Source organism: Pseudarthrobacter cremeus, assembly GCF_051857465.1.
Lineage (GTDB): Bacteria > Actinomycetota > Actinomycetes > Actinomycetales > Micrococcaceae > Arthrobacter.
Window position 1 is genome coordinate 57,672 of record NZ_JBPZHC010000002.1, and the last position, 54,626, is coordinate 112,297.

General features: G+C 66.6%; 54 protein-coding genes and 2 riboswitches (2 of these 56 cut by a window edge). Of the genes, 27 read left to right on the forward strand and 27 right to left on the reverse strand.

Going from position 1 to position 54,626, the window contains the following annotated elements:
• Positions 1-200, reverse strand: the 5' portion of a protein-coding gene (locus tag ACS5PJ_RS03945) for a CAP domain-containing protein (RefSeq protein ID WP_439433613.1). 1,546 nt of this gene lie to the left of the window's left edge; the window shows 200 of its 1,746 coding nt (coding positions 1-200); the start codon lies at positions 198-200; its stop codon lies beyond the left edge, outside the window.
• Positions 201-336: 136 nt separating this feature from the next.
• Between ACS5PJ_RS03945 and dcd the strand changes: the two genes are divergently transcribed.
• A complete protein-coding gene (gene dcd / locus ACS5PJ_RS03950; RefSeq protein ID WP_439433614.1) occupies positions 337-912 on the forward strand; it encodes a dCTP deaminase in 576 nt (191 codons plus the stop codon).
• A 172-nt stretch (positions 913-1,084) separates the two neighbouring features.
• On the opposite strand, the gene ACS5PJ_RS03955 is transcribed toward dcd, so the two are convergent.
• Positions 1,085-1,585, reverse strand: a complete 501-nt coding sequence (locus ACS5PJ_RS03955; RefSeq protein WP_439433615.1) for a hypothetical protein — start codon at positions 1,583-1,585, stop codon at positions 1,085-1,087.
• Between ACS5PJ_RS03955 and ACS5PJ_RS03960 the strand changes: the two genes are divergently transcribed.
• A complete protein-coding gene (locus ACS5PJ_RS03960) occupies positions 1,576-2,013 on the forward strand; it encodes a putative endonuclease domain-containing protein (RefSeq protein WP_439433616.1) in 438 nt (145 codons plus the stop codon). The genes ACS5PJ_RS03955 and ACS5PJ_RS03960 overlap by 10 nt on opposite strands.
• Before the next feature lie 115 nt (positions 2,014-2,128).
• Here ACS5PJ_RS03960 and ACS5PJ_RS03965 read toward each other — a convergent pair whose 3' ends face one another.
• The 3 genes from ACS5PJ_RS03965 to ACS5PJ_RS03975 all read right to left on the reverse strand — a co-directional run bounded on the left by ACS5PJ_RS03965 (position 2,129) and on the right by ACS5PJ_RS03975 (position 5,289).
• Positions 2,129-3,310: a cation:proton antiporter gene (locus tag ACS5PJ_RS03965; protein WP_439433617.1), complete on the reverse strand. Its 1,182-nt coding sequence runs from the start codon at positions 3,308-3,310 to the stop codon at positions 2,129-2,131.
• Between the two features lie 5 nt (positions 3,311-3,315).
• Positions 3,316-3,798: a cation:proton antiporter regulatory subunit gene (locus tag ACS5PJ_RS03970; RefSeq protein WP_439433618.1), complete on the reverse strand. Its 483-nt coding sequence runs from the start codon at positions 3,796-3,798 to the stop codon at positions 3,316-3,318.
• 87 nt (positions 3,799-3,885) lie between these two features.
• Positions 3,886-5,289: an MFS transporter gene (locus tag ACS5PJ_RS03975; RefSeq protein WP_439433619.1), complete on the reverse strand. Its 1,404-nt coding sequence runs from the start codon at positions 5,287-5,289 to the stop codon at positions 3,886-3,888.
• A 194-nt stretch (positions 5,290-5,483) separates the two neighbouring features.
• Here ACS5PJ_RS03975 and ACS5PJ_RS03980 point away from each other — a divergent pair, with 194 nt between their 5' ends.
• The 6 genes from ACS5PJ_RS03980 to mnhG are packed head-to-tail and all read left to right on the forward strand — an operon-like array spanning position 5,484 to position 11,906.
• On the forward strand, positions 5,484-8,501 hold the full coding sequence (locus tag ACS5PJ_RS03980) for a Na+/H+ antiporter subunit A (RefSeq protein ID WP_439433620.1): 3,018 nt from the start codon (positions 5,484-5,486) through the stop codon (positions 8,499-8,501).
• Positions 8,498-9,088: a Na(+)/H(+) antiporter subunit C gene (locus tag ACS5PJ_RS03985; protein WP_439433621.1), complete on the forward strand. Its 591-nt coding sequence runs from the start codon at positions 8,498-8,500 to the stop codon at positions 9,086-9,088. Before ACS5PJ_RS03980 ends, ACS5PJ_RS03985 begins: the two co-directional genes overlap by 4 nt.
• The gene (locus ACS5PJ_RS03990) at positions 9,085-10,692 is read left to right on the forward strand and encodes a Na+/H+ antiporter subunit D (protein WP_439433622.1); all 1,608 of its coding nucleotides are present in this window, start codon (positions 9,085-9,087) and stop codon (positions 10,690-10,692) included. Before ACS5PJ_RS03985 ends, ACS5PJ_RS03990 begins: the two co-directional genes overlap by 4 nt.
• Positions 10,689-11,234 (forward strand): Na+/H+ antiporter subunit E, encoded by a 546-nt coding sequence (locus ACS5PJ_RS03995; RefSeq protein ID WP_439433623.1) that lies wholly within the window; start codon positions 10,689-10,691, stop codon positions 11,232-11,234. Before ACS5PJ_RS03990 ends, ACS5PJ_RS03995 begins: the two co-directional genes overlap by 4 nt.
• Positions 11,231-11,509 (forward strand): MrpF/PhaF family protein, encoded by a 279-nt coding sequence (locus ACS5PJ_RS04000; RefSeq protein WP_439433624.1) that lies wholly within the window; start codon positions 11,231-11,233, stop codon positions 11,507-11,509. Before ACS5PJ_RS03995 ends, ACS5PJ_RS04000 begins: the two co-directional genes overlap by 4 nt.
• A complete protein-coding gene (gene mnhG / locus ACS5PJ_RS04005) occupies positions 11,499-11,906 on the forward strand; it encodes a monovalent cation/H(+) antiporter subunit G (protein WP_439433625.1) in 408 nt (135 codons plus the stop codon). Before ACS5PJ_RS04000 ends, mnhG begins: the two co-directional genes overlap by 11 nt.
• 96 nt (positions 11,907-12,002) lie before the next feature.
• On the opposite strand, the gene ACS5PJ_RS04010 is transcribed toward mnhG, so the two are convergent.
• Both ACS5PJ_RS04010 and ACS5PJ_RS04015 read right to left on the reverse strand, forming a co-directional pair.
• Positions 12,003-12,266, reverse strand: coding sequence for a DUF4235 domain-containing protein (locus ACS5PJ_RS04010; protein WP_439433626.1), 264 nt, complete (start codon positions 12,264-12,266; stop codon positions 12,003-12,005).
• A 36-nt stretch (positions 12,267-12,302) separates the two neighbouring features.
• Positions 12,303-12,845: a heme-degrading domain-containing protein gene (locus ACS5PJ_RS04015; RefSeq protein ID WP_439433627.1), complete on the reverse strand. Its 543-nt coding sequence runs from the start codon at positions 12,843-12,845 to the stop codon at positions 12,303-12,305.
• A gap of 57 nt (positions 12,846-12,902) precedes the next feature.
• A riboswitch (TPP riboswitch) is annotated at positions 12,903-13,044 on the forward strand.
• A gap of 64 nt (positions 13,045-13,108) precedes the next feature.
• On the opposite strand from ACS5PJ_RS04015, the gene ACS5PJ_RS04020 reads away from it, so the two are divergent.
• The 3 genes from ACS5PJ_RS04020 to ACS5PJ_RS04030 are packed head-to-tail and all read left to right on the forward strand — an operon-like array spanning position 13,109 to position 16,139.
• Entirely contained in the window at positions 13,109-13,759 is a 651-nt protein-coding gene (locus ACS5PJ_RS04020) for an ECF transporter S component (RefSeq protein ID WP_439433628.1), read from the forward strand.
• Complete coding sequence (locus ACS5PJ_RS04025) at positions 13,759-15,348, forward strand: ABC transporter ATP-binding protein (protein WP_439433629.1); 1,590 nt, start codon at positions 13,759-13,761, stop codon at positions 15,346-15,348. Before ACS5PJ_RS04020 ends, ACS5PJ_RS04025 begins: the two co-directional genes overlap by 1 nt.
• Positions 15,345-16,139, forward strand: a complete 795-nt coding sequence (locus ACS5PJ_RS04030; protein WP_439433630.1) for an energy-coupling factor transporter transmembrane component T family protein — start codon at positions 15,345-15,347, stop codon at positions 16,137-16,139. The genes ACS5PJ_RS04025 and ACS5PJ_RS04030 overlap by 4 nt, the downstream gene beginning before the upstream one ends.
• On the opposite strand, the gene ACS5PJ_RS04035 is transcribed toward ACS5PJ_RS04030, so the two are convergent.
• Positions 16,098-17,030: a glycoside hydrolase family 25 domain-containing protein gene (locus tag ACS5PJ_RS04035; RefSeq protein ID WP_439433631.1), complete on the reverse strand. Its 933-nt coding sequence runs from the start codon at positions 17,028-17,030 to the stop codon at positions 16,098-16,100. The genes ACS5PJ_RS04030 and ACS5PJ_RS04035 overlap by 42 nt on opposite strands.
• Before the next feature lie 212 nt (positions 17,031-17,242).
• Here ACS5PJ_RS04035 and ACS5PJ_RS04040 point away from each other — a divergent pair, with 212 nt between their 5' ends.
• Together ACS5PJ_RS04040 and ACS5PJ_RS04045 are read left to right on the forward strand one after the other, a co-directional pair.
• On the forward strand, positions 17,243-18,766 hold the full coding sequence (locus ACS5PJ_RS04040) for a UDP-N-acetylglucosamine 1-carboxyvinyltransferase (protein WP_439433632.1): 1,524 nt from the start codon (positions 17,243-17,245) through the stop codon (positions 18,764-18,766).
• A 61-nt stretch (positions 18,767-18,827) separates the two neighbouring features.
• Complete coding sequence (locus ACS5PJ_RS04045; protein WP_439433633.1) at positions 18,828-20,057, forward strand: glutamate--cysteine ligase 2; 1,230 nt, start codon at positions 18,828-18,830, stop codon at positions 20,055-20,057.
• On the opposite strand, the gene ACS5PJ_RS04050 is transcribed toward ACS5PJ_RS04045, so the two are convergent.
• Both ACS5PJ_RS04050 and ACS5PJ_RS04055 read right to left on the reverse strand, forming a co-directional pair.
• The gene (locus ACS5PJ_RS04050; RefSeq protein WP_439433634.1) at positions 20,054-20,683 is read right to left on the reverse strand and encodes a hypothetical protein; all 630 of its coding nucleotides are present in this window, start codon (positions 20,681-20,683) and stop codon (positions 20,054-20,056) included. The two genes, ACS5PJ_RS04045 and ACS5PJ_RS04050, sit on opposite strands and share 4 nt — an antisense overlap.
• A 146-nt stretch (positions 20,684-20,829) precedes the next feature.
• Positions 20,830-21,453 (reverse strand): LysE/ArgO family amino acid transporter, encoded by a 624-nt coding sequence (locus ACS5PJ_RS04055; RefSeq protein ID WP_439433635.1) that lies wholly within the window; start codon positions 21,451-21,453, stop codon positions 20,830-20,832.
• 89 nt (positions 21,454-21,542) lie between these two features.
• On the opposite strand from ACS5PJ_RS04055, the gene ACS5PJ_RS04060 reads away from it, so the two are divergent.
• From ACS5PJ_RS04060 to ACS5PJ_RS04070, 3 genes are all read left to right on the forward strand, one after another.
• Positions 21,543-22,439: a LysR family transcriptional regulator ArgP gene (locus ACS5PJ_RS04060; RefSeq protein WP_439433636.1), complete on the forward strand. Its 897-nt coding sequence runs from the start codon at positions 21,543-21,545 to the stop codon at positions 22,437-22,439.
• Positions 22,440-22,501: 62 nt separating this feature from the next.
• Positions 22,502-22,807 (forward strand): DUF1905 domain-containing protein, encoded by a 306-nt coding sequence (locus tag ACS5PJ_RS04065; RefSeq protein WP_439433637.1) that lies wholly within the window; start codon positions 22,502-22,504, stop codon positions 22,805-22,807.
• A 119-nt stretch (positions 22,808-22,926) separates the two neighbouring features.
• Positions 22,927-24,132: a glycoside hydrolase family 26 protein gene (locus tag ACS5PJ_RS04070; protein WP_439433638.1), complete on the forward strand. Its 1,206-nt coding sequence runs from the start codon at positions 22,927-22,929 to the stop codon at positions 24,130-24,132.
• Between the two features lie 9 nt (positions 24,133-24,141).
• On the opposite strand, the gene ACS5PJ_RS04075 is transcribed toward ACS5PJ_RS04070, so the two are convergent.
• Genes ACS5PJ_RS04075 through ACS5PJ_RS04085 form a run of 3 tightly spaced genes read right to left on the reverse strand, consistent with a single transcriptional unit; the run spans position 24,142 to position 26,015 of the window.
• Positions 24,142-25,350 (reverse strand): O-succinylhomoserine sulfhydrylase, encoded by a 1,209-nt coding sequence (locus ACS5PJ_RS04075; protein ID WP_439433639.1) that lies wholly within the window; start codon positions 25,348-25,350, stop codon positions 24,142-24,144.
• Positions 25,351-25,761: a rhodanese-like domain-containing protein gene (locus tag ACS5PJ_RS04080; RefSeq protein ID WP_439433640.1), complete on the reverse strand. Its 411-nt coding sequence runs from the start codon at positions 25,759-25,761 to the stop codon at positions 25,351-25,353.
• Positions 25,758-26,015, reverse strand: coding sequence for a DUF1737 domain-containing protein (locus ACS5PJ_RS04085; RefSeq protein WP_439433641.1), 258 nt, complete (start codon positions 26,013-26,015; stop codon positions 25,758-25,760). The genes ACS5PJ_RS04080 and ACS5PJ_RS04085 overlap by 4 nt, the downstream gene beginning before the upstream one ends.
• A 13-nt stretch (positions 26,016-26,028) precedes the next feature.
• A riboswitch (SAM riboswitch) is annotated at positions 26,029-26,144 on the reverse strand.
• Positions 26,145-26,290: 146 nt separating this feature from the next.
• Here ACS5PJ_RS04085 and ACS5PJ_RS04090 point away from each other — a divergent pair.
• Together ACS5PJ_RS04090 and opgC are read left to right on the forward strand one after the other, a co-directional pair.
• Complete coding sequence (locus tag ACS5PJ_RS04090) at positions 26,291-26,809, forward strand: hypothetical protein (protein WP_439433642.1); 519 nt, start codon at positions 26,291-26,293, stop codon at positions 26,807-26,809.
• Between the two features lie 147 nt (positions 26,810-26,956).
• On the forward strand, positions 26,957-29,446 hold the full coding sequence (gene opgC / locus ACS5PJ_RS04095; RefSeq protein WP_439433643.1) for an OpgC domain-containing protein: 2,490 nt from the start codon (positions 26,957-26,959) through the stop codon (positions 29,444-29,446).
• A 34-nt stretch (positions 29,447-29,480) separates the two neighbouring features.
• Here opgC and ACS5PJ_RS04100 read toward each other — a convergent pair whose 3' ends face one another.
• From ACS5PJ_RS04100 to ACS5PJ_RS04115, 4 genes are all read right to left on the reverse strand, one after another.
• Entirely contained in the window at positions 29,481-30,677 is a 1,197-nt protein-coding gene (locus ACS5PJ_RS04100; RefSeq protein WP_439433644.1) for an acetyl-CoA C-acetyltransferase, read from the reverse strand.
• A gap of 93 nt (positions 30,678-30,770) precedes the next feature.
• Entirely contained in the window at positions 30,771-31,346 is a 576-nt protein-coding gene (locus ACS5PJ_RS04105; protein WP_439433645.1) for a GNAT family N-acetyltransferase, read from the reverse strand.
• Between the two features lie 6 nt (positions 31,347-31,352).
• Positions 31,353-31,583, reverse strand: a complete 231-nt coding sequence (locus ACS5PJ_RS04110; RefSeq protein ID WP_439433646.1) for a hypothetical protein — start codon at positions 31,581-31,583, stop codon at positions 31,353-31,355.
• A 3-nt stretch (positions 31,584-31,586) separates the two neighbouring features.
• Positions 31,587-31,841, reverse strand: a complete 255-nt coding sequence (locus ACS5PJ_RS04115; RefSeq protein ID WP_439433647.1) for a hypothetical protein — start codon at positions 31,839-31,841, stop codon at positions 31,587-31,589.
• A 225-nt stretch (positions 31,842-32,066) separates the two neighbouring features.
• Here ACS5PJ_RS04115 and ACS5PJ_RS04120 point away from each other — a divergent pair, with 225 nt between their 5' ends.
• Positions 32,067-32,777 (forward strand): TetR/AcrR family transcriptional regulator C-terminal domain-containing protein, encoded by a 711-nt coding sequence (locus ACS5PJ_RS04120; protein WP_439433648.1) that lies wholly within the window; start codon positions 32,067-32,069, stop codon positions 32,775-32,777.
• A gap of 63 nt (positions 32,778-32,840) precedes the next feature.
• Here ACS5PJ_RS04120 and ACS5PJ_RS04125 read toward each other — a convergent pair whose 3' ends face one another.
• Positions 32,841-33,305: a pyridoxamine 5'-phosphate oxidase family protein gene (locus tag ACS5PJ_RS04125; protein ID WP_439433649.1), complete on the reverse strand. Its 465-nt coding sequence runs from the start codon at positions 33,303-33,305 to the stop codon at positions 32,841-32,843.
• 191 nt (positions 33,306-33,496) lie between these two features.
• On the opposite strand from ACS5PJ_RS04125, the gene ACS5PJ_RS04130 reads away from it, so the two are divergent.
• On the forward strand, positions 33,497-35,035 hold the full coding sequence (locus ACS5PJ_RS04130; protein WP_439433650.1) for a glycoside hydrolase family 43 protein: 1,539 nt from the start codon (positions 33,497-33,499) through the stop codon (positions 35,033-35,035).
• A gap of 10 nt (positions 35,036-35,045) precedes the next feature.
• Here ACS5PJ_RS04130 and ACS5PJ_RS04135 read toward each other — a convergent pair whose 3' ends face one another.
• Together ACS5PJ_RS04135 and ACS5PJ_RS04140 are read right to left on the reverse strand one after the other, a co-directional pair.
• Positions 35,046-35,507, reverse strand: a complete 462-nt coding sequence (locus ACS5PJ_RS04135; protein ID WP_439433651.1) for an NUDIX hydrolase — start codon at positions 35,505-35,507, stop codon at positions 35,046-35,048.
• Positions 35,508-35,621: 114 nt separating this feature from the next.
• Entirely contained in the window at positions 35,622-36,665 is a 1,044-nt protein-coding gene (locus tag ACS5PJ_RS04140) for an NAD(P)-dependent alcohol dehydrogenase (protein WP_439433652.1), read from the reverse strand.
• A 362-nt stretch (positions 36,666-37,027) separates the two neighbouring features.
• Here ACS5PJ_RS04140 and ACS5PJ_RS04145 point away from each other — a divergent pair, with 362 nt between their 5' ends.
• Positions 37,028-38,023: a helix-turn-helix transcriptional regulator gene (locus tag ACS5PJ_RS04145; protein ID WP_439433653.1), complete on the forward strand. Its 996-nt coding sequence runs from the start codon at positions 37,028-37,030 to the stop codon at positions 38,021-38,023.
• On the opposite strand, the gene ACS5PJ_RS04150 is transcribed toward ACS5PJ_RS04145, so the two are convergent.
• Positions 37,914-38,855, reverse strand: coding sequence for an aminodeoxychorismate lyase (locus ACS5PJ_RS04150; protein ID WP_439433654.1), 942 nt, complete (start codon positions 38,853-38,855; stop codon positions 37,914-37,916). The genes ACS5PJ_RS04145 and ACS5PJ_RS04150 overlap by 110 nt on opposite strands.
• A 97-nt stretch (positions 38,856-38,952) precedes the next feature.
• On the opposite strand from ACS5PJ_RS04150, the gene cls reads away from it, so the two are divergent.
• Positions 38,953-40,425, forward strand: coding sequence for a cardiolipin synthase (gene cls, locus ACS5PJ_RS04155; RefSeq protein WP_439434105.1), 1,473 nt, complete (start codon positions 38,953-38,955; stop codon positions 40,423-40,425).
• Positions 40,426-40,434: 9 nt separating this feature from the next.
• On the opposite strand, the gene ACS5PJ_RS04160 is transcribed toward cls, so the two are convergent.
• The 5 genes from ACS5PJ_RS04160 to ACS5PJ_RS04180 all read right to left on the reverse strand — a co-directional run bounded on the left by ACS5PJ_RS04160 (position 40,435) and on the right by ACS5PJ_RS04180 (position 45,471).
• Positions 40,435-42,558 carry a chorismate-binding protein gene (locus ACS5PJ_RS04160; protein ID WP_439433655.1) on the reverse strand — a complete coding sequence of 708 codons (2,124 nt, stop codon included), beginning with the start codon at positions 42,556-42,558 and terminating at the stop codon, positions 40,435-40,437.
• Between the two features lie 16 nt (positions 42,559-42,574).
• Positions 42,575-43,114: a low molecular weight protein-tyrosine-phosphatase gene (locus tag ACS5PJ_RS04165; protein WP_439433656.1), complete on the reverse strand. Its 540-nt coding sequence runs from the start codon at positions 43,112-43,114 to the stop codon at positions 42,575-42,577.
• Between the two features lie 115 nt (positions 43,115-43,229).
• Positions 43,230-43,856, reverse strand: a complete 627-nt coding sequence (locus ACS5PJ_RS04170) for a LysE family transporter (protein ID WP_439433657.1) — start codon at positions 43,854-43,856, stop codon at positions 43,230-43,232.
• A gap of 219 nt (positions 43,857-44,075) precedes the next feature.
• Positions 44,076-44,897, reverse strand: a complete 822-nt coding sequence (locus tag ACS5PJ_RS04175; protein WP_439433658.1) for a methyltransferase domain-containing protein — start codon at positions 44,895-44,897, stop codon at positions 44,076-44,078.
• A gap of 58 nt (positions 44,898-44,955) precedes the next feature.
• Positions 44,956-45,471, reverse strand: a complete 516-nt coding sequence (locus ACS5PJ_RS04180) for a MarR family winged helix-turn-helix transcriptional regulator (RefSeq protein WP_439433659.1) — start codon at positions 45,469-45,471, stop codon at positions 44,956-44,958.
• Positions 45,472-45,628: 157 nt separating this feature from the next.
• Between ACS5PJ_RS04180 and ACS5PJ_RS04185 the strand changes: the two genes are divergently transcribed.
• From ACS5PJ_RS04185 to ACS5PJ_RS04195, 3 genes are all read left to right on the forward strand, one after another.
• On the forward strand, positions 45,629-47,836 hold the full coding sequence (locus ACS5PJ_RS04185; RefSeq protein ID WP_439433660.1) for an MMPL family transporter: 2,208 nt from the start codon (positions 45,629-45,631) through the stop codon (positions 47,834-47,836).
• A gap of 107 nt (positions 47,837-47,943) precedes the next feature.
• On the forward strand, positions 47,944-48,570 hold the full coding sequence (locus ACS5PJ_RS04190; RefSeq protein ID WP_439433661.1) for a TetR/AcrR family transcriptional regulator: 627 nt from the start codon (positions 47,944-47,946) through the stop codon (positions 48,568-48,570).
• Complete coding sequence (locus ACS5PJ_RS04195; protein WP_439433662.1) at positions 48,567-50,183, forward strand: MDR family MFS transporter; 1,617 nt, start codon at positions 48,567-48,569, stop codon at positions 50,181-50,183. Before ACS5PJ_RS04190 ends, ACS5PJ_RS04195 begins: the two co-directional genes overlap by 4 nt.
• A gap of 13 nt (positions 50,184-50,196) precedes the next feature.
• Here the strand turns inward: ACS5PJ_RS04195 and ACS5PJ_RS04200 are convergent, their stop codons facing one another.
• Complete coding sequence (locus tag ACS5PJ_RS04200; RefSeq protein WP_439433663.1) at positions 50,197-51,126, reverse strand: NAD-dependent epimerase/dehydratase family protein; 930 nt, start codon at positions 51,124-51,126, stop codon at positions 50,197-50,199.
• 137 nt (positions 51,127-51,263) lie between these two features.
• Between ACS5PJ_RS04200 and ACS5PJ_RS04205 the strand changes: the two genes are divergently transcribed.
• Together ACS5PJ_RS04205 and ACS5PJ_RS04210 are read left to right on the forward strand one after the other, a co-directional pair.
• Positions 51,264-52,001 carry a TetR/AcrR family transcriptional regulator gene (locus ACS5PJ_RS04205; RefSeq protein ID WP_439433664.1) on the forward strand — a complete coding sequence of 246 codons (738 nt, stop codon included), beginning with the start codon at positions 51,264-51,266 and terminating at the stop codon, positions 51,999-52,001.
• Positions 52,002-52,148: 147 nt separating this feature from the next.
• Positions 52,149-54,626, forward strand: partial view of a molybdopterin oxidoreductase family protein gene (locus ACS5PJ_RS04210; RefSeq protein ID WP_439433665.1) — the 5' portion only. 48 nt of this gene lie beyond the right edge of the window; the window shows 2,478 of its 2,526 coding nt (coding positions 1-2,478); the start codon lies at positions 52,149-52,151; the stop codon falls past the right edge of the window.

Consider the following 54,626-nt stretch of genomic DNA (forward strand, 5'->3'; position numbering starts at 1 on the left):
GCACGGCCGCCGTCGTCCGTTGCAAGCGCCGGGTTCAGCGTGACCGCGCTTGGCCCCGTTGCCCCGGCGGCCTGGGCAACAGCGGGGCCCGTCCGTTGACCGGTTCGCTGGCCGGCGTACAAGCCCGCGGCCGGGGACACGAGCGAGAGCGCGCACAGGACTGCCACAACGGCGGGCGCCGCAAATTTTCTCAAATTCATCCCCAGCTTTTTGTTCAGTTGGAACCGACCGGGAGACCATCCGGCGGCTGACATTCTGAGGCAACATTAGCCCCACCAGGTGACAGCAACAACGAAAGAATGTGCGCTGTGGACAACGCATAGTAATTTGGGAGGCGTGCTGATCTCTGACCGCGACATACGTGCCGAAATAGACTCCCAACGGATCGTCCTTGAACCGTACGATCCCGTGATGGTCCAGCCGTCTTCGGTGGACGTGCGGATCGACCGGTACTTCCGGCTTTTCGACAACCACAAATACGCGCATATCGACCCCGCGGAGGAACAGCCTGAGTTGACGCGGCTGGTGGAGGTTGAGAGCGGTGAGCCCTTCATCCTGCACCCCGGCGAGTTCGTCCTGGGCTCCACCTACGAAACCGTCACGCTCCCTGACGACATCGCCGCCCGGCTCGAGGGCAAGTCCTCGCTGGGCCGCCTGGGCCTTTTGACGCACTCCACAGCGGGGTTCATTGACCCGGGATTCTCGGGGCACGTCACCTTGGAGCTGTCCAACATGGCCACCCTGCCCATCAAGCTCTGGCCGGGAATGAAGATCGGCCAGCTGTGCTTCTTCCGGCTGACTTCCGCCGCTGAATTCCCCTACGGCTCGGGCGAGTACGGCAACCGGTACCAGGGCCAGCGCGGGCCCACCGCCAGCCGAAGCCACCTGAATTTCCACCGCACCCCGGTCTGACGCTCAGCGAGGGGCGACTCCATCGAGTGGCGAGATCCCGGCGCTAACCCTTGGCCTAAGCGGCGAGACCTCGCCACTCGATCCGCGAGCCGGGCTGCCACTGCTCCTCCACACTGTGCATAACCCGCAGGCGGCGGATTAACTGTGCCAACAATGGCTTATGCGGCCCCCTTCACCACTTCCCGACCACCTCGCGGGGCTGTCCTTCACCCTGGAGCAGCAGGTCCGTACGGGCGTCCCGGCCGGGCGTGCATGGCGGAGTGACCTTCGAGTCGCCAGCCGGGGCGTTCGCGTTCCGTGGGGTGCTGCCCAGACGCTGCACCACACCTGTGCACTGCTCACGGCTCTGGCGCCGGACACGGTCTGCAGCCTGGCCACGGCCGCGCTGTTGTGGGACTGTCCGCTGCCCCTCGCCCTGCAGCAGGACCCGAGGATCCACCTGGCGAAGGCTTCCGGAGGCGCGCGGCCGGTCCGCAAAGGCATAGCCGGTCACCGGCTCGCGTTCCGCCAGCAGGATGTGGAAATGCTCGACGGCGTGCCCGCCACCGGCCCGGCGCGGACGTGGTTGGACCTGGCCTCTGTCCTGGGTCTTGAGGACCTCGTGGCTGCCGGTGACTTCTTCATCTGCAGCCAGTCCAGGAGCTTCGGCCTCCAAAGAAGGCCTTGTGTTCACTCGAGGACCTCAAGGAACAAGTCTCGTCCAACCCGGGCATCCGGGGCATCCGCAAAGCCAGACTTGCCCTGGAGCTGTGCCGGGTTGGTGCCGATTCGGTGCCGGAGACGCGGCTGCGGTTGGCCATCGGCAGGATGGGGCTGCCGGAGCCAGCGCTCAGCTACGTGGTGCAGGACCCAACCGGCTGGGAGCTTGCATGGCCGGACATGGCCTTTCCGCGCTTCAAGGTGGCCGTCAACTACGACGGACGCCACCATCTGGACCCCCGCCAGCGTGAATTAGACATCAGCAGGGACGAATCCATCGTTGCCATCGGATGGCAATCGGTCACTGTGACGGCAGGCCACGTGCGGACCTGGGGCTACGACGGGTGCGCCCACCGCGTCCTGGATGCGCTGGTGCGGGCGGGGTGGCGGATCGAGGGGTGAGGTCTCGGCGCTAAACCACGGTCAGAGCGGCGAGACGTCGCCACTCGATGTGGGGTGAGGCGCGGGCGGGGGGCGGGGCGGCGGCGGGGAGCCAGGCGGGACGGGGCGCGGGCGTTCAGGCCTGCGCTGGGACCCGTACCGGCCAGCGGAAGGCTTTCAGTGCCGGCTCCACGTAGCGCGCGGCCAGCGGACCCATGATCGCCATGAGCAGGACGTAAGCGGTGGCCATGGCAGCGAGTTCGTCCGGAACCACGCCGGAGGCCACAGCCAGCCCGGCGATGACGATCGAGAACTCGCCGCGGGCAATGAGGGCCGCGCCTGCACGGAACCGGCCGGGGCGGGCAATGCCGGCCCGTTTGGCAGCCCAGATGCCGGTGACCATTTTGGTGGCGGCGGTGACGACGGCCAGGATCAGCGCCCACCCGAGCACGGGCGGAATGGACGACGGATCCGTGTTGAGCCCGAAGGCAACGAAGAAGATCGCGGCGAAGAGGTCCCTCAGCGGCTCGAGAATCCGGGTGGCACTGTGGGCCGTGGCTCCCGAGATGGCGATGCCGAGCATGAAGGCACCCACCGCCGCCGAGACCTGCATGGCGGACGCGACGCCGGCCACGAGCAGCGCCGCCCCGAGCAGGTTGAGCAGGAATACTTCCGAGTTTTCGCTGTGCACAGCCTTGGACACGTGATGCCCGTGCCGCAGCGCCACGATCAGGACCACCGTGACCACCGCCAGGGAAATGCCCACGGTGGTCAGCCCGCCCAGGAAACTCACGCCGGCCAAAGTCGCCGTGAGGATGGGCAGGTACAAGGCCATGGCCAGGTCCTCGAACACCAGGATGGAGAGCACCACAGGAGTTTCGCGGTTACCGATCCGGCCGAGGTCGGTGATGACCTTGGCGGCGATCCCGGAGGACGAAATATACGTCACGCCGCCCATGACCATGGCGCCCACCGGACCCCAGCCGAGCAGGAGTGCCAGTGCGGCCCCGGGCACGAAGTTCAGGACCATATCAAGAACACCGGCCTGCCATGATCTGCGCAGGCCGGTGAAAAGCTCCGAAGCCGTATATTCCAAACCGAGCATAAGCAGCAGCAGGATAACGCCGATCTCACCGGAGAGATGTGCGAATTCTTGCATGCCTTCGAGCTTGACCACGCCGCCCGCCCCGAAGGCGAGTCCGCCAACGAGGTAGAGGGGGATGGGTGACATTCCGATCCGTCCGGCCAGCCTGGCCAGGAGGCCGAGGCAGAACACAACGGCCCCCAGTTCAATGAGGGTCAGGGCCAGCGGGTCCATGTCGATTATCCGTTGCGGAGGATATCGGCCGCGGCGTCAAGGCCCTCCTGCGTGCCGACGGCTACCAGCAGGTCACCGGCGTGAAGCACGACGTCGGGTCCCGGCGACGGGACCACCTCGCCTTCCCGCATGATCGCCACGATCGAGACACCGCACCGGGTGCGGATGCAGGCTTTGCCCATGGGCTGGTTCTGGAACGGGGAATCGGCGGCAATGGAGAACTGCCGGGTCACGATGCCGGGGATTTCCCGGTGCTCCTCGGACAGTTTCATGGCCAGATGCTGCCCGCCCAGGAGGTTGCCCAGGGTGGCGGCCTCGTCCCCGGTCAGGGGAATCGACGCCTGGCAGGTATCGGGATCGTCCCAGGTGGAAACGATAAGTTCCGTCTGGCCCTCCCGGAGCTCCACGACGCCGATGCGGCGCCCGGAAGCTGTCATAAAGTCCTTCCGCCGGCCCATGCCGGGGAGGTCTGTCTCGTCCACGTTCATGATTCCAGCCTAGTCTCCGGCGGACGGTTTGGGGTGGCCGCGCGCCGGGATGGGGGCGCGGCGGCGGGACCTTCGGGTTTGTTCGCGTTAGGCGGACGGGACCACTGCGATGGCGGCCTTGTCCGGAGACTTCACCGGCAGCATGACCACGAGGCCGGCAAGCAGAACCACCATGATGCCGAGGATCCCCCAGCGCTGCGCCTCACCGGAGGCGACCAGGGGTGTGGCCAGCGCGATGCAGAGCGTGAACAAGGCCGGTGCGAGGAAGCTGACCGCCCGGCCGGTGGTGGCGTAAAGCCCGAAGAGCTCGCCGGACTCGCCGTGTGGTGCCAGCCGGGCCAGGTACGCCCGCGACGAGGACTGGGCCGGGCCTACAAAGAGGCAGAGGAACAGGCCGAAAACCCAGAACGTGGTGGTACCGGCCCATTCCGTTCCGAAGAACACGTAATCGCCATTGCCAAGGACCAGGATCACGGTGCCGGCAATCAGCAGCCCTACCAGCGAGCCGATGATGACTGCCTTGGGCCCCACCCTGTCGTCCAGGAATCCGCCGATGACCGCTCCGACGGCGGCCACGACGTTGCCGAAGATCGCGAAGAAGATGACCTGCGGCAGTTCAAAGCCGAAGGTCCCGGCCGCGATGACACCGCCGAACGTGAACACTGCGGCCAGGCCGTCGCGGAAGACGGCGCTGGCGAGGAGGAAGTAGATGGTGTGCGGGCTCGTGGCGTAGATTGCCTTGATCCGGCGGACCAGGAGCCCATAGGAGGCCAGGAAGCCCAGTGGCTTGACCTGCGCCGGCCGCGGAAGCTCCGGGACCGCGAACAGGACGGGCAGGGCAAAAATGAAGAACCACAGTGCGGAGAACACGGCAACGAAGCGGATGTTGAGGCTGTTTTCCGTGGAGGCGCCGAACCAGTCGAATCGGGGCTGGACGAACAGCTGCAGCACCACCAGGAGTGCCACGATGCCGCCGAGGTATCCCATGGCCCAGCCGAAGCCGCTGACTTTGCCGATGTTCCTGGGGGTTGAAATCTGGGTGAGCATGGCGTTGTAGTTCACGCCCGCGAACTCGAAGAACACATTCCCCAGCGCAATCAGGGAGACACCCAGCAGCAGGAACTCCGGCCGCGGGAAGACAAAGAAGCACAGCGCCGTGAGGATGGCGACGGCGGCCGTGTTGACGCCCAGCCACAGCTTGCGCCGTCCGCCCGCGTCCGAGCGCTGCCCGGTCACCGGGGCAAGCAAGGCGATCGCCAGGCCGGCGATGGCCAGCGCTCCGCCGAGGACCGCAGAGGCCTGGTCCTCGCCGCCGAATGCCTTGGAGGTCAGGTAGACGGTGAAGACGAACGTGGTCATGACCGCGTTGAACGCCGCAGAGCCCCAGTCCCAGGCTGCCCAAGCGATCACCCTGCCCTTGCCCGCGGCCTGGTTTCCGGAGGCTAGTTCCGATGGCGGCTGCGTGGCCTCGGGAGCGCTGGCGGTGTTCATAGGCTGAATGGTATCCGCCTGTGGCGAACATGGAGTTCAAGGCAGCCCGGACACCCGGCAAATCCGTCGGCTGGCGGCGACGGCCCGGGAAAATTGTCGGTGGGGCCTTGATAAACTGTGGCCACCGAATCCAACGAATTGACCGCCTGCCCCGACCTTTGACAATCGAATCCCTGACGAACGCGGAGATACCAGTGATCACAGTTCTTGCCGTGCATTTCGCGGTGGCTGCTGTGGCGCCGTTTCTGTTCAGGGTCTGGGGACGCAGTGCGTTCTATGCGCTGGCCGCTGTCCCCGCCGGATCCTTCCTGTGGCTGCTGCTCCAGCATGGTGCCGTGTACTCGGAGTCAGGCGCAGTAGCCGGAGTCATCCCGTGGATTCCCGGCCTCAAACTTGACCTGGCTTTCAGGATGGACGCCCTGGCCTGGGTCATGTCGCTGCTGGTGCTGGGCATCGGCTCCCTGGTGCTCGTCTACTGTGCGCGGTATTTCAAGAAGAAAGACGAGAACCTCGGCGGCTTCGGTGCCCAGCTGCTCGCCTTTGCGGGGGTCATGTTCGGCCTTGTCGTGGCGGACGACCTTCTCCTGCTGTTCATCTTCTGGGAACTCACCACCATCCTTTCCTACCTGCTGATCGGATTCGCCCGGACCAGGCTGGCCGCGCGGCGCTCGGCCCTGCAGGCTCTGATGGTGACCACCGCGGGCGGGCTGGCCATGCTGGTGGGCCTGGTCATGCTCGGCTTCAGCGCCGGAACCTACCGGATTTCGGCAATCCTGGCGCAGGCTTCCACGCTGATCACGGGACCGTCCGCGGACGTGGTGGCCGTCGCCGTCGTACTGATCCTGGTGGGTGCCATCAGCAAATCCGCGCTGGTACCCTTCCATTTCTGGCTCCCGGGCGCCATGGCTGCTCCCACCCCGGTGAGCGCGTACCTCCATGCCGCGGCCATGGTGAAGGCCGGGATCTACCTCGTGGCCAGGCTGGCGCCGGGCTTTTCCGAGACCTCCTACTGGCAGCCGATCGTGCTGGGACTGGGTCTTGCCACCATGCTGGTGGGCGGCTACCGGGCGCTCCGCCAGACGGACATCAAGCTCATCCTCGCGTACGGCACAGTCAGCCAGCTCGGTTTCCTGACCATGGTGGTAGGGCTCGGTACGCCGGACGCCGCGCTCGCCGGCCTCGCGATGCTCCTCGCCCACGGACTCTTCAAAGCCACCCTGTTCCTGGTGGTAGGCATCATCGACCACCAGTCCGGAACACGTGATGTCCGCAAACTGTCCGGCGTCTTCCGTTCGTCACGGGCCTTGGCCATCGTGGCGGGCGTCGGCGCCGCTTCCATGGCCGGTGTGCCCCTGCTCGCGGGGTTCGTGGCCAAGGAATCGGTACTGGAGGCTTTTGTCCACCATGCGCAGAGCGGCCCGTGGGGCGCCGCGGTGCTCGCGGGAATCGTCCTGGGCTCCATCCTGACTTTTGCCTACAGCGCCCGGTTCATGTGGGGCGCCTTCGCGGCGAAGCCCGGAGTGGCGCCCACGCCGTTCAAGGCGGTCAGGCCCTCGTTCCTGGCAGCCCCGGCCCTTTTGAGCGTCCTCAGCATTGCCTACGGACTGTGGCCGGCGCCCGTTGACACCTGGATCCAGCCATACGCGGCTCTGTTCGCCTCCACCGCGCCCGACGCCGGGACGCCCGGTGAGCAGGCAGGGCACCTGGCGCTGTGGCACGGGTTAACCCCGGCGCTGGGTCTGACGGCCCTCACGTTCGCACTCGGCCTGGCCATGCACTTCGGACGGACCGCCGTGGCCCGGGCGCAGGACCTGGTGCCGGGCTGGCTCGATGCGGACAGGGCCTACCAGCTCACCATCGGGGCGCTGGATGACACCGCCGTGTGGATCACCGGACGCACCCAGCGCGGTTCGCTGTACTTCTACCTGGCCGTCATCCTTTCCATGGCGTTTGCGCTTCCGCTGACCGTCATGCTGCTGGCGGGCAAGCCGCTGCCGGAAAACCTGTACTTCATCGATCCGTACTCGCCGCTCCAGGCCGTCGTCGGGGCGGGAATCGTGATCGGCGCGCTGGCCGCGGTCAAGGCAAACAAACGGTTCCTGGCCGTGCTGATGGTGTCGGTGACGGGTTACGGAATTGCCCTGATGTTCGCGCTGCAGGGCGCACCGGACCTTGCCCTGACCCAGATGCTGGTGGAGACCATCATCCTGGTGGCCTTCGTGCTCGGCATGCGCAGCCTGCCGGCCGAGCTCAGGGACCGGACCGGCGGAAAATACCGGGTGGTCCGGGTGGTGATCGGCCTGGCATTCGGCACCACCATGATTTTTGCCGCCATCTACGCCATGGGGGCGCGGGTGGCCGTCCCGGTCTCGCTGGAGTTCCCGCGCCTCGCCTACGAGGGCGGCGGCGGGCTGAACATCGTCAACGTGACCCTGGTGGACATCCGGGCCTGGGACACCTTCGGTGAGATAGCGGTCCTCGCGCTGGCCGCCACCGGTGTTGCCAGCCTGATCTTTGTCCGCGGACGCGGAGACCGGATCAAAGTCTCCGCCACGGTTGCCGAGGGCAGCGTCGGCCGGCAGGTCGGCGTGGATCCGGGGTCGCGGGAGGCAGCAGCCCTCGCCATCAGCCGGAAGTTCGCGGCCTCCACCAGGGATGCCTGGATTGTGGCGGGACGGACCCTCGCACCTGAACGCCGGTCCATTATCTTCGAAGTGGTGACCCGGCTGATCTTCCACACCCTGATCATCTTCTCCCTCTACCTCCTCCTGGCCGGGCACAACCTGCCGGGCGGCGGCTTCGCAGGCGGTCTCACGGCAGGCCTTGCGTTGGCCATCCGCTATCTGGCGGGCGGCCGCTTCGAACTCCGGGAGGCCACACCTGTGGGTGCCGGGACCCTGCTGGGGATAGGGCTTGCGACGGCGGCGGCGTCCGGGGTCGTGCCGCTGCTGCTCGGCGGCCAGGTGTTCCAGAGCGCCATTATCGAGCTGTGGCTGCCGGTGTTCGGCGACATCAAGTTCGTCACGTCCACCGTCTTCGACATCGGCGTGTACACCGTGGTCATCGGCCTGGTTCTGGACGTCCTGCGCTCGCTGGGCGGCAAGATTGACGAGCATTTTGAAGAGGATGCCGAGGCTGACGAGGAGACGCCGGCCAGCGAGCCCGAGCCTGTGGGCGCCGCCGTCGAAACCACCGCGAAGGGCCAAGGATGAGTGTCAACCTGACCCTGCTGATTGTCATGGGCGCGCTGTATGCCTGCGGAATCTACCTGATCCTGGAACGGAGCCTGACCCGGGTGCTGCTGGGGCTGATGCTCCTGGCCAACGCCACCAACCTGCTGATCCTGGCAACGGGCGGTTATGCCGGGCTTGCTCCGCTGTACACCAAGGACACCGCCGCCCAGGAGTACGCGGACCCGCTTCCGCAGGCCCTGATCCTCACCTCTATCGTCATCTCCTTCGCCGTGACGGCATTCATGCTCGGCATCATCTACCGCACCTGGGTCCTGGCGCGCCAGGACGAAATCGAATACGACCTCGAGGACCTTCGCGTCGCCGAGACCCCAAGCTTTGATGCCGAGGACGACGCCGAGATTCCGGCCGAGACCTCCGAGTTTCCCCTGACGATGCTTGGCGGCGACGGGAGCTCACTCTCCGACCATGGCCCGGCGGCTGACGCCCACGGAACGGCCGCGACCATAACGGCCGGTTCGCGGGAAATTCCTGCCGCCGATGCCGCAGCGGAAGAGCAGCCCGGATCACGCAACCTCAACCCTGGCCCCGAAGGAGGTGTGAAGTGAACATCGCAAGCTTTGCCCCGCTCGCCGTCGTCCTTCCCATCCTCGGGGCCGCCCTGGCCTTCCTGCTGATCCGCCATTCCCGGTCCCAGCGCGCCGTAAGCATCGGGGTGCTGTCACTGACGCTCCTGCTCGAGTGCGTGCTGCTGGCGTCGGTGTGGGACGGCGGGACGTCCGCCGTGCACATCGGTGGCTGGCTGCCGCCCTGGGGCATTGTGATGGTGGTGGACCAGTTCTCGTCCCTCATGCTGGTGGTGTCCTCCGCGGTGAGCCTGGCGGTGCTGGTGTACGCGACCGGGCAGGGAATGGCCGACGGCGACCAGGACGCGCCGGTGTCGATCTTCCACCCCACCTTCCTGATCCTGGTGGCCGGGGTCTCAAATGCGTTCCTGTCAGGGGATCTGTTCAACCTGTACGTCGGGTTCGAAATCCTGCTGACGGCAAGTTACGTCCTGATGACCCTGGGCGGGACCGGCCCGCGCATCCGCGCCGGTGTCACCTACGTGGTGGTGTCCGTGGTTTCCTCAGTGCTGTTCCTGATCTCCATCGCCATGGTCTACGGGGCCACCGGAACCGTGAACATGGCCGATCTCGCCATCAAACTCGCGGACCTGGACGAGGGGACCCGGACCTTGCTGCACGTCATGCTGCTGGTGGCGTTCGGCATCAAGGCCGCTGTGTTCCCGCTGTCCTTCTGGCTGCCTGACTCTTATCCCACCGCGCCTGCACCGGTAACCGCCGTGTTCGCGGGCCTGCTGACCAAGGTCGGCGTGTACGCGATGGTCCGCACCGAAACCCTGCTGTTTCCCGGTGACAGTCTGAACACGCCCTTGATGATCGCGGCGTTACTGACCATGGTGGTGGGAATCCTGGGTGCACTGGCCCAGAGCGACATCAAACGACTGCTGTCCTTCACCCTGGTCAGCCACATCGGCTACATGGTCTTCGGCCTGGCGATGTCATCGGTGGCCGGGCTGGGCGCCGCTGTCTTCTATGTGGCCCACCACATCACCATCCAGACCAGCCTCTTCCTGGTCACAGGGCTCATCGAACGCCGCGGCGGCAGTTCCTCCGTGGACCGGCTGGCGGGCCTGGCCAAGTTGTCGCCCGTGCTGGCCATCCTGTTCTTTGTGCCCGCCATGAACCTTGCCGGCATCCCGCCGTTCTCCGGATTCCTGGGCAAAGTGGGCCTGATCCAGGCCGGTATCGAACTGGGCACCCCGCTGGCCTACGCCCTGGTGATCGGCGGAGTGGTGACCAGCCTCCTGACGCTCCTGGCCGTGGCCCGGGTCTGGAACCGCGCGTTCTGGCGCAAGCCCTCCGACGCCGAGTACCCGGACCCCGTGCTGCTGGCCGCGCCTGAGGATTCGGACACCGGCAGCAGGGCCGGCCGCACCAACGTCACGCTGCTGCCCCGGACAATGGTTGGCCCCACCGTGGGCCTGGTGCTGCTCGGCGTTTCGCTCACCGTCTTCGCCGGCCCGCTCTTCGGTGTTGCCGACCATGCCGCCCAGGAAATGCTTGACCGCACCTCATATATCCAAGCGGTGTTGGGCGAGGACGCGCCTGTACCGCCGCTGGCACTGAAGGCCGGAGGCGGAAAATGAGCCGCCGTCGGATTTCCCTGAGGCAGGAACTTCCCCTGCTCGTGTGGCTCGTCATCGTCTGGGGCGCGCTGTGGCAGGACTTCAGCCCCGGCAACCTGCTCTTCGGTACGTTGTTGGCCGTGCTGGTGGCGCGGATGTTCTATCTGCCTCCGGTGGAACTGAGCGGCCGGTTCAACATCCTCCACGCCGTCCCGTTCGCCGTGCGGTTCATGGGAAAGGTGGTGGCCGCCAGCATCGACGTCATGTACCTGGCCGCGGTCCGCGGACCGCGGGTGATCAGCGCCGTCGTCGCCGTCCAGCTCCGCAGCCACCAGGACCTCATGGTCACTGCCACAGGGCACGTCATTTCGCTGATCCCCGGTTCCCTGGTGGTGGAAGTGGACCGTTCCACCTCCACCCTGTACCTCCATGCGCTCAACATCAGCACCCCTGAAGGTGTGGAGAAACTGCGCCAGGAAGTGCGGAGCATCGAGGCAGGCCTGATCCGCATCATGGGCACGCCGGCAGAACTCGAAACGATCCGGCAGGAGGCCGCAGCATGATGCAGACCGTCCTGGCTGTCACCGCAGTCATTCTTTCGCTGGCGGCCGCAGGAGCCATCATCAGGATTGCCCGCGGGCCATCGCTGCTGGACCGGGTGCTGGCCTCGGACGTCCTGCTGGCCATCCTGGGCGCGGCGTTGTGCGTCGACATGGCCGTCAACCGGCACCTGAACAACCTGATGCTGCTGGTGGCGCTGTCGATCGTCGGCTTCGTCGGCTCGGCCACGGTGGCGCGTTTCGTGGCCGGCCGGCGGGAGCAGCCCAATGAATCCTGAAGCCATTCCGGTGGACATCATCATCGACACCGTATCCGCCGTGTTCATGGTGGTGGGTGCCCTGATGTCCCTTGCCGCCGCCGTCGGCCTGCTCCGCTTCCCGGACCTGCTCAGCCGCATGCACGCGGCCACGAAGCCGCAGGTCCTGGGCCTTTTCCTGCTGCTGGCGTCCATCGGCCTGCAGATGCGCACCTTGTGGGTGTGGCCGGTGCTGCTGGTGGCGTGGATCTTCCAGCTCCTGACGGTGCCGGTGTCCGCGCACATGGTTGGCCGCGCCGGGTACCGCACCAAGCACCTGCACCGTGAGCTGCTCAGCTCCGATGAGCTGGAAGCCGTGGTTCAGAAGGCGGCACAGACCGCCCGGGACGAAGCGTCCGACGCCGGCCGTCCGGACTGATTAAGGGCGGCCGGCCTTCCCGCCCGTGCCGGACAGACCGGCCGTTCCGCCGGCGCGGGACAGCCCCCGGCCTTCCCGCCGGTGCCGGACAGCCTGCTAGACGATGTCCTGGGACTTGGCGAAGCGGGTGATGGCGCGCTGGGTGCCGCGGTTGGCGAGCACCTGGATGACGGTGCTGACCGAGGCCGAGATGAGCGCGAAGGTCAGGGCTGACCGCAGTGTGGTGGGAGTGTCCTCGTGCTTGCCGGTGGGCGGCTTGCGCCCCGTGGACTTCTCCCACACGGCGTTGACTACCTTGGTGCCGAGGAAGCCGGCGCCGAGGCTGACCCCGGTGCCAAGCAGCTTGATGAAAAGGTTCATTCGTGTGACTCCTAGCGGGCGAAAAACGGACTGACCTTAGCCTAACCGCATGGACGCCAGGATCTCCCGCAGCGCTTCCACCACAAGGTCGTGGTCCTCCTGCTGGGGCAGGCCCGAAACCGTCACCGTGGCCACAGCGCCGACGCCGGTGACATAGACAGGGAAGCAGCCGCCGTGGGCCGCGTACATGGACTCGTCATACCAGCCCTGGTCCTCGATCCGGCCGCCCCGCAGCCGGGCGCGCAACCCCACCTGCAGCGAGGGGATCTCATACCGTGCCGCAGTGCGCTGCTTGGCCCGCACCCAGTGCTCGTTGTCCGGCGTGGCGCCTTCCAGCGCCACGTGGAACAGGACCTGGTCCGCCCTGGAAATGTCGATGGCGATGGGCAGCTTGCGGCTCTTGCCAAGCTCCACCAGCAGCAGCCCCAGGTTCAGCGCATCATCCTTGGTGAAACGCGGAAACTGCAACTCGCTGACCTCGGCGTCGATCCGGGCTGTCAGGGCTTCGAGGGCGGCGCGGGGCTGGTCCTCGCCCGAGTCGGGATCGAAGGCTGTAACGGGGGACGATTCGGAGGTCATGGCCCACAATCTACCCCGCCGGCGGTGTAAACTGGACCACGCCCAACAGGGCAGATTTATTTACGACAGGGGAGCGCCGCCGTCGGACATCACTGGCATTGCCAGGGAACCGTAGGTGGGCGCTGAGAGTGCGGACAGCCGCAGACCCTCGAACCTGATCCGGTTAGTACCGGCGCAAGGGAGTCGAGTTCTCGAAGTGTCCGGCAGCGGCGGCAGCGCCGCTTGCCGGGTGCACTTTCCCCTCCTGTTCCTCAGGAGGACCAATGACAACTGCAGCATTCAACAAGACAACCAATACCTGGCGCGTCGTAGACATTGTGGTGGCCGCGCTTATCGCGATCGCCGGCGGCGTGATTTTCTGGGCGTGGTCACAGGGCGCCGGCATCGTTTCCGCACCGATGAACGCCGTCTACCCCCCGCTGACCGGCCTGCTGGCCGGCGGCTGGATGATCCCCGCGGTGCTGGGCATGCTCATCATCCGCAAGCCAGGCGCAGCCCTCTTCTGCGAAACCGTCGCCGCCACCGGTGAGCTCATTATGGGCTCGCAGTACGGTGCCACGGTGCTGATTTCCGGGGTTCTTCAGGGCCTGGGCGCCGAGCTGGTGTTCTTCCTGCTCGTGTACGGCAAGTTCAGGTTCGGCTCCTTCCTGCGCCAGAAGTACAACCTCATCGCGGCCTTGCTGGCCGGTGCAGGTGCCGGACTGTTCTGCGGCCTGAACGACTCCTTCCTCCCCTGGGGCTGGAACATCGCCTACGAACCCGGTGACAAGCTCGCCTACATCGTGTTCTGCACCATTTCCGGCGCAGTGATTGCCGGCGCCCTGTCCTGGATCGCAACCCGCGGCCTGGCCCGGACCGGTGTGCTGAGCTCCTTCGCGTCGCGGAAGGCAGCTTCGGAGCCTGCCTTCAGCTGATGACCGCTTCCGACGCCGGCACCGCGGAGGTCCGCCCGGCCGCGGTGTCCGCGCGCGGCTGGGGCTGGCGGCACGCCGGCCGCTCCGCCCCCGCCGTCCAGGGGCTCGACCTGGAGATCGGTCCAGGCGAGCGGGTGCTCCTGCTGGGCCCCTCCGGCGCGGGCAAATCCACGCTGCTGCACGCCCTCGCCGGGGTGCTGGGGGACGAGGGTGACGACGCCGACGAGACCGGTTCGCTGCTGATCGACGGCGTTGTTCCCCGCGGCCAGCGCGGCCGTTCCGGGTTGATGCAGCAGGACCCGGAAACGCAGGTGGTCCTTTCCCGGCTCGGTGACGACGTCGCCTTCGGCGCCGAGAACCTGGCCGTTCCGCGGGACGAGATCTGGCGGCGGGTCCACGAGGCGCTCGACGACGTCGGGCTGCGTAGTGCCGCGGGTGAAGCCGGTGCCGCCGGCACGCGGGGTTCCGCCGGGCTCCCGCTGGACCACCCGACGTCGGCCCTGTCCGGCGGGCAGAAGCAGCGGCTGGCTCTGGCGGGCATCCTCGCGATGCGGCCCGGGCTGATCCTGCTCGACGAACCGACGGCCAACCTCGACCCTGACGGCGTGTTTGAGGTCCGCGACGCCGTGGGCCGCTGCCTGGACAAAACCGGTGCAACGCTGGTGGTGGTGGAACACCGGGTGTCCGTCTGGAAAGACCTGGTGGACCGGATCGTGGTCCTGCAGCCCGGCTCGGCCAACGGTTCGGCGGTCCTGCTGGACGGCCCCCCGGACCAGGTGCTGGCAGCGGCGCGGGACATGCTGATCGCGGCAGGAGTCTGGGTGCCGGGGTATGTTCCGGCAACCCGAAGCCGCACCTCCGCCGGTTCCGGCGACCTCCTGCTGGCCGCCGAAAACCTGGCTGTCTCCCGCGGGCGTCCGCTCCGCCGTGGCTTCAGAACCATCCCCCCGGTGGCGGTCCAGGCCGGGGTGGCGGCACAGGTCCGGGAAGGCAAGGCATTGACGGTGACGGGCCCCAACGGCGCCGGAAAGTCCACTTTCGCCCTGACGCTCGCCGGACTGCTTGAACCGGTGCACGGTAAGGTGTCCGCCGCGGTCGACCTGAGCGCGGGGGCAGGAATTGATCCCTTCAAGTGGAAAGCCAACCAACTGATTTCACGCATCGGAACGGTCTTCCAGGAGCCCGAGCACCAGTTCGTCACCGGCCGGGTGCTGGACGAGCTGATGTTCGGTCCCCGCCACCTGGGCCACGGGGAGGAACGGGTGGATGACCTGCTCGAACGGCTCCGCCTGACGCACCTGGTGGACGCCAATCCGTACACGCTCTCGGGCGGCGAAAAACGGCGGCTCTCGGTGGCCACGGTCCTGGCGGCCCACCCGAAGGTGCTGGTGCTTGACGAACCGACGTTCGGCCAGGATGCCAACACCTGGGCGGAACTCGCGTCTTTCCTGTCTGAACTGCTCGATGCCGGAACCGCGGTGGTCTCGGTGACCCACGACCAGGAGTTCAGTGCGGTCCTGGGCGGCACCGGACTGCACCTTGGCCCGGCGTCGCTGGGCGAGGCGCGCCTGGAAGCCGGTGCCCCGTGAGGGCGGCACTGAACCTGGGCGGAAACCACGCCCTCCTCACCCGGGCAAACCCGCTGGCAAAATTCGCGGCCGTCTTCCTGGTCACCCTGGTGCTGGCCCTCTCCATTGACTGGGTGTCTGCCACTACGGCGCTGCTGGCAGAGTTCGCGCTTTTTCCCCTGGCCGGCCTGACGCTCGGGCTCCTGTGGCAGCGGGCCTGGCCGCTCATCCTCGCGGCGGCCCTGGGCGGCTGGAGCACCGCGATCGTGGCGGCGGACAGCGGAACTGTACTGCTCGACGTCGGGATCTGGTCCATCAGCGAAGGGTCACTGCAGCTGGGGCTTGGCTTTGTGCTCCGCGGGCTGGCGATCGCACTGCCCGCCATCCTGCTGATGAGCTGCACGGACCCCACCGATCTCGCCGATGCCCTGGCCCAGAAGGCCAGGCTGCCGCACCGTTTTGTGCTTGGCACCCTGGCCGCGATGCGGCTTGTGGGGCTGATGGCTGAGGAATGGCAGACCATCGGCATGGCGCGCCGTGCCCGTGGAGTGGGCTCGCACGGAAGTCCCCTCCATCGGCTGCGCGCTACGCTGGGCCAGAGTTTCGGCCTGCTGGTCCAGGCCATCCGGCGTGCCTCCAGGCTGGCCGTCACCATGGAAGCCCGGGGTTTTGGCAGCGGGCAAAGAACATGGGCACGGGAGTCCACGTACTCCCTTTTGGATGTCTGGGTTTTGCTGGGCGGGGTCCTGATCGCGGCGGCGGCTGTTGTTTCAGCCGCCGGCCTGGGAACCTGGAACTTCGTCTGGCGCTGAACTGCACGGGTAGTCATAATCGAAGCCGCGTGACACAAATTGGGTCAGGGCCACGTCACCGCCCGGGGTCAACGGGTCGCGTGAGCAGTTGGCCTCCGCCCCTGATGCCGAGAGTGCGCCCGCGAGCCAGGTGGGCAGGTCATAAAGGTTGCTGGAGTCTGTTACCGGCCCCACGATCTGCCGCCACTGATAGCTCGAGGAGTAGATGCCGACGTCGGCCTGGATGCTGTGGAAGAAGGCCGTCATGCCTTCCAGGACGGCGCGGTTGGAGTTCCTGTCGGTTGACCAGCTGTTGCCGATTTCCACATCGAGCCACCACAAGTACTCATCCGGGCCTGTGATGCCACGGATGTAGGCGTCATCAAAGGCCTTGGCGTAGCCGTACATGTAAGCGCAGGCTGCACCCACGTCCTGGTCCTTGCACGTACCGTACGGGTTGGGAACTGAACTGCCCACCGGGTAGTCGTTGCTGACGGGCCACCATGAACCGGCGTGGCCGGGGTTGGCGGTGTTGACGTACAGCGCAACTGAAGGCTGGCTGGTCAGGTTCACGCTAATGGCCTGCGCCCAGCGGAGCTGTTCCGGGAGGCAGGGGTTGGTGCTGTTTGCCAGGCCGTTGTTCACACCCACGATCCCGAACGCCGGATCGGCCGGCAGCGTCTTCCTGCACTGCGGCCAGGAAATATCGTTGCCCAGGACCCGGCCGGTTGAATCGTCGGGTGGCGGTGCGGCGCTGGCCGCAGGAGCCACGGCCAGGCCCAGTACGGCCAAGAGCAGGCTCAGCGCTGCAAGCATGGCCACGCGGCAGGTTCCGGCTGGCTGCTCGTCCAACGCGGGCTGGTGCAACGCTGGCTCGTCCACCGCGGGCTGGGGCAACGCGGGCTCGTGCATCGCGGACCTCCACTGTCGCCGGCGACGCCGTGGCCGCACGTGAGGCGGGGTGCCCGTGAAGCCGGTATTTTCAGTCTCCCCCGCGGCGCAGGCGGGGTCAAGGAAAAGCGCCGGACATGGCGGATATCGCATGAAACGGATAATCTGTGAGGATTCTCGCTGAAATGCTCCAAATTTGGCCGGCAATAACTCACTTGTGATATTTTCGGTGTATGACTCAGGAAGCCGCCGAACACATTGCCGCCACCCTCAGGGACACCCGCACTGAGAAGGGCTGGACCCAGGGACAGCTCGCGGCCGCGCTGGGAACCAGCCAGAGCGCTATCGCCCGGATGGAGCAGGGAAAGCAAAATCTCAGCCTCAAAATGATCCAGCGGCTCGAAACCATCTTTGGCCGCAGCATCGTCAACGTCGGCAGGCCGCAGATGACGCACCTGCGGATCGAAGGCGGCCGGACGCTGTCCGGCGCGGTGGACGTCAACAGCAGCAAGAATGCGGGTGTGGCGCTCCTGTGCGCCAGCCTGATCAACCGTGGCACCACCGTGCTGCGCCGCCTCGCCCGGATCGAGGAGGTCAACCGGATCGTCGAAGTGCTGACCAGCATCGGCGTCGAATGCACCTGGCTTAATGACACCGACCTCCAGCTGCGCCGGCCCGCCGAACTCAACCTGGGCGCCATGGACGTTGAGGCCGCCCGCCGCACCCGCAGCGTGCTCATGCTCCTCGGTCCGCTGCTGGATGAAGCGAGTCAATACCGGCTCCCGTATGCCGGCGGCTGCGACCTTGGCACCCGCTCCGTGGAGCCGCACATGCAGGCGTTGCGCCAGTTCGGGCTGTCGGTTGAAGCCACTGCCGGGTTCTACACCGTGCAGGCTCCGAAACCTGACACGCAGGACCGCTCGTTCGTCCTGTCCGAACGCGGCGACACTGTCACGGAGAACGCCATCATGGCTGCGGCCCACCGCGAAGGTACTACGGTCATCCGCAATGCCAGCCCCAACTACATGGTGCAGGACCTGTGCTTTTACCTCCAGATGCTGGGTGTGACGATCGACGGCGTGGGCACCACCACGCTGAAGATCACCGGGCAGCGGCACGTCGACGTCGACATCGAGTATTTCCCGTCCGAGGATCCCATTGAAGCGATGAGCCTTATTACCGCCGGCATCGTCACCAACTCCGAGGTGACCATCCGGCGCGTACCCATCGAGTTCATGGAGATCGAGCTGGCCACGCTGGAGCAGATGGGCCAGCAGCTGGAGGTTTCCGGGGAATACATGGCCCGCAACGGCCGTACCCGGCTGGTGGATGTGACCACCAAACCCTCCGAGCTGCGGGCGCCGGAAGACAAGATCCACCCCATGCCGTTCCCCGGCCTGAATATCGACAACCTTCCGTTCTTCGCGGTCATCGCGGCGAACGCGCATGGCCAGACCATGATCCACGACTGGGTCTATGAGAACCGGGCCATCTACCTCACGGAACTGAACAAGCTCGGCGCCCAGGTGCAGCTGCTGGACCCGCACCGGATCTACGTTAACGGCCCCACGAAGTGGCGTGCCGCCGAGGTGGGCTGTCCGCCGGCCCTCCGCCCGGCCGCCTGCCTGCTGCTTGCCATGCTGGCTGCCCGCGGGGTTTCGGAGCTGCGTAACATCTACGTGATCGAGCGGGGCTACGAGGATCTGGCCGAACGGCTCAACACCATCGGCGCCAAGGTGGAGTACTTCCAGGATTAGCGTTTCGTCATGATGGGCCGTAACCCGGCTAACCGGGAGGCGGTTGAAGCACAATATAGTCATGCGAACATTCGGCGTCGAGGAAGAACTCCTGATCGTTGATCCGGAGACGGGGGAGCCGCTTGCCCTGGCGGATGCCCTGCTTTCCGGCCGGCGGCTTGCTGCTGATGATGCTCCGGAGGATCCCCAGGTCCCGGGAGCCAAGGACAACACCGGTTACGACGACGGCGAGATGGGCCTGAGTGCCGAGCTCAAGCTTGAGCAGATCGAGACCCAGACGCGCCCGTGCCTGGAGTATGCCGAGCTGTTGCCGCAGATCCGGGCCGGCCGATTGCTCGCGGACGAGGCCGCGCGGAAACATGGCGCACGGGTGGCTGCGCTGGCGACGTCCCCGCTGGCGTCCACCAGCCACACCACCCCGGACGCGCGCTACGCGCGCATGCTGGAGCGGTTTGGCCTGACGGCGCAGGAGCAGCTGACCTGCGGCTTCCACGTTCACACCTTCATCGAATCGCCCGAGGAGGGCGTTGCCGTCCTGGACCGGATCCGGGACAAGCTGGCCGTCCTCACCGCCCTGAGCGCGAACTCGCCGTTCTGGAACGGGATGCACACGGGGTTTGAAAGCTACCGCACCCAGGCGTGGAACCGGTGGCCGACGTCCGGACCGGCCGGCATTTACAGCACCTACTCCGCCTACCGCCGCGTGGTGACGCGGCTGCTGGACAGCGGCGTGATGCTGGATGAAGGCATGCTCTACTTCGATGCCCGGCTGTCCCGCAACCACCCCACTGTCGAGGTCCGGGTGGCCGATGTCTGCCTCCGCGCGGAAGACGCCGCCCTGATCGCCGTACTGGTACGGGCCCTCGTGGAGTCGGCCAGCCGCGAATGGCGCGAGGGCGTCGATCCGGCGCCGGTCCCCACGGTGCTGCTGCGGATGGCGGCCTGGCAGGCGAGCAGCAGCGGGCTCAGTGGAGAGCTGCTGGATTTTGGCACCTTCCGGCCGGCGCCCGCCGTGGACGTGGTGCGGTCCCTGGTGGATTACCTGGCTCCGGTGCTCGAGGAGCAGGGGGAGCTGGCTCTGGCCAGGCAGGGCGTCGAGGACATTATTGCCCGGGGCACCGGCTCCACTGAACAGCGCCGGGCGCGGGATTCGGCGTTGGAACACTCAGCGCCCGACGACGGCGGGATGGGCGCCGTCGTCGCTCACGCCGTCGGCGTCACCATGCGCGGGACTTCCGGGCTTCCGGAAGAAAACGAGGCCCCCGAACTGCTCAGGGTCCGCCAGGCCTAGGTGTCCGGCTCGTCCCCAGCGGGAACGGCGAATTCCTCATAGCGCATGAGCTGTGCACCCACCGCACCCTCGACCAGGTAGAACACAAACGGCGGGATGTCCTTCGCCCCCGCCAGGATGGCAGCGAAAACCGGGGCGCTCGCGGCCGCTGTCATGCCGCTCCACGGCTTCAAGGGCGAAAGCAGAAGCCCCGCGCCCAGGGCGCCGAGTGCACCCACGTGCAGTCCCGAGTACGACAGGAACGGCCAGCTTGGGCCTCGCCGGTAGGCAAATTTTTCGAGGTTTGCGGCGCGGTCAGCCAAGGCCACGACAAACAAGGGCGCGCCCGCAACCAGTGCGGCCGCCGCACCCGAGGCGAGGGTCTTCGACGGGCCGGACCGGATGGCCTGGGCGAACCGGACGAATCCGATGGGCACGGCCATGGTGCCGGCGGCGGCAAGAAACTGGCCAATAATCCAAGGGCCCCGGCTCCGCTGGAGCATCGCCAGCCTGGCTTCAGGGTCCTTGGTGGCGTGCACCATTCCCACGAATGAAATTCCGAGCCCCCAGCAGGTGCTGGCGGCGACGATCACTGCTCCGGCCTTTCGATAGGGCCTGCTGCCCCGCACTGCTTGTTCCCCAGTCATGGCTGGCTCCCGGTCCGGCGGATGCGATGGCCCAGCAACACCGCGGTTGTGACCATGAAATTACGCCGCGCGGCCGCGGCGGTCAACAGCGCGGAGGAATGAACAGCGGAGGCGTGAATAACAGGTGCGGGCAAATCGGGACAGTCTCACGCGCCCATTGCCAGACGCGCGCCCAGTGTCAGCATGACGACGGCGACTAGGCCGTCAAGAATGCGCCAGGACGAAGGCCGCGCGAAGAACGGACGCAGGACCCGCGCCCCGAAACCCAAGGCACAAAACCATCCCAGGCTGGCCGCCATAGCACCGGCGCCGAACCACCACCGCAACTCCTGCGCCTGCTGGTTGGCCACGGACCCGAGCAGCAGCACGGTGTCCAGATAGACGTGCGGGTTGAGCCAGGTCAGGGCCAGCACGGTAGAGATGGCCGCTCCGGCGCGGAGGGCGGGTTCCTTGCCGGCGGCCGTCAGTGCCCCGGGCCGGATTGCCCGCCTGGCCGCCAGTACGCCATAACCAACGAGGAACGCGGCCCCCGCGTACCGCGCCACGTTCATCATCACCGGACTCGCCTCCATCAGTGCACCGACCCCCGTAATGCCTGCGGCAATAAGCGCCGCGTCGGAGACGCTGCAGACAAGGACGACGGCGGCGACGTGCTCACCGCGGATGCCCTGCCGCAGGACAAAGGCATTCTGGCTGCCGATGGCCACGATGAGGGCCAGGCTGGTGCCGAAGCCGAGTGCGACAGCGGGGAGGAGCGCCGTAAGTTCCATGCTTTCCAACGTAGGGCCGCGCGTATGATTACTCCAGCTAATGATTTTTAGGTCTATTAAGGAATGCTAATGGCTGTGGCGTTTGCTTCATGAAGACCTTCCAGTTCGAGCAGCTCCGAACCTTCGCAGCGGTGGTGGACGCAGGCACCCTGGAGGCGGCTGCCCGCAGCCTTCACGTCACACCGTCGGCCGTCTCCCAGCGGCTCAAGGCGATGGAGGATGCCGCCGGGCAGGTCCTGCTGCAGCGCACCAACCCTGCCAGTCCCACGCCCGCCGGAGAGGCAGTCCTGCGGTATGCCCGGCAGGTCCGTCAGCTGGAGTGGGATGCCAGGCAGGAGCTCGGGGGCAGCGGGGCCGGGCAAAGCCAGCCCATCCCGTTGGTGGTGAACGCCGACTCACTCTCCACGTGGTTCATGCCTGCGCTGGCGGGCCTGCCCCCGGGTCTCGGTGCATGCTTTGAACTTCACCGCGAGGACGAGCAGCATTCCACTCAGCTGCTCCGGACCGGCTTGGTGATGGCCGCGGTGACCGCCACCCCGGAAGCGGTTCAGGGCTGCAGGGTGGAACCTCTGGGTGCCCTGAGATACCGGGCAGTGGCAAGCCCCGGGTACATCGGCCGCTGGTGGCCCGATGGGCCGGAACTCGTAGCGGGCAGCCGGGTGCCGGTGGTGGACTTTGACCGCAAGGACAACCTGCAGGACCGGTTCTTCAGGACGGTGACCGGTGCAGGCCTCGCCGCGCCCCGGCACTACGTTCCGTCCTCGGCCGAGTTCGCGCAGGCCATCCGGCTGGGACTGGGATGGGGGCTGCTGCCGGAGCAGCAGTGCCTGGCCGACGTTCGGCGCGGGGACCTCGTGGAGCTGGCGCCGGAACAGCCCGTTGACGTGTCCCTGTACTGGCAGCGGTGGAAGATCGATTCACCCGTACTGAACGAGCTGACCGCGGCAGTCCGGAAAACGGCGTCCGGGCAGCTGCGCCAGCCTTGATCGTGACCGCTGCCCAAAACGAAGGATGCGTCCGGCCAGATGCCCGTGCCATACTGGCGGCCGTGACGTCGTCGTATTCGTTCCGGGCCGGATTGTGGCTCTATCCCGGCGAGGCCGGGTGGCATTTTGTGACCGTTCCCCCGGATGTGGCGGAGGACATCCGGGAACAGGGTACTGCTTTCCGGAAGGCCTTCGGATCGGTCAAGGTCACGGCGGAAATCTCCGGGCACACCTGGCAGACCTCGGTCTTCCCCGACAGTAAAAGCGGCTCCTTCCTGCTCCCGGTCAAGAAGGACGTCAGAGCAGCCGCCCACGTCAGCGCCGGGGACGAAGTGGACGTCCGGCTCACCGTCCTTGGCGACGGGTAGGACGGTTCTCCCGCGCCGGGCCATTTCTCCGGGCGTGAACCATTTCATTTGGCCCGGCCGCTGAATAGGATTGGCAAACGGCGCGTCGAGGTACGCATCGACTACGAGGGGGACGATGCATGGAACACCCGACGCGACGCAGCGCGCTGCTTGGACTTGGGCTGGCCGCTGTCAGCGTCGGCTTGGGGGCAACTGCGGCAGCCGCAGCCCCGGCCCCTGCCGTGACCCCCACACCCTCCGCCGGTGCGCCCGGCAGCAGTGTGACGCTCAGCGGATCCGGGTTTCCCCGCTCGTCCGCGGGCACCGTGACGGGCGGCTCGGCGCCAGTAGCCTTTCAGACCAGCAAGACCGGGACGTTCAGCGCGGTGGCCACCATAGCGGCAACCGCTCAGGGCACTGTGGCGCTGACGGCGGCTGCCGGCAGGACTTCTGTCACCACGACGTTCGCCGTCCTCGCAGGGGTCCCGCCTGTCAGCGCAGCGTTTCTTCGCTTCGGCGTCGCCACACCCGGCGGGGCTGCGGCAGACACTGAGCTTGACGCCGTGGCGGGACTGGTGGGGGAAAGCCCTGGCATCGTCCTGTCCTACAAGGACTTCCGGCAGGCCCCGCCGGTTTCTGAACTGGAATCGGTGGTGCAGCGCGGTGCGGTGCCGCTGGTCACCTGGGAACCCTGGATCGCGGGCGCCGGCGTAACCCAGCCCGCCTACGCGCTGGCCCGCATCACCGCGGGCGACTTCGACCCGTACATCAGCCAGTGGGCGGCAGCGCTTGCGTCCTGGGGCAAGCCGCTGATGCTCCGGTTTGCCCACGAAATGAACGGCAACTGGTACCCGTGGTCTGAAGCGGTCAACGGCAACAGTCCCGGGGACTACGTCCAGGCATGGCGGCACGTGTACGGCCTCTTCAGCGCGGCCGGTGCAACCAACGTCAACTGGGTATGGGCGCCCAACGGAGGCGGATCGGTTGAAACTTCCGTGCTGTATCCGGGAGATGCGTATGTGGATACCGTGGGCCTGGACGCCTACAACTGGGGCACCACCCAGGTGTGGAGTTCCTGGCAGCTGCCCGCCGCCGTGTTCGGCCCCTACCTGGCGGAGCTCCGGACGATCGCCCCAGGCAAGCAGATCATCATCACCGAGACAGCGAGCACCGAAACCGGTGGCAGCAAGCCGGACTGGAACACCGCGCTGGTCTCCTATCTGGGGACCCAGCCGGACGTCTCCGGTTTCGTCTGGTTCAACCTGAACAAGGAGACCGACTGGCGGATCAACAGCAGCGCCGCCTCAGCGTCTGCCCTCTCCTCAGCTCTGGCCGCCCGCCGCTAAGTCGGCCTATCAGATCTGCTTGAGCGCCTGCTCCAGGTCGCCGATGAGGTCGTCCACGTCCTCCAGGCCAACCGAAAGCCGCACCACGCCGTCGCTGAGCCCGATCGCCGCCCGGCCTTCCGGGCCCATGGCGCGGTGGGTGGTGGTGGCCGGATGGGTGATCAGGGACTTGGCATCGCCCAGGTTGTTGGAGATATCGATGATCCGCAGCCCGTCCAGCAGCGCAAAGGCGGCGTCCTTGCCCGAGCGGCCGCCCGTCGTCGCAAGTTCCAGTGTGAGAACGGTGCCACCGGCCTTCATCTGCTTGGCGGCCAGCTCGTACTGCGGGTGCGACTTCAGCAGGGGGTATTTGACCCAGCTGACGGCGGGCTGCTGTTCGAGCCATTCGGCGAGCCGCAGCGCGGACGCGGACGAGTGGTTCACGCGCAGCGCCATGGTTTCCAGGCCCTTTGTGAGAACCCAGGCGTTGAACGCGGACAGCGCGGGTCCTGTGTGGCGCATCAGTTGCTTGACCGGACCGTCGATGAATTCCTTGGTGCCCAGGATGGCCCCGCCCAGCACCCGGCCCTGGCCGTCGATGTGCTTGGTACCGGAGTAGACAATCACGTCCGCGCCGAACTGGCCGCAGCGCTGCAGCAGGGGAGTGGCAAAGACGTTGTCCACGACGACGGTGGCCCCGGCGGCGTGCGCCAGTTCGCTGACCGCGGCGATGTCCACGATTTCCTGCATCGGATTGGACGGCGATTCAAAGAAGACCGCCGTGGTGGGCCCGGACAGCGCGTCGCGCCACTGATCGAGGTCCGGTCCGTCCACAAAGACCGTCTCCACGCCCCAGCGCGGCAGGATTTCGTTGAGGATCACAAAGCAGGAGCCGAACAGTGACCGGGCGGCCACCACGCGGTCCCCGGCTGCCAGCAACGCACCCAGGGCGGTGAAGACAGCTGACATGCCTGACGCCGTCGCAAAGCACGCCTCCGTACCCTCCAGCAGGCGGAGGCGTTCCTGGAACGTGGCAACGGATGGGTTGCCGTAGCGGGAGTAGACGAAGCGTTCGTCCTCACCCGTGAAGGCGCGCTCGGCTGCGGCGGCGGACTCGTAAACGAAGCCCGAGTTCAGGAACACCGGCTCGGTGGTCTCCTGGAAGTTGGTACGGTCCAGGCCGCCGCGGACCGCCTGGGTGTCAGGGCTCCAGCCGGCGGCATCTTTGTTGAAGGTCACTTAGTTGCTTCCGAGGTTGGTGGGCAGGCCGCGGTTCTTCCAGCCGTTGACTGTGCGCTCGCCGTAGCGGTCAGGCTCGCCTTCGAAACCCTCCAGGATGTTGAAGGAGGTGAAGCCGGCCTGCGTGGCGGCGATGGCGGCAGCGATGGACCGCTGGCCGGAGCGGCAGAGGAAAACGAGTTCGGTGGTTGAGTCCTCGGGGGCCTGTTGGGTCAGGTCGGTGAGGAAATCCGGGTTGGGGATCCCGCCCGGGAACGTCCACTGGATGAACAGGGGGTCGTTGTCAGTGGCTTTGGTGTCCGGGATGCCGATGTGCGCCCACTCGCCCTCGGTGCGGACGTCCACCAGGATGGCGCCCTGCTCCAGCTTGGCCCACGCTTCCTCCGGGGTGAGGTCTCCGGCGTAGCTCATGCGTGGCCCTCGCCGTCGAAATCGAGGTCTTCCACAGCGGTGGCGACGGCGGCATCCGCGCTGGCGATGGCTGCCGGGAGGATGAGTGCCTGGGCAACGATCACGCTGCTGCCGTTGAAGGTCGCGGCCGGGCTGCCGTGCAGGACATACCCTTCGGCCAGGGCGGTGGAAATCCGTTCACAGAAGGCCTTGTCATCCGGCCCCGTGATGAGCCGGTACGACAGTTTTTCTTCAGGGGCAGGGGCGTCAGACACGACAGAACTCCTTCTTTCACGCTTGCAGCTCGAATGGGTCGATATGCCGAGTATTCACCTGAGGCACCCCGCCGCGAAAGGGAGGGTTGCCGACCGGCCAGTCAGGGCTTGGCGCCGGTTCTCATTACTCCCCAAAAACGTAACATCCGGCCCGCCCGGCCGCACCGCCGCGGTCGTCATGTTCCGTAACCAACACGGAGGTTTCGTCACCAGGACCGGACTTTCGTAACCGGCGCGTGCTTCTCCCCTGGCCAGCCGGGCGGGACAATCAGGTCATGGGGGACAGCGGCGGGAAAAGCGGCAGCAAGCAAGGGGCGAAAGGTGCCGGGGCCCGGTTGGTCGCCACGGCACTGTGCGGCGCTTCGATCCTGGCGGCCCTGGCGGGCCTGGCCGGCTGCCGGGACGCAGCGGGTCCGCCGCCTTGCATGCCGCCGGCGTACAGCGTCACGCCTGCCGAAGCCCGCCCCGGAGACCGGGTCACGGTCAGCGCGCAGGACGCAACGTGCGATGCGCGCTACGGTGCGGACGCCAAAGTCCAGGTAACGGTCCGGGACGCTGCCGGAATCAACATCCTGGAGGAACTTGCCCCCATGACCGACGACGGCGGTTTCACTTTCGTGTTCACTGTCCCCGCGGGAATGGCCGCGGGGGAGGCCGGGGTCACCGCCTACCCGTACGCCTTGGACTGGTGCGACGACACAGGGGTCAACAACAGGGCGGCGTCCGGACCGGAGACCCTAATCCGGGTCTCGTGTGCGGAGCGACTGGTCCCGCTGGTTATCCTGGCCGGCTAAGGTCCTGGCCGGCTAAGGCTGATCGGTGTGGCCGGCCAAGCCGGAGCCCGCACGGCAGTCCGCATCTGCCGGGGACCGATAGAGTTTGCGCAGGTGGCACCGGCCGCCATCACTGAAAAGCCGTCCTGGGGGAGGGTCCACACCCGCATGCCAACAGCCACCGTACCCAGGCGTGTGCCGGCGCCGGCCGCCTCCGGACTCCGCAGCCCGCTGCCCGCAGCGCTCCTTGCCGCCCTCCTCCTCCTGTTCAGCCTCCTGTCCAGCCTCCTGCCGGCCGGTGCTGCCGCGGCCGCCGAACCAGAGCCGGCCCCGGAGCCGGGCAAGCCCCTGCTGGGAGCTGTCCTCGAGTGGGGTCAGGACTCCGCCGGGTCCTTTGCCGAACGGCTGGGGGCCACCCCCGCGGTCTTAGGCCATGACATCTCCATCCCTTTCCGGACCGCCGAGGCCGCCAACCTCCGGCAGTTTCTGGACCAGGCTTCAGCCGTTGGCTCCCACGCAATATTCACCGTCAAGCCCACCGTTCCGCTCGAACAGATCGATGCGGCGGCGGCCCGGGCGTTCGTGGCCGAGGTGGCCCGCATTTCGGCCGGCTTCCAGGGCAAGGTGCTGGTGCGCTTTGCCCCGGACATGAACGGCAGCTGGGTTGGGTGGGGCCAGCAGCCCGGAGCGTATCGTGCTGCCTTCCGGGCCGTCGCTGCGGAGTTCAAGGAAACGGACGACGCCGGCACGCTCATGGTCTGGGAGCCGTACGTTGGCCGGGACTACCCCTTCGGACGGAACCGCAACGCCCCTCCCGCCGGCAGCGAGGGATTCGCCCTGCTGGACACCAACGGCGACGGCGCCTGGGACGGTGCCGACCGCGCCTACGCCCCGTACTATCCCGGGGACGACGCCGTCGAATGGGTGGGGCTTTCGGCTTACCACGATGACACTGCCGGGAAGGCCGCCGTCAACACCGTGCCCGGGTCCGGCGAGCTTGTCGGCATGCTGGCCGGAGCGGGAAACGAGGACTTCTACGCCACCTATGTGGAGCAAGCCGGCAAGCCGTTCCTCCTGCAGACGGCAGCCTTCTACAGCCCCTCCACCGGCGGGGCCGGGGAGGCTGAGATCAAGGGGGCCTGGTGGGAGCAGACGCTGGAAGCCGCCACGTCCGCGCGTTTCAACAGGACAGCTGCCGTGATCTGGGACGAGCGTGTCAGTACCCGGGACACCGGTGTTGCCAGCATCGACTGGACCATCAGCGGCAACGCTGAGGTGGCGGCGGCAGCGCGTGCCCGGCTCGAGGCCTCAGGCGTAGTCACCGGCCCGGTTACGGAGCCTGGAACAGGACAGGGAACCACCCCGGCCAACACTCTGACCGGTGCGGCCGCCTGGAGCGTCGGGGTGGCCCTGCTTGTCCTCCTCGTGGCGCTGTGGCAACTTCCGCGAAGGGTCTCCGCGGTGGGTGAGTGGGGCTACACCGATCCTTCCAGGCGGGACTCCCGGGTAGACCTGCTGCGCGGCCTCGCCATCGTGTTTGTGGTGGTGAACCACCTGGGCATGACGTCCCTCTTCCAGCTGCTGACCCAGGAAGCGGTGGGCTTTGTCTCCGGCGCGGAGCTGTTCGTGCTCTTCTCCGGGCTGGTGGTGGGGATGGTCTACGGGCCGCGGGTCAAGGACGATTTCGGCACGGTGGTGGACCTGACCGCGCGCCGGGCCGGAAAGCTCTATGTCACGGCCCTGGTAGTGCTGCTGGGCATTTTCCTGGTTTCCCTGGTGCCGGTCTTCGAGACCGCGTCCCTCACGTCGTACACCGACCAGGGGACGGGAGGCGCCGGGCATGACTCCGCCGGGCGCACCTACGACCTTTATGCCGGCATGGAATCGCTCTTCCAGTTTCCGGTGCCGCCGCAGCTTCTTCCCGCCATCCTGCTCCTGCAGTTCGGTCCGTGGCAGTTCAACGTGATGGGCCTGTACGTCATCCTGCTGCTGGCCAGCCCACTGATTCTTGCCGCCCTCAACCGCGGTAAAGCCTGGTGGGTGCTCGCAGCAGCCCTGGGCATCTACGCGCTGGGCGCCATCACGCGCTTCCGCCTGCTGCCTTCCCAGTTCGAGGATTCGTTCCCCCTGCTGGTCTGGCAGGTGCTGTTTGTGATCGGCCTCGTTGCGGGGTTCCACCGCCGGAAAATCGTGGCGTGGCTGACGGCGAACCCCTGGGCGGTGGCAGCCTGTACCGTCTGCGCCGCCGTTTTCGCGTTCCTGTCCTGGGGCAACCCGTACCTGGCCAACGGCTTCGACGTGCGGTTGGCCGTCATTCCGGACGGCGCTTACCGGACCATGTACGATTCCTTCTTTGCGCGCACCTACCTTGCCCCAGGGCGCCTGCTCAATGTCCTGGTCCTGTTGGTCGCCTCGTACGCGTTCCTCACTGCATATTGGAAGCCGGTGGAGCGTGCCCTGGGCTGGTTCCTCATCCCGCTGGGCCGGGCCACCCTCTACGTGTTCGTCGTTCACGTAGTCCTCATAGCAGTCATTGCCAATATCCCGGTGCTGCGCCAGGGCGATGTCTTCCTCAACACCGGCGCCTACGCAGTGATCCTGGGGCTGCTCTGGATCATGGTGCGGAAGCGTTTCCTGTTCCGCATCATCCCGACCTGACGGCTGCGGAACGGCCCGGGGCTTTGAGAAACAATCAGGCTTTGAGAATAAGGGCTTCGCCTTGGCCACCGCCGCCGCATAGTGCCACCACGCCGGTCCCGCCGCCGCGCCTTTTCAGCGCGAGTGCCTGGTGCAGTACGAGGCGGGCACCTGACGCGCCGACTGGGTGGCCCAAGGCGATGGCGCCGCCGTCGGGGTTGATCCTTGCGGCGTCGATCCCCAGGTCCTTGGCGGACTGCAGCACCACCGACGCGAAGGCTTCGTTGACCTCGATCAGGTCCAGGTCATCGACGCTTAGACCGTCGAGTTTCAGCGCCCGCTCGATGGCGCGGGACGGCTGGGAGTGCAGGGAACCATCCGGCCCGGCGGTCTGTCCGTGACTGCCGATTTCGGCGATCCAGCTCAGGCCGGCCGCCTCCGCGGCTGCCTTGCTGGCAACCACCACCGCGGCGGCGCCGTCGGACAGCGGGGAGGAGGAGCCGGCGGTGATGGTGGCTGACGGGTCCTTGGAGAATGCGGGCTTCAGCTCCGCCAGGGTCTCAACGGTGGTGCCGGCGCGGATGCCTTCATCGGCATCGAGGACGACGGCGGCGCCGCGGCGTTGCGGCACCTCCATGGGTGCGATCTCCTCAGCCAGGATTCCGGCTTCCCTGGCAGCTTCGGCGCGTTGGTGGGAACGCGCCGCCACGGCGTCCTGGTCCTGGCGGCTGATGCCAAGGCGGGCGTTGCCGGCGTCGGTGGCGGAACCCATCAGTTCACCCGAAACGGGATCCTGGAGGCCGTCGAAATTCAGTGAATCCAGCAAGGGGGCATCGCCGATCGCAACGCCGCTGCGGAGCCGGGGCAACAGGTGAGGGGCGTTGGTCATGGACTCCTGGCCCGCTGCGACGATGAAATCTGCCTCGCCGGCGCGGATCATCCGGGCGGCGTCGATCACGGCTGTCAGGCCGGACAGGCAGAGCTTATTGATGGTCACGGTTGGCACGTCCCAGCCGATGCCGGCGGCGAGGCTGGCCTGCCTCGCGGGCCCCTGGCCTGCACCGGCCTGGATGACCTGGCCCACGATCACGGCCTGGATCTGCTCCGGCGTTACGCCCGAGCGTTCCAGCGCGTTCCGGATGGCGTGGGCCCCGAGCTGGCTGGAGGAGAAGGGTGAGAGCCCGCCGCGGAACCTGCCGAACGGGGTGCGTGCGCCGCCGAGGATGACGGGAATGTGAGCGTCGTTGCTCATGGTGTGCCTTTCCATGCTGCGGATCCTGGAGGTCTCAGGGCCAGCTTAGGCGAAATCGGGCGGACCGTTTGGGGGTCCTGAATGTGTGTGGCTTCAGGCGTGGAGGATCAGCTGGTGCAACAGGTGGTCCTGCCAGGTGCCGGCGATTTTCAGGTACGCCGGGGCTACCCCGATTTCCTGGAATCCCGTGCGGCGGAGGATCCTGCGGGAGGGCCCGTTGTGGAGCAGCGTGGCCGCCTGGATCCGGTGCAGCCCCAGGCTTTCGCGGGCCTGGTCAGCGGCAAACCTGACCGCTGCCGAACCGATTCCCCGCCGTGCCAGGCCGCCATCAACCCAATACCCGAGGTTGGCACTGAGGAACGGCCCGCGGACAATGCCGGTCAGGGTAACGGCGCCAACGATTTGTGCGGGCTCGCCGTCGTCCACCAGCACCCACGGAATTTCCTGGCCCACCGAAAGCTGGGCCAGCTTGGCCTGAATGATGTTCAGCTGATGGCCGGGAGAAAAGAAGGCCGCATCCCGCGAGGGCTCCCACGGGGCAAGGTGATCGCGGTTCCGGCTGTATGCCAGGCTCATGCCGGCGGCGTCGGTACGGCGGAGCAGCCTGATCGAGACCCCTGGGACCACGGGCACCGTAAGCCCGGTCGGCATCAGGTTGACCTCTGTCACGGCGACCTAGGTTCTGGCGAGGATTGCCGCAACAAAAGCGGCCGTGGTTGCCAGGACGCGTGAGCTTTTACAGCGGCTGCAGTTGATGTCTGCCGCCAGCGTGTCCTTGCGGGCGTCAAGGACAACCACCGAGCCGACCAACAGGTGCTCGTCGGTGTCGCAGTCCGCGCACCACGGAAGACTTCCCCGGGGCTGCAGGGCGCCCCGGGGAAGGTATGAACAGGCGGGAACGTTCATCAGCTAGACCAGGCCCGGGTAGCTGGTCAGGATGTAATCGGCAGCGGCCGGGCCCTTCATGCGCAGGCCGTTCCGGTCGGGGTGGATGCGGTTCTTCATGGCTGCCCAGAACGCGGATTCGGCCCGGGGCGAGCGTTCGTTGATGTAGCACCAGCTGGTGTAAAGGCCGTACAGGGGGTCTTTGTCGAGGGTGAATTCAGACTCGGTGTCGTATGAGGTGGCTTCGGAAAGGAATGTGTCGTACTGGGAATGTGCCATGGTGGGCTCTCTTCCGCGAGGTGCGTTTTTGTTGCCGCCATTCGGCTACAGCAGCCATGCCTGAACACCTTGCACTGAGCGTTCGGGGGTGTCGACCAGGTCGACAGGGAAAACCATTATCGGTTGCGTCCCTACAATGTAGACTGTAGCCGTAGACTACAGATTCAGCAAGCGTCTTTATTATTTGCTGGACCTGGAGGCAACACCTACACAGGACGGAATTCCATGCCCTCCCAAAACAAGCCAGCCACCGAAATTCCCGGTCAAAAAGGCCGGCTGAGCAAGGACATCGTGCTGGCCACGGCCTTGGACCTGGTGGACGGTGCGGGCCTTGATGCGCTCACCATGCGTCGGCTGGGCCAGGAGCTCAACTGCGATCCGATGAGCCTCTACCGGTACGCCGAAAACCGGGCGGCGCTGCTCGACGGTGTCTCGGAACTGGTTTTCAACGAGCTTGAGATCTTCCCCCACGATCCGGACTGGAAGGCCCAGCTGCGCAGGATTGCCCATGATCTGCGGCTTCTGGCCCTCCGGCATCCCAACGTTGTCCCGCTGCTCGTGACACGGCCGCTGTCCACTCCGCTGGGGCTGCGGCCGCTGGGCACGCTGCGTCCGCTGGAGCAGATTCTCTCGCTCCTTATCGAGGCGGGGTTCCAACCGTCGGATGCGCTGCACGTCTACCGGGCCTACTACGGCTTCCTGTACGGCCACATCCTCAATGAGCTCCAGGAGTTCATCGTGGATCCGGAGGAAAACGAGGTGCTGCTCCGGCTGGGACTGCACCGGTTGCCGGCCAAGGACTTCCCCCGGCTGCGCGCCCTGGCACCCGTCCTGGCTGATTATGACGGCGCAGCCGAACTGGACCAGGGAATCACCATCCTGCTTTCCGGCCTGGAATCGAACCTGTCGCACCCGGTGCCGCCAGTAAGGGCCTGACCGGCTGAGGGCGCTGCGCCTGATTTTCGCGGGCGCGCGGCGCAGGCGGGGCTCGTGCCGGTGTTATTCGAACGACGCCCGGCGCCGGTCGGACAGCCTGGTGTTCCAGACATCGGGCTTGTTGACTTTGAAACGGCGGCCGGTCAGCGCCCGGGCCGTCAGCCGGATGTAATGGTCCTTGCTCCCGGGCTGCCAGGGCTCGAGTTTGAGGGCGTCAACGGCGTCCTTTTCAGCCTGGTCCAGGATCAGCGCAGTCTCACCGCGCACCACCACACTCCAGGCCTCCTCTGTGTGGGGATCATAGCCGTCGATTTCCAGCGCTGCAGGCCTCTGTGACGAGGCGACCCACAGCTTGGTCCCGGCAGAGGTGCGGAACACGATGCTCCTGCGGTCCAGGGCGTAGTTCACCGGAAAGATCTCCGGATGATCGTCCACCACAAGGGCCAGGCGCCCCACGGCGTCGTCCGCGAGCAGTTCCCAGCATTCGTCAAACGTCAGATTGATGTTCGGCTCCGTGTGCGAGTTCATGCACCACACCTTACGGCCCGGACTCCCGGCCCAACAGGGCCTGACCGGCTGTTGGTTAAATTCAGTGGGCCAAATTTCATCCTTCCGGTCATTGGAACCATGCGCCTCGCCATCCTGCGCCGGCAGGTACGGTGAAAGCTCCCGGCCTGTTGACAGCCACAGGCCCCCGGTGCAGAGCGGAAGAAGCTCACGTGACAGACAGCAGCGCAGGCAGGGGAGGCCCTCAACCGGGCTCTCTGACGCCCGTTATCCCGGGCTTCTTTCCTGATCCCACCATCTGCCGCGTGGGGGAAGACTTCTATCTGGCCACATCAAGTTTCGAGTATTTCCCCGGGGCGCCCGTCTTCCACAGCCGCAACCTGGTCCAATGGGAACAGATCGGAAACATCCTGACCCGCCGAAGCCAGTTCGCGGCCGGCGACAGGCGCCGGTCCGGCGGCATCTTCGGTTCCACGCTGCGCCATCATGACGGGCTCTTCTGGTTCGTGACCACCAACATGAGCGATTTTGGCGGCGGCCACCTGCTCTTCCACGCTGGGAATCCCGCCGGGCCGTGGAGCGAGCCCGTGCCGATTGCGGGAACACCGGGCATCGATCCGGACATCGCCTGGGACAACGAGGGCACCTGCTACCTCACCTGGCTTGGGTTCGGGCCGGATGAGGGCGGCTCCGGAGTGGTCCAGGCCCGCCTGGACCCGGCGAAGGGCAGACTGCTCGAAAGCCCGAGGAAGCTCTGGCAGGGATCGGGCCTTGCCCACCCCGAGGGCCCGCACCTGTACCAGAGAGGCGGCTGGTGGTATCTGATGATTGCCGAAGGCGGCACGGAGCGGGGCCACGCAGTTTCCATCAGCCGGAGCACATCCCCGTCCGGGCCTTTCGAACCGCACCCGGACAACCCGGTCTTCAGCCACCGCAGCCTGGACACCCCCATTCAGAACGTGGGCCACGCGGACCTGGTGGAAGGCCCCGATGGCGGCTGGGCTGCCGTGCACCTGGGCGTACGGATCCGGGGTTCCAGCCCGGGCTATCACGTGCTCGGCCGGGAGACGTTCCTTGCAGGCATTACGTGGCAGGACGGCTGGCCCCGCTTTGAGGAGGATCGCTTCACCGTGCCGGCGGCGGACACCTCCTTTACGGATGACTTCGCGTCCGGCGGCGCTTTGCACCCGAGGTGGATCTCGCCCGGCAACGATCCGGCATCGTTCGCCAGTCACGTCCCCGGCGCCGGCCTTCGCCTTTCAGGCGCGGGTGAGGACGCCGCAGCAGAACGTGCCCCGCTGCTCGCCACGAGGGTGCGGGACGAGGCGTGGGTGGCGTGCGCCCTTGTCCGGCCGGTGGACGGTGCAGCAGAACTGGTGCTCAGGATCGACGACTCGCATTGGTATGCCGTCCGGGTTGACGGTGACACCGTGCGCGCGCTGGCCAGGATCGGCCCGCTCCAGCAGGAAATCGCGACGGCGGAACACCGCCTTGGCGGGGCGCCCCTGGAGCTGCAGATCGCCTGTGCCCCGGCACCTCTCGCCGGCCGGCCCGGCAAGAACTTCGGGCCGGACGAGGTGTCTCTCGGATTCCTTGACGCCGGCGGGCAGTTGGTGGAGCTTGGCCGGCTCGACGGCCGCTACCTGTCCACGGAGGTGGCCGGCGGATTCACCGGGCGGGTCATCGGGGTGTCAGCCGGCAGCGGAACCGCCATCCTCGAGCGCTTCGTGTATTCAGCCAAAAATCCCTAGGGCTAGGGGCTTACCCGAGATGCTTCAGGAGCGCATCCAGCACCGGAATCTGGCCCTTGACGAGCTTGATCCGCGCATCCGGTTCTGCCACCCAGCGGGCATCGTCCACTTCGGGGAAGTCCTGGATGTTGCCTGATCCCCTGGGCCATTCGAGCGGAAAGGTGTTGCTCACAATCTGTTCAGGCTGGAAGTCAGACTCAGCTGCGAAGACTGTGATGATTTTCCCTGAAGGCTGCCTGAACTCGCCCAAAGGAAGGTAGTCCACGGCCGGCGGCGGCGTGCCGATCTCCTCCGCGAACTCCCGCAGCGCTGCCGGCAGCGGATCCTCTTCGGCCCCGTACTCGCCTTTGGGGATCGACCAGGAGTGGGTCGGTTTGCGGGCCCAGAACGGTCCGCCCATGTGGGCCAGCCAAAACTCCAGCCCGTCTGCTCCCCGCCGGTACAACAGGATTCCTGCACTTCGAACAGCCATTTTCGTTCCTCCCTGCCAAGGCTATACCTGGGACGGGACGCGGACAGCAAGGAGGCGGGCACCTTGCCGGTGCCCGCCTCCGTTCGCTCAACCCTGGCGGGTCAGCTTAAAGGGTCAGCTCAGCGTCGCGGTGTCGATCACGAAGCGGTAGCGCACGTCCGAGGCGAGGACCCGCTCGTAGGCGTCGTTGATCTTGCCGGCCGGGATGACCTCGATCTCGGAACCGATCCCGTGCTGGGCGCAGAAGTCCAGCATTTCCTGGGTTTCGCGGATTCCGCCGATCATGGAACCGGCGAAGGACCGGCGTCCCATGATGAGGGCGAAGGCGTTCACCGGGAGCGGTTCCGCCGGGGCGCCGACGTTCACCAGGGCGCCGTCGAGGGTCAGCAGCTGCAGGTAGGAGCTGATGTCGATCGAGGCGCTGACGGTGTTGATGATCAGGTCGAAGCTGCCGGAGAGGTCGGCGAAGGTGTTCTCGTCGCTGGTGGCGTAGTAGTGGTCCGCGCCCAGGCGGAGGCCGTCTTCCTGCTTCTTGAGCGACTGGGACAGCACGGTGACCTCGGCGCCCATGGCGTGCGCAAGCTTGACGGCCATGTGGCCCAGTCCGCCCAGTCCGACGACGGCGACCTTCTTGCCGGGCCCGGCGCCCCAGTGGCGCAAGGGGGAGTAAGTGGTGATGCCTGCGCACAGCAAGGGAGCGGCGACGTCGAGTTCGATGCCTTCGGGGATTCCCACCACGAAGTCCTCGGTAACGACGACGTGGGTGGAGTAGCCGCCCTGGGTGATGGTGCCGTCACGGTCCACTGCGCCGTAGGTGCCCACGTTTCCGGCAAGGCAGTACTGCTCTTCGCCCTTAAGGCAGTTGGCGCATTCGCGGCAGGAGTTCACCATGCAGCCGACACCGACGCGGTCGCCCACCTGATGTTTGGTCACCTCGGCCCCGACTTCGGTGACGATGCCGGCAATCTCGTGGCCGGGCGCCAGCGGATAGCTCTGGGGTCCCCAGTCGCCGCGGACGGTGTGGATGTCTGAGTGGCAGATGCCGGCGAACTTAATGTCGATGAGCACATCGTGGGGGCCGACGTCGCGGCGTTCGATGGTGGTGGGGACGAGGTCCCCGGTTGCGGACGGTGCAGCGTAAGCGTTTACGGTAAGCATTCTTCTCCAGTGCTGATTATTCGAGTGGTTACGGCCGTGGGGAGGGGTTCAGTTCAGCAGGCGGGCGGCCCGTCATCGAGGCGACGGTGCGGTCAAGACCTTGCCTGGCTCGACTTTCCGCTGGGATGTCCGGGCATCAGTTCTTCGATGGAGGCCCCGGCGGGGGCGACGCCGCCGGTGAGCCGATGTTCCGCATCACGGTGCCGAAGTCCATGGGCACTTCGGTGTACTGGGCGGCTTCCACCCTACCAACTGCACCGCCGTCGCGCACAACGGCGAAGGTGTTATCGATGACAGAGCCCTGCTGATACGGGTACTGGCAGGGCCTCCCACGTTCTGGAGCGGCGGTCTAGCGTAGTGGCATGGAAACCCAGCCCAACCTGGACAGCCGCGCCGAGATCCGTGACTTCCTGTCCACCCGCCGTGCGCGGATCAGCCCCGATCAGGCCGGGCTGCCCGCCTATGGGGGCAGCCGGAGGGTGCCGGGCCTTCGCCGTGAGGAAGTCGCAATGCTGGCCGGGGTGAGCATTGACTATTACATCCGCCTGGAGCGCGGGAACCTCTCAGGCGTTTCGGACAGCGTGCTCCAAGCCCTTGCCCGGGCACTCCAGCTCGACGACGCCGAACGCGAACACCTCCTGCACCTAGCCCGGGCCGCCGGCGCGCCCGCACGCCCGCGCCGCCGGCCCGCCCGGCAGCCCGTACGTCCGCCGGTGCAGCGGATCCTCGACGCCATGGCCGACGTGCCCGCGTTCGTCCGCAACGGGCGGCGTGACATGCTCGCCGCCAACGTCCTGGGCTATGCGCTCTACTCCGAGATCTATGCGGACCCGGCCCGGCCCGCGAACCTTGCCCGGTTTGTGTTCCTCAACCCGCGTGCCCGGATGTTTTTTCCGGACTGGGAGGGCGCCGCGGGGGACCTGGTGGCCAACCTCCGCCAGGAAGCAGGCCGCAATCCCTACGACAAGGCACTCGCGGACCTCGTGGGGGAGCTGTCCGTGCAGAGCACCGGGTTCCGTACGCTGTGGGCTGCCCATAACGTGGGCTATCACCGCACCGGGCTCAAGGCCATCCACCACCCGGTGGTGGGTGACCTCCAGCTCACCTTCGAGGCCATGGACCTTCCCGCGGACCCGGGCCTCTCGCTGGTGGTTTACGGCGCCGAGCCGGGCTCGGCAACCCAGGACGCCCTAAAACTCCTCAGCAGCTGGGCGGCATCACAGGAAGGCGCCGCGACCAAGGAGAGCGCTACTGGATCCCGGCGTACAGGGCGTCAAGCTCGGCGGTCAACTGCTTCTGCACGGCAGGCGTCCCGATTTCCTTGCCGTCTATGTGATTCACCGGAGCCAGGAGCCTGATGCTGGAAATCAGCCATACGGCGTCGGCATCCAGCAGGTCCCGCGGTTCGAGCGGGCCGTAACCCAGCTCCCAGCCGGCCGCCTTGGCAGCGGTGAACAGGGCCCCCTGGGAGGTTCCCGGCAGGATTCCGCTGTCCAGCTGCGGCGTGATGAGGCGCCGGACCGTACGGATGCCGCCTGCACCGTCGTCGGACGTTTCCAGGTGCGCCAACAGCACAGTGGAGGTGGGGCCCTCCAGGACGCGGCCGTCCGATGAGGTGAAGATGACATCGTCTGCCCCCTGCTTGCGGGCATGGCGCAGGGCAGCCATGTTCACTGCATAAGAGAGCGTCTTGGCGCCTAGCAGCAGCCACGGCGCGCGTTCGGCGACGTCGCTGTCATAGCCGCGGTCCAGCAGAATGACGTCAATGCCGGTCTCACGCTGGCGGCGTCCCGCTGCGCCCACCGGCGAGACCTGCACCCAGCAGGTGGGGGTGTCCGCGCCCTCCACGCCCCGGGTGGCCACCAGCTTGACCACCAGTTCGTCCTCGGCGTCGGCGGGCGCCGGATGTTTCGCGCGGTGCTCGGCCACACCCGTTTCGATGGCCGCCCGCCACCGGTCCTGGCCCGGGATCACCAGATCGAGGACCTTCGCCGAGCCGCCAAGCCGGTCCAGATGGGCCTGCAGCTTCCGTACCGCGCCGCCCACCGCCAGCATCGACTCGAACACGCCGTCCCCGCGGGTGGCCCCCTGGTCCGTGGCCAGCAGCTGCGGCCGGGAAGCATCGGCCAGCCGGCCGGCCGGAAACTCCGGGTCCAGAAAAACAAGCACCACAGTGGCAGGAGAAGTCATGGCTCCAGCTTAGTCGGGCCCGACGCCGATAAGCTGGGGTCACTGCCCTGGTGGAATCCGTCCGCCGGGGTGCTCACTGCGGGGGTTAAATCGAGTGCTGTGGCCAGTTTCGCTTTGGGGTACCGCTCCGGGATGGGTTGTGGTGCTGCTTGGCGTGGCCGACCTGGTGATCAGGGTCCTGGCCGTTGGCATCATCCCCGGCAACAGGCGCCCCACCACCGCCATGGCGTGGCTGCTGGGCATCTTCTTCGTCCCGTTCGTTGGCCTGATCCTCTTCCTGCTCTTCGGCAACTTCAAACTTTCCAGCAGGCGCCGGCAGCAGCAGGAGATCGTCAACACCCGGGTGCGCTCGGGCATCTCGGCGCTCGCCGACGTCGAAAGTGACTACCCGGGCCCGGAATGGGTGAAGTCCGCCGGTGAACTCAACCGCCGGCTGGGTTCCCTGCCGATGGTGGACGGCAACTCCGTCAAACTCATCCCCGGCTATCCCGATTCGATCCTGGCCATGACCGAGGCCGTACGAAAAGCCAAAAAGTTCGTCAACGCCGAGTTCTACATCATGAGCACCGACCACATCACCAACGATCTGCTGACCGCCCTCGAGGAGGCTGCCGAACGCGGCGTGGAAGTCCGTGTCCTGTTCGACCACATCGGCACACTCCGGGTCCCGGGATACCGCAACCTCCTCAAGCGGCTCAAAGCAGGCAAGATCCAGTGGAAGCGGATGCTCCCTCTGCTGCCCACCCAAGGCCAGTGGCGCCGTCCGGACCTGCGCAACCACCGCAAGATCATGGTGATCGACGGCGAAATCGCCTTCACGGGCTCGCAGAACCTGATTGAGCCGTCCTACAACAACAAGCGGCACCGCAAGGCCGGCCGCGAATGGGTGGAGCTGATGGCTTCCCTGCGCGGACCGATCGTCACCACCCTGAACGTGGTCTTCGCCACCGACTGGCTCAGCGAAACCGACGAGTCCCTCGAACACCAGCTGCAGCTCCCTGCCAACCCGGAACCGGGCAACGTCACCGCCCAGGTGGTGCCCAGCGGCCCCGGATTCATCACCGAGAACAACCTGCGCCTGTTCAACACCCTGATCTACTCCGCGCAGCACCGGATCTCGATCTGCAGCCCGTACTTCGTTCCGGACGACTCCCTGCTCTACGCCATCACCACCGCCGCCCAGCGCGGTGTGGATGTGGAGCTGTTCGTCTCCGAGAAGGGCGACCAGTTCCTGGTCCACCACGCCCAGCGCTCCTACTACGAGGCACTGCTGGAGGCCGGCGTCCGGATCTACCTCTATCAGGCGCCCTTTGTTCTCCACGCCAAGCACTTCACCATCGACGACGAAGTGGCCGTCCTTGGTTCGAGCAACATGGACATGAGGTCCTTCTCGCTGAACATGGAGGTTTCGGTGATGCTGCTCGGCGCGGACATCGTCAATGGCATGCGCGCGGTGGAAAACACCTATCGGGACATTTCCAGCGAACTCCTGCTCAAGGACTGGGTGCGGCGCCCGCTGGCTGCCCGGTACGTCGACAACGTGGCGCGGCTGACAGCAACCGTCCAGTAGCAGGCGGGATCAGCCGGCGGGGAATTCTGCGCCCAGTGCGGAGAGCACGCCGTAGGCTTTCACCCTGATCTCGTCGTATTCCTCCTCCGGCACCGAGTCTGCCGTGATGGCACCGCCGACGCCGAGAGTCAGTTGGGCCCACGGCTCAGCGTTGCCGCTGTTCCCCGGGTCCGTGGTGGTGACGAGGGTGCGGATGGAGACGGCCAGGTCCGTGGCGCCGTTCAGCGAGAAGTAGCCGATCGCGCCGGAGTACAGTCCGCGCGGCCCTCCCTCCAGCCGGTCCAGGATGGCCATGGTGCTGATTTTCGGGGCGCCGGTCATGGAGCCGGCAGGAAAGCATGCGGCCACCGCTTCGGCCCGCGGTGAACCGGGCAGCAACTGCGCATCGATGGTGCTGACCATCTGGTGAACGGTTGCGTAGCTTTCGATCTCGCACAGCCTGCTGACCGTGACGGTGCCGGGTTCGGCGAAGTGGCTGAGGTCGTTCCGCAGGAGGTCCACGATCATGATGTTCTCGGCCCGGTCCTTCAGGGACGTCGCCAGCTCCTCATGCAACTGCCTGTCACTCTCGGGGTCAGCACCCCGGCGGCGGGTGCCCTTGATCGGTTCGGCCCGCATGCCGCCGTCGGAGGTGATCTTCAGGAACCGCTCCGGTGAGGTGCTGGCCACCGTCAGGCCGCCGAACCGCAGGTAGCCGGCGAACGGGGCGGGGTTCTTCTTCCGCAGCGCCAGGTACGTCGGCCATGGCGGGGCCGCTTCGGCGGGCGTCCGGGCAGTCATGGTGGTGGTGAGGCAGACCTCGTACGAATTCCCCTCATGGATTTCGTGCTGGGCCGCAGAAACCTTGGATTTGTAGGCCTGTTCGGTGTCGCGGCTGCTGAACGCGATGCTGCCGGGGATGACGCCACTGCCGGAAGGGGCAGCGCCAGTACCGGGAAGGACGACGCCGCTGCTGCCGCACGGGACTGCTCCCGCTGCCGCCACCGCCCGGCGGGCGTCCGTCAGCCACTCATCGGCGTCAGGAGCCTCCAATGCGAGCAGCCAGGCTGTTCCCTCCACGTGGTCCAGGACCACGGCGCGGCCCGCGAAGATCAGGGCAGCGTCAGGGGTTGGTGAGGTGACGTCCGTTCCTCCGGTCTCGCGCTTGAGCTCATAGCCCAGGCAGCCGAGCCAGCCGAGCGTGAAGTCGCCGGCGTAGCCGTCAGGGGTGCGCACTGCCCTGCGTCCCCAGACTGTATCCAGCCAGCGGAAGAAGGGGCCGTGCACCCGGGCAGTGGCGGAGCCGGCGGTGATCCGGCTTTCGCCTGAGCGGTGGGTGACCGCCTGGCCGTAGGTTCCGGCGTCGTCCGCGAGGATGCTGAAGCGGCTGCGCTCCCTGGCAGGGGACCGTTCAGGGGTGGCGGGGGATGGCTCAGCCGCCGGTGCTGCGGCGTTGGAGGAGTCCAGCCAGACGGCGTTGGGGGAGCCGCCGTAGAGCGTTGTGAAGAGCGTCGGGGCGTCCGGTCTGGACTTCAGGCGCTCCGCCCTGAGCTTGAGGCCCCGGCGGGTGGCAAGCTCCGGGATCAGCGCCGGTCCAAGGGCCGGCACGTAGCTCAGGGCCTGCAGGACGTCCACGGGTGCGGAACCATCGGCCTTGTTGAGTACCCGGATATCAGCGTGGTGGGGGACGTCGTCGTCGGCGAGCCAGTCATCCTCCTGCGCGGCCCACTGGTCCCAGAACGGTTCATACGTGCCGCCGTCGCGCTCCAGGGCCCGCTTCCTGCGCACGTTGTCCGGCGAATCGGCCCAGATGACGGCGCTGAGCAGGGGCCTTGCCTGCTTGGCGGCGGCCCCAACGCCCTCGACGATGACAATCTCGGCGGGAAGGGTGACCCGGGCGTCGCCGTCGTAGTGGTTGACCCAATCCCAGCTGATCCAACTGGCTGGTTCGCTGCGGCTCAATGGCGTCAGCACGGTCGTCACATAGCGCTCGATCCCGGCGGTGAGGCCGTTCCAGCCCGGGTAGATGTCCTCGAGGTGAAAGAGCGCCACCTTATGGTGATTCCGCAGCAGCGCGGCGAGCTCGATGGCGAGAGTGGTCTTCCCTGCGCCGGATCGCCCGTCAATGGCGATGATCACAGGTGCGGGGGTCATGAAATAGAGCGTACCGCTACCGGATCAGCTGCCGGCGCGGTGCCTCCTGGCGGAGGACCTTGCGGACGTGCCCGACGATGCCGGGAACGGCGCCATGGATCTGCTGCCAGGCGGCATCAAAATCGGCTTGGCCGCCGTACCAGGGATCCTCGATGCCCTGATCCAGGAGGTCACTGCCGATGACTGCGGGGTCGAAGCTGCGGAGCATGCGGACTTTGTTCATGGATTCCTGGTCCGGCGCTGCATCGCGCAGCCAGGCGTAGTGGTCGACGTCCAGCGCCAGGATCAGGTCCCTTTCGCGGAACCAAGGCATTTTCCATTCGCGGGCAACGTGGTGTTCCGAGCTGAGCTGGGTGATGGCCAGCCTTCTGGCGGCCCGGGGGTCTATGGGCCGCCCTGCCTCGTAACCGGTGGTGCCTGCCGAGTCCACCATCACCTGGCCGTCAAGTCCTTCGGCGAGAAACGCCGCTGACAGCATCAGCTCGGCCATGGGCGACCGGCAGATATTGCCCGTGCATACGGCGATGATGCGATATGGGCTCGACGATGAGTTCATGGAGCTAAGCATGAAGGATGGAGGACGGTCTTGGCTAGCGGCTGTTCGCATAGTCTTACAGATTTAGTCAAGCGCTCGAAATATTCCGTCAAACGGCTGGCCGGGTGGCTGTGATCTAGTGGATCAAGGCCAGGAGAATGCCCACTCCGACGAAGAGGACGCCGAAAATCCGGCTGAGGGTCTTCTGGCCCCGGGCGTCGTGCGTGAAGCGCTGGAACGACTTGGCGGCCAAGGCGAAAAAGAACCACATGACCAGGATGTCGATCGCCACGACGGTGGCGGTGAGGACCAGGTATTGCGCCAGCAGAGGCTGTTCCGGCCGGATGAATTGCGGCATAAAGGCGAGAAAGAAAACGATCGCCTTGGGGTTCAGCAGGTTCACCCAGAGGCCGCGCCGGAACATTGACCACGCTGGCTCGATTCCCGGCGGAGCGGCGGCTCGTTCCTGGTCCAGGTCCGGCTTGCTGAGGAACTGCCGGATGCCGAGGTACACCAGGTAGGCTGCGCCGGCGTAACGGATCACGTTGAAGGCCACCGGGGAACTCGCCACCAGGACCCCCACGCCCAATGCCACGATGACCACGTGCACCACAAGGGCCGCCTGCTGACCCAGGATGCCCCAGATGGACCGTCGGAACCCGGACGTCAGCGAGTTGCTCATCGTGTTGATGGCACCCGCGCCCGGAGTGAAACTGATCAGGACGCCGGCGCCCGCCAATGCGAGCCAAAGGGAGAATTGCACCAGCCAAGTTTAGTGCCGTAGTGCGGACCATTGGACATGTATTCGGTCTCTTCAAGGCCCAAATGCCCGATCATGAGGAATCCGCGCTGATGGGCACGGATTCGCAGCGCGTGCGCTTCTTGAATGAATGATCATGCTTTTGAGGCTATTCGCCCCGCGCTGCTCCCGTACCCTCCATGTTTGGCTATGTGGAAAAGCCCAGGCCTGATCCGGAAGGCATCAGGCCCGGGCGATGACCTCACCGTTCGGAATCAGGAACCAGCCGTCGTCGGTGGACCCCCAGCGGTGCCAGCCTGCCGAGATCCGCGCGAGGTCCGCGGGGTTGGCGAAGCCATACTCAAGTGCCTGCTCCGCGAAGGCTGAGTGAAGCACCCGCTCGCCCCAGACCCGTGCCTGCCAACGCCGCTGCTGACCGGTCGCGTACAGCCAGTTGCTGCTGGTGGGGGCAACATCGGTGAACCCTGCGGCCTGGGCCCAGGAGACCAGGCGGCGGCCGGCGTCGGGTTCTGCCCCGTTGCGGCGGGCAATCCGCTGGTACAGCTCCATCCATTCGTCCAGCTCGGGGATGGCGGGGTACCAGCTCATGCCGTGGAAATCGGCGTCGCGCACCGCCACAATTCCGCCCGGCTTCGCCACTCGCCGCATCTCCCTCAGCGCTTCAACCGGGTCGGTCAGGTGCTGCAGGACCTGGTGGGCGTGCACGAGGTCGAATGTTTCGTCCTCGAAATCCAGGTCATAAATGTTGCCGGCCACAAACTCGGCGTTGGCCACGCCGCGTTCAGCGGCGAGTGCTGTGGCCTGGCTGATGATGTCCGGGGACCTGTCCAGCCCGGTCACCTTGCCGGGGGAAACCAGGCCCGCGAAATCGCAGGTGATGCTTCCCGGTCCACATCCGACGTCGAGCACGCTGATGCCCGGAGTGAGGTGCGGAATGACGAAGGCCGCAGAGTTCTCCGCGGTCCTGGCGGCGTGGGCACGGACCACCGACTCGTGGTGGCCGTGCGTGTACACATCGTCGTCTCCCGGCTGTTGCGCGCTCATAACCAAACGCTACCGCCGCAGGGACCTGAAGGGGAGGAGCCGCCGTCGTGGTGTCAGCCTAGGCGGGCTGCGCGGGTGATGCGGGGCCGCCGTCGGACGCTTCCTGCCGGGCCGCGATGGTGGCCTCCACCATTGCGGTCATGAAGCGCGTCACCGTCTCGAGTTCCTGCTCTCCGAAGGCGGCCATGGCTGTCCCCATGTGCCGCGAGAGCGGCATGAACATGGCGCCCCCGTCCTGGAAGGCCTTGGGGGTCATGCGGAGCTGGACCTGCCGGCGGTCCGAGCCGACCCGCTCGCGGATGACATGCCCGGACTGGACCAGCCGGTCGATGAGTGCTGTGGTGGCGGGGGAGCTGAGGTGGAGTTCCTTCCTCAGGATGCCCGGGGTGACCACGGTGCCCTTGGCGGAATGCCGCATGATGACGGCAAGGGCGTTGAGGTCGGTGCGGTGCATGTCGTTGCGCGCCCCGGCCGTATCCACATACCGGTTGGCCTCGAGGGTGAAGTCCTGAAGGAGCCGCACCAAGGCCTGGGGGGCACTGTTTTCCGGGCGCTGGAACGCTTCTTCTGCCATCTAAGCGTTCCTCCTTGTGCTGATTGGTTGCCCTGAGGGATATTACTCCACGCACTTTTTCGGAGAACCCAAAAAAAGATATTTATCTCTACCGTGGAGATACTCTATGATGGAACCAATTGTATCCCCCTCGCCGATCCCAAGCTCTGAAGGAATCATGAAATCCTCTCCCCAACACAAAGTGCGGGTTCCGTTCTGGCTGCGCTGGCTCATTCCGGCGATGCTGGTACTGGCCTGGCTGGCCATTGCCGGAGTCGGCGGTCCCACCTTCGGGCGGCTCGATGAGGTCTCATCCAACGACCAGGCTTCCTTCCTTCCCGCGGGCGCAGAGGCCACGGCGGCGCAGGACTGGCAAAGCAGGTTCCGTGACTCCGACGAGGTTCCGGCGGTCATCGTCATTGAGAATGACGCTGCCATCAGCCCGGCTGGGCTCGGCGAACTTGCGGCACTGAAGGCCGGGCTTGAGGGCCTGGGGCTGGGCAGTACCGTGATCGGGCCCATCCCGTCCGAGGACGGAAAGGCCGTGCAGTTCATTGCCCCCATCGATTCCTCGGGCGAAGTGAAGGAATCCGTCCAGGAGCTGCGCGACTTCCTTGCCGAGGGGGCGCCGGAGGGAATGCAGACCTACGTGACGGGTCCCGCCGGGCTCGCGGCCGACCTGGTGAGCGCTTTCGCCGGGATTGACGGGTTTCTGCTGCTGGTGGCGCTCGGTGCGGTGTTTGTGATCCTGCTGATTGTCTACCGTTCGCTCCTCCTCCCCATCGCCGTCCTCCTGACCTCGGTGTTTGCGCTGTGCGCCGCGATACTGCTGGTGTTCGGGATGGCCAAGCTCGGGTGGATCCAGCTCAACGGCCAAAGCCAGGGGATTCTTTCCATCCTGGTGATCGGCGCCGCCACGGACTACGCGCTGCTTTACGTGGCACGGTTCCGGGAGGCCCTCACCCACACCCATAACCGGACCGCCGCCGTGCTGACTGCCTGGAAGGCTTCGTTTGAACCCATTCTCGCGTCCGGCGCCACGGTGATCATCGCCCTGCTGTGCCTGCTCTTTTCCGACCTGAATTCCAACAAGGCCCTTGGCCCGGTGGCCGCCGCCGGCATCCTGTGCTCGCTTTTTGCCGCGCTGACCCTGCTGCCTGCCTTGATGGCGCTTCTGGGCCGGGCCGCCTTCTGGCCGTTTGTTCCCAAGCTGGTTCCGGCCGACGAGCGCGAGCCGGAACTGGTCACGGGCCTGGAAGGGCAGAAGGGCCTCTGGCGGGCCACGGGCTCGCTCGTGGCCCGGCGCCCCCGCACCGTGTGGATCGCTTCGGTCCTGCTTTTGCTCGCCGCTTCGGCCGGGGTTCTGCAGCTCAAAGCAAACGGTGTGCCGCAGACGGACGTCATCCTCTCGGCCTCCAACGCTGTGGACGGCCAGGACGCGCTGGCGCGCCACTTCGACGCCGGCAGCGGCAGCCCCGCCGTCGTGGTTGCGGACCAGGGCAAAGCCGAGGAGGTACTGGCAAAGGTCAAGGCGGCCGACGGCGTCGGCGATGCTTACCTGTTGGCGCAGGGGAGTGTTCCCATCACCGGAGCCCCCGGCGCGCCGAGCTCGCCGGATGTCCGCGAAGGAAAGGTGCTGATCAACGCCACCCTGAACTACGCGGCGGACTCGATTGAGGCAGAGGATGCCGTCAAGGTCCTGCGCGAACAGGTGAAGGCGGTCGATGCCGACGCGCTGGTGGGTGGCGTCACGGCGACGGCCCTGGACACCAACACCACTGCCCAGCGCGATCTGGTGATCATCATCCCCATCGTGCTGGCGGTCATCCTGGTGATCCTGATGCTGCTCCTGCGCTCGGTGCTGGCGCCCGTCCTGCTGGTGCTCTCCGTGGTCCTGTCCTACGGGGCTGCCATGGGCGTCTCGGCCCTGGTCTTCAACAACATCCTGGGCTTCCCGGGCGCAGATGCGACCGTCCCGCTGTTCGGCTTTGTGTTCCTGGTGGCGCTCGGCGTGGACTACAACATCTTCCTCATGAGCCGCGTGCGCGAGGAGTCGCTGAAGCACGGGACCCGCCCCGGGATCCTGCGTGGACTGGGTGTGACCGGCGGTGTCATCACCTCGGCCGGAGTGGTTCTGGCGGCCACGTTCGCTGCGCTCAGCATCATCCCCATCATGTTCCTGGTGCAGCTGGCATTCATCGTGGCCTTCGGCGTGCTGCTGGACACCGTCCTGGTGCGCTCGCTGCTGGTTCCTGCGCTGGCGTACGACATTGGCCCGCGCATCTGGTGGCCGGGCAGGCTTGGCAGGCCTGAACTGGATACGGCCGTTCAGCGGGACGCCAGCGGCAGCCACGAGACGGACCTGGAGGGCGCAGGCCGCCGCTAGGCCGGCCCTTCGCGTCACGTGACTGGAGCCACCTTTCGGACGGTGGATAACTGCAGCAGCGCAAACTTGCATTTGTGCAATATTTGCAGTTGTGCAAATATTGCTGCATGAGCAATGTTCTTTCTCCCGGCCTGAGGGAGCGCCGCAAAGCGGAAACCTGGTCAGCGCTTCATGAGGCTGCCGCTTCCCTGGCCCAGCAGCGCGGACTGGACCAGGCAACGGTGGAGGCCATCGCGGACAGCGCCGGCGTATCTGCCCGGACCTTCTTCAACTACTTCCCCTCGAAGGAAGACGCCGTCCTGGGCCTGCGCGAGCCTGTGCTCGATCCTGACGAATCAGCCAAGCTGACCGGTGCGCCGGACCTCCTGGCCCAGGTGTCATTGCTGCTTGTGGCCGTCGGCCGTTCCGCCATCGGGGACACGGACGCTGCCCGGCGGCGCGAATTGCTGCACCGGTACCCGAACCTGTTCCAGAAGCATATGGAGTACATCGCCAAGGCCGAAGCGCTGGCCTGCCAGGCCGTCGTTGACGCGCTGGCCAACGATCCCTCCTGGTCGGGCGGCACCGAAGGGTTCAGCCCCGGGGAGACTGCCCGGATGATCGTCATGCTCGCCTCAGTTCCCGTCCGCTTCAGGGCAAAATCCCCCGATTTCGATCCCGCCACAGGGCTCACCCCCGAGGACCTGGCTCCAGCGGTGGCACTTCTTCATCATCTGCAAAGGAAATTCTCTTGACCAACCACGCACTCCCCACCGAGGGAAAGCCCGCCGGGAAGCAGCACATCGTCCTGCTGTTCGTGGGACTGATGCTCTCGATGCTCCTGGCCTCGTTGAACCAGACCGTGCTCAGCACGGCGCTGCCCACCATCGTGGGCGAACTCCACGGCGTCAACGACATGCTGTGGGTGATCACCGCCTTCATTCTGGCTTCCACAGTCACCATGCCGATCTACGGCAAGCTCGGCGACCTGATGGGGCGCAAGTCCCTCCTGATGGCGGCCATCCTGCTGTTCATGGCCGGTTCGGTTGTCGGCGGCCTGGCCAACGATATGAGTACGCTGATCGTCGGCCGCGTGATCCAGGGCCTCGGCGGCGGCGGCCTGATGATCCTGTCCCAGGCCGTCATCGCCGACGTGGTTCCGGCCCGGGAACGCGGCAAATACATGGGCATGATGGGCGGCGTCTTCGCCATCGCGTCCGTCGCCGGTCCGCTGCTGGGCGGCTGGTTCACGGAAGGACCCGGCTGGCGCTGGGTGTTCTGGATCAACATCCCGCTGGGTTTGCTGGCCCTGGCCGGCGCTTTCTTCTTCCTTAAGCTGCCCAAGCACAGCGGCAGGCCGCGGCTGGACCTCGGCGGCATGGCGCTGCTGGCCATTGCCACCACCTGCCTGGTCCTCTTCGCCACCTGGGGCGGCAGCAAGTACCAGTGGACCGACCCGATCATCCTGGGCCTGATCGCCGGCACCGTTGTCAGCGCCGCCGCTTTTGTCTTCGTGGAGAGCCGTACGGCCGAGCCGATCATTCCGCTGCACCTCTTCAAGGACCTCAACTTCAACCTCGCCACGATTGCCGGCCTGCTGATCGGTGTAGCCATGTTCGGCGCCATCGGTTACCTGCCCACCTACCTGCAGATGGCATTCAGCGTCAACGCCACGGATTCGGGCCTGCTGATGATCCCGATGATGGGCGCCCTGCTCGTCGCCTCGGTGGTCTCGGGCCAGCTGGTCAGCCGCACCGGCCGCTACAAATGGATGCCGATCGCCGGCGGCATACTGGTCGCAGCGGCGTTGGTGCTGCTCTCCACCCTCAAGCCGGACTCGCCGCTTTGGGAAATCTGCGCCTACCTGGCCGTCATGGGCCTGGGACTCGGCCTGAGCATGCAGATCATGGTCCTGATCGTCCAGAACTCGTTCCCGCTCCGCGAAGTCGGCACCGCGACGGCGTCGAACAACTTCTTCCGGCAGATCGGCGCCACCCTGGGCTCCGCCGTCGTCGGCAGCCTGTTCGCCAGCCGGCTGGCGGCCCTCCTGGTCGAACGGCTTCCTGCCGCGGCCCAGGGCGGCGGGGCGCCCGGCGGGTCCAACTCACTGACGCCCGCCGTCGTCGGTACCCTGCCCGCGCCCCTCAAAGAGATCATCGTCTCCTCGTACAACGATGCCCTGACGCCGATCTTCATCTGGATGGTCCCGCTGGCCCTGGCCGCAGCCCTGCTGATGTGCTTCGTCAAGGAGAAGCCGCTGGCCACCGCCGTCGAGCACGATGTGCTGTCCGAGTCCATATCGGAGGGCAACATACTGATCACGGCCGACGACGCCGACGCGGAGGCGCCAGTCGCCGCCAGGCGTTAATCCTGCACAGGGTTTAATCCTGCGCCCGCCACCACTTCACGGTCGCCGCCGCGGCTTCGGGAAGCGGGGTGGGGTGCAGGCCCAGGGCGGCCTGGCTTGCGGCGGAGTCCATCACAAACGGCTTCTCGAACTGGTAGAGCATTTCCTCCAGCTCCCGGACATCCTTGGAGAACACACCCGTTGCCCGGATAGCCCACGCGGGCATGGTTCCGATCCGCGGCGCACGCACCCCGGCTGCCTCGGTGAACGCGGACGCCAGCTGCCGCTGGGTCAGGGCAGGCCCGGTGGGCGTGTGCCAGACCCTGTTCCACAGCGACGGCGTGCGGGCGGCGTGGATCATGGCGGCGGCCAGGTCCGGCACATAGGTGAACGAGTGCGGCTGGTCGGCGCTGCCTAGGACCCACACTTTTTTGCCGGCCAGCACGGCGGGGACCAGGCGTTCTCCCGCGTGCGACATCCGCACCCGCGGGCCGAAAAAGTCGCCCGACACCATGCTGACCGTGTTGGTGGCCGAAGCGGCCCGTGCCTCCAGCAGGCTGGTCCGGACGCCGCGCTTGCCCCCCGTAGCGGTCCGGGGTCCCGCCTCCGTCATGGGGCGCTCCGGCTTGCTGTACGAATAAAGGCTTTCAGGAAAGACGACGACGGCGCCCGCCACCCCTGCGGCGGCCAGCACCGTCTGCTCGGCCACGGGAAGTTCGGCCTGCCACGCCTGGGCACTGTAGGAGGAGCCGTGGATGCAGTGATACACCGCAGCTGCCCCTTCAAAAGCCTGCCGTAACTGTGCGGGATCCCTGACGTCCGCCTTAAGCCTCTCCACGAGGGGATGCCCCGGTCCGCTGCCCGAGCGGGTCAGGATCCGGACGTTCTTTCCCTGTTCCGCCAGCTGCCCGGCAACGGTCCAGCCGACGGGGCCCGCCCCGGTTACCACGTGTAAATCGTTCATGACTTTCTCCTCCATGAGCGTTATCTCCCACAATGAGAGCAGCGCTCTCCTTTTATTCTGGGCTCCGCTTCGGGAGCCGTCAAGAGCAGTGCTCTCAAATGTTGACGCTGCTCTGGCGTGTGCAGCATGCTGGAGCCATGACGGACCCAGGCGCCAACACGGAAACCATCCCCCCACCACGGACGCCGCGCGAACGTGCCCGCGCCCAGACGATTGCGGACATCGTCCGGCTGGGGCGGGCGCACCTGGCCACGGACGGCGCGGCAGCCTTGTCGCTTCGGGCTGTCGCGAGGGACCTTGGCGTCGTTTCCTCGGCCGTCTACCGCTACGTCGCCAACCGCGACGAGCTCCTCACGCTCTTACTGGTCGATGCCTACGATGAGCTCGGTGACGCCGTCGACGCCGCGGTGTATGCGGTGCCGGGGAATGACTTTGCCGGACGGTTCGCGGCACTCGGCCGGGCCGTCCGGAACTGGGCCTTGACGGAACCGGCCCGCTACGGACTCCTGTTTGGAAGCCCGGTGCCGGGGTACCGGGCTCCCGCCGGGCAGACCACAATGCCAGGTACGCGCGTGATCTTCAGGCTGGTCGGAATTGTCGATGCTGCCTACCGGGCAGGTGCGCTGGCCCCGGAGCCGCGTGCCGCCGTCGTGCCTTCACTCCTGGCCAAAGACCTGGCGGCCATCCGCGCCGAACTTGGCCTTGAGACGCCGGACGGGGTGCTGGCCAACGGAGCGCTGGTGTGGACTTCGCTGTTCGGGACGGTGAGCTTCGAGGTGTTCGGCCAGTACGGGGCGGAGACATTCAGTGCCCGCGACGAGCTGTTCGAGCACCATCTGGCCGTCCTTGCAGGAATTGCCGGACTCAGGAACTAAGCGTTCGCCTGCGGACGTCCCCCGAATATCTGCAGGCCGGCTCAGATGCTAAGCATGCTGCCCTTCCGCTGCCCGGCCTCCGGGTCTAGCGTGATCAACAGCAACTGAATCTCCGCCGCACACCGTCGTGAAGTCCAGGAGGCCCGCATGGCTGACCGAATTGCCGAGATCTGGGGAAGCCGGACGCCCTATGCCCGCGATGGGCTTTGGCCCGTGCGTGTTGACCAGGCGCTCGCCGGCGGCTTGGCGGAAAAGGACGTGGACCGCTGGGTGCAGTCGGCCTGCGTCCTGTGCAGCAACGGCTGCGCCTGCGACATCGCAGTCAAGGACGGCGCCATGGTGGGAATCCGCGGCCGCGCAGGGGACCTGGTCAACCACGGCCGGCTGGGCCCTAAAGGCCTCTTCGCCAGCTGGCAGGGTGTCTCCCATAAGGACCGGCTGACCAGCCCGCTGATCCGCGAAAACGGGCAGCTGGTGGAGTGCAGCTGGGACACGGCGATGGAGCGCATCGTGGGCCGGAGCCGGCAACTGCTGCAGGAACGCGGGCCGCTCAGCCACGGTTTCTACACAAGTGGCCAGCTGTTCCTGGAGGAGTATTACGCGCTGGCCGTGATCGGCAAAGCCGGCATCGGCACCCCGCACATGGACGGCAACACCCGGCTGTGCACCGCCACGGCGGCGGCCGCGCTGAAGGAAACCTTCGGTGCCGACGGCCAGCCCGGGGCGTACCAGGACATCGACCACTGCGAGGCCATCTTCCTGTACGGGCACAACATGGCCGAAACCCAGACGGTCCTGTGGTCCCGTGTGCTGGACAGGATTGCCGGACCGGACCGGCCCCTGGTTGTCTGCGTGGATCCGCGGGACACCGAGGTGGCAAGGCATGCCGACGTGCACCTTGCCGTAAAACCGGGGACCAACCTGGCGCTGATGCATGCCCTGGTCCGGGAGGTCCTCCACAACGGCTGGGAGGACGGCGGCTACCTGGGCGAGCATACGCTGGGGCTCGAGGACCTCCGGCAGACAGTGGAACCGTGGACTGCCGAGGCCGCAGCCGAAACCTGCGGCGTGGCAGCCGAGGACATCCGGCAGGCGGCGAGGATCTTCGGCACCTCGGACCGGGTGCTCTCCACCGTCCTGCAGGGCTTCTACCAGTCATCACAGGCCACCGCGGCCTCCTGCCAGGTCAACAACCTGCACCTGCTCCGCGGAATGCTGGGACGCCCGGGCGCGGGGATACTGCAGATGAACGGCCAGCCGACAGCCCAGAACAACCGGGAATGCGGGGCCGACGGCGACCTGCCGGGCTTCCGGAACTGGGAGAACGAGGACCACATCCAGGACCTGGCCCGGCTCTGGAACGTGGATCCGGGCATCATCCCGCATTGGGCGCCCCCCACGCATGCCCTGCAGATCTTCCGCTACGCCGAGCAGGGGTCCATCGAATTCCTGTGGGTCTCCGCCACCAATCCCGCAGTCTCCATGCCGGAGCTCCCTCGGATCAGGGACATCCTGGCCAGGCCCGAACTCTTCCTCGTGGTGCAGGACCTGTACCTGACCGAAACCGCCCAGGCGGCCGACGTCGTCCTTCCCGCCGCCGGATGGGGCGAAAAGACCGGGACCTTCACCAACGCCAACCGCACAGTGCACCTCTCGGACAAGGCAGTGGAACCCCCGGGGGAGGCGCGGCCGGACCTCGAGATCTTCCTGGACTACTCCCGCCGGATGGACTTCAGGACCAGGGAAGGGGAACCGCTGCTGCGCTGGACGGGGCCGGAGGAAGCCTTCGAAGCCTGGAAGGAGTGCTCGCGGGGGCGGCCCTGCGACTATACGGCCATCAGTTACGAACGGCTCCGTGGCGGCAGCGGCATCCCCTGGCCGTGCAACGGGGAGAACCCCGATGGCCGCGTCCGGCTGTACGGGGACGGCGTGTTCCCCACGGCGCCTGAATACTGTGAAAACTACGGGCACGACCTCCTGACCGGCGCCGCCATTCCGCCGGCTGAATACCAGGCCTCGGCCCCGGCCAGCCGGGCCATCCTGCGCAGCGCGCCCTATGCGCCGCCCCATGAGGAGCCGGACCAGGAGTATCCGCTGCAGTACACCACCGGACGCACCGCCTACCAGTTCCATACCCGGACCAAAACAGGCCGGTCCAAACCGTTGAACGCGGCGGCGCCTAAGGCCTGGGTGGAGATGGCTCCTGAGGACGCGGCAGCCTGGGGAATTTCCGAAGGCGACGTGGTCAGGGTTACCTCCCGCAGGGGGAAGATCGAGGCCCCTGTCCGCATCAGCGGCATACGGCCCGGAACTGTTTTCGCGCCGTTCCACTACGGCTACTGGGACAGTAGCGGAGAGCCCGGCTCACACCCCACGGCCGCCAATGAACTGACTCTCACCGAGTGGGATCCCGTCTCCAAGCAGCCGGTGTTCAAGAACGCGGCCGTGAAGGTGGAGCGGATCGCCGGGGCGGCCGGCCCCGCCCCGGCACCCACGACCACGGCCTCCCGGCCCGCCGGGGATGCCCGGGTCCCGGCTACTGCGGGAGGCGCGGAAGCCGAAGCCTCCGAGGTCCTCAGCCCCGGCCCGCCACCAGAGTTTCCCGGCGCCATCAGCTCGGGAGCC

Excerpts from the sequence above, each read along its gene's own strand:
- ACS5PJ_RS03970 (WP_439433618.1), bottom strand. The coding sequence starts at position 3,798 with ATGAACGTGGACGAGACAGACCTCCCCGGCATGGGCCGGCGGAAGGAC.
- ACS5PJ_RS04080 (WP_439433640.1), bottom strand. The coding sequence starts at position 25,761 with ATGAGCTACGCCGGAGACCTCACCCCGGAGGAAGCGTGGGCCAAGCTG.
- ACS5PJ_RS04045 (WP_439433633.1), top strand. The coding sequence starts at position 18,828 with ATGCGAACATTCGGCGTCGAGGAAGAACTCCTGATCGTTGATCCGGAG.
- ACS5PJ_RS04115 (WP_439433647.1), bottom strand. The coding sequence starts at position 31,841 with ATGGCACATTCCCAGTACGACACATTCCTTTCCGAAGCCACCTCATAC.
- ACS5PJ_RS04055 (WP_439433635.1), bottom strand. The coding sequence starts at position 21,453 with ATGGAACTTACGGCGCTCCTCCCCGCTGTCGCACTCGGCTTCGGCACC.
- ACS5PJ_RS04180 (WP_439433659.1), bottom strand. The coding sequence starts at position 45,471 with ATGGCAGAAGAAGCGTTCCAGCGCCCGGAAAACAGTGCCCCCCAGGCC.
- ACS5PJ_RS03965 (WP_439433617.1), bottom strand. The coding sequence starts at position 3,310 with ATGGACCCGCTGGCCCTGACCCTCATTGAACTGGGGGCCGTTGTGTTC.
- ACS5PJ_RS04150 (WP_439433654.1), bottom strand. The coding sequence starts at position 38,855 with ATGACTTCTCCTGCCACTGTGGTGCTTGTTTTTCTGGACCCGGAGTTT.
- ACS5PJ_RS04125 (WP_439433649.1), bottom strand. The coding sequence starts at position 33,305 with ATGAACTCGCACACGGAGCCGAACATCAATCTGACGTTTGACGAATGC.
- ACS5PJ_RS03975 (WP_439433619.1), bottom strand. The coding sequence starts at position 5,289 with ATGAACACCGCCAGCGCTCCCGAGGCCACGCAGCCGCCATCGGAACTA.
- ACS5PJ_RS04060 (WP_439433636.1), top strand. The coding sequence starts at position 21,543 with ATGAAGACCTTCCAGTTCGAGCAGCTCCGAACCTTCGCAGCGGTGGTG.
- ACS5PJ_RS04020 (WP_439433628.1), top strand. The coding sequence starts at position 13,109 with ATGACAACTGCAGCATTCAACAAGACAACCAATACCTGGCGCGTCGTA.
- ACS5PJ_RS04120 (WP_439433648.1), top strand. The coding sequence starts at position 32,067 with ATGCCCTCCCAAAACAAGCCAGCCACCGAAATTCCCGGTCAAAAAGGC.
- ACS5PJ_RS04100 (WP_439433644.1), bottom strand. The coding sequence starts at position 30,677 with ATGAGCAACGACGCTCACATTCCCGTCATCCTCGGCGGCGCACGCACC.
- ACS5PJ_RS04175 (WP_439433658.1), bottom strand. The coding sequence starts at position 44,897 with ATGAGCGCGCAACAGCCGGGAGACGACGATGTGTACACGCACGGCCAC.
- ACS5PJ_RS04190 (WP_439433661.1), top strand. The coding sequence starts at position 47,944 with ATGAGCAATGTTCTTTCTCCCGGCCTGAGGGAGCGCCGCAAAGCGGAA.
- mnhG (WP_439433625.1), top strand. The coding sequence starts at position 11,499 with ATGAATCCTGAAGCCATTCCGGTGGACATCATCATCGACACCGTATCC.
- ACS5PJ_RS04010 (WP_439433626.1), bottom strand. The coding sequence starts at position 12,266 with ATGAACCTTTTCATCAAGCTGCTTGGCACCGGGGTCAGCCTCGGCGCC.
- ACS5PJ_RS03995 (WP_439433623.1), top strand. The coding sequence starts at position 10,689 with ATGAGCCGCCGTCGGATTTCCCTGAGGCAGGAACTTCCCCTGCTCGTG.
- ACS5PJ_RS04110 (WP_439433646.1), bottom strand. The coding sequence starts at position 31,583 with ATGAACGTTCCCGCCTGTTCATACCTTCCCCGGGGCGCCCTGCAGCCC.
- opgC (WP_439433643.1), top strand. The coding sequence starts at position 26,957 with ATGCCAACAGCCACCGTACCCAGGCGTGTGCCGGCGCCGGCCGCCTCC.
- ACS5PJ_RS03985 (WP_439433621.1), top strand. The coding sequence starts at position 8,498 with ATGAGTGTCAACCTGACCCTGCTGATTGTCATGGGCGCGCTGTATGCC.
- ACS5PJ_RS04165 (WP_439433656.1), bottom strand. The coding sequence starts at position 43,114 with ATGAACTCATCGTCGAGCCCATATCGCATCATCGCCGTATGCACGGGC.
- ACS5PJ_RS04200 (WP_439433663.1), bottom strand. The coding sequence starts at position 51,126 with ATGAACGATTTACACGTGGTAACCGGGGCGGGCCCCGTCGGCTGGACC.
- ACS5PJ_RS04160 (WP_439433655.1), bottom strand. The coding sequence starts at position 42,558 with ATGACCCCCGCACCTGTGATCATCGCCATTGACGGGCGATCCGGCGCA.
- ACS5PJ_RS04000 (WP_439433624.1), top strand. The coding sequence starts at position 11,231 with ATGATGCAGACCGTCCTGGCTGTCACCGCAGTCATTCTTTCGCTGGCG.
- ACS5PJ_RS04135 (WP_439433651.1), bottom strand. The coding sequence starts at position 35,507 with ATGGCTGTTCGAAGTGCAGGAATCCTGTTGTACCGGCGGGGAGCAGAC.
- ACS5PJ_RS04035 (WP_439433631.1), bottom strand. The coding sequence starts at position 17,030 with ATGCACGAGCCCGCGTTGCCCCAGCCCGCGGTGGACGAGCCAGCGTTG.
- ACS5PJ_RS04090 (WP_439433642.1), top strand. The coding sequence starts at position 26,291 with ATGGGGGACAGCGGCGGGAAAAGCGGCAGCAAGCAAGGGGCGAAAGGT.
- ACS5PJ_RS04015 (WP_439433627.1), bottom strand. The coding sequence starts at position 12,845 with ATGACCTCCGAATCGTCCCCCGTTACAGCCTTCGATCCCGACTCGGGC.
- ACS5PJ_RS04025 (WP_439433629.1), top strand. The coding sequence starts at position 13,759 with ATGACCGCTTCCGACGCCGGCACCGCGGAGGTCCGCCCGGCCGCGGTG.
- ACS5PJ_RS04040 (WP_439433632.1), top strand. The coding sequence starts at position 17,243 with ATGACTCAGGAAGCCGCCGAACACATTGCCGCCACCCTCAGGGACACC.
- ACS5PJ_RS04140 (WP_439433652.1), bottom strand. The coding sequence starts at position 36,665 with ATGCTTACCGTAAACGCTTACGCTGCACCGTCCGCAACCGGGGACCTC.
- ACS5PJ_RS04070 (WP_439433638.1), top strand. The coding sequence starts at position 22,927 with ATGGAACACCCGACGCGACGCAGCGCGCTGCTTGGACTTGGGCTGGCC.
- ACS5PJ_RS04185 (WP_439433660.1), top strand. The coding sequence starts at position 45,629 with ATGAAATCCTCTCCCCAACACAAAGTGCGGGTTCCGTTCTGGCTGCGC.
- ACS5PJ_RS04145 (WP_439433653.1), top strand. The coding sequence starts at position 37,028 with ATGGAAACCCAGCCCAACCTGGACAGCCGCGCCGAGATCCGTGACTTC.
- ACS5PJ_RS04205 (WP_439433664.1), top strand. The coding sequence starts at position 51,264 with ATGACGGACCCAGGCGCCAACACGGAAACCATCCCCCCACCACGGACG.
- ACS5PJ_RS04050 (WP_439433634.1), bottom strand. The coding sequence starts at position 20,683 with ATGACTGGGGAACAAGCAGTGCGGGGCAGCAGGCCCTATCGAAAGGCC.